The following is a 57,671-nucleotide window of genomic DNA, read 5'->3' as shown; positions in this document are numbered from 1 at the left end:
GAACGGTCGTAAAATTTCAGCAATGCTGCAACGGTTATAGCCATCAGGGGTATACGCTTCTGCCGCACCACCGGTTGTGACCACTGAACGCCAATATTTCCCTTTGGTAGATACCCCTTCGCCATGAGCAAAACCTTTGCTTAGCACAACATCAATCCATTCTTTCAATAAAGAAGGGCAAGAATACATATAAAGAGGATGTTGGAAGACAATGATGTCGTGTTGCTCAAGCAGCTGGTGCTCGAAAACCACATCAATAAAGAAATCAGGATAAGCGGCATACAAATCATGGACAGTAACATGCTGCAAGTTGGCAATACTTGCCAGCATCTCTTGATTCGCCACCGACTCTTGTGGATCTGGATGCGCATAAATCACCAGAATTTTTGGCTGTCCTTGTGTGGTCATAACGTCCCTTGCTACATCCTTGAATAAAAGTGTTCTTCTATATAGCCAAAATATTCTTAACTAATATGCACATAATACATAATTATGACTTGTACGGGATATTGATCGTGAGATTGCCCAAGACTTCTGACTTGATTTGACCGCATAATTATTACGGTGTTAGCAGTCAATCGCGGTTTGGTATAGACTGCCGCTAATTTCGAGCACTTTTTTTTGCGGAGCGGGCTACCCCGACACTATCGATGATTACCTTTTCGGACATGCAACTTTTACGAGGCGGTAAAGTCCTTCTCGATAACGCCACGGCGACGATTCATCCCGGTGACAAAGTCGGACTAGTCGGGAAAAACGGCTGTGGTAAATCCACCTTATTTGCTTTATTAAAAAATGAATTGAGTTTAGATGCCGGTAATTGCCAATTTCCATCTAACTGGGAATTAGCCTGGGTAGCACAGGAAACACCAGCACTTGAGCGCAATGCGATTGACTACGTGATTGATGGTGATCGTGAATATCGTCAACTTGAACGTGAACTAGCCGCCGCTGAAGAAAGTAATAACGGCATTAAAGTGGCCGAACTCCATGCCAAATTAGATACCATTGGCGGCTATACGATCAATGCGCGCGCGTCTGAATTACTCGACGGCCTAGGGTTTTCCCAAGAACAAATGCAATGGCACCTAACCCAGTTTTCGGGTGGTTGGCGTATGCGTTTGAACCTAGCGCAAGCGCTGTTATGTCGCTCCGATCTTCTCCTGCTCGATGAACCGACTAACCACTTAGATCTTGATGCCGTTATGTGGCTAGAAAAATGGTTACAAAGCTACCGTGGCACCTTACTACTGATTTCTCATGACCGTGATTTTCTTGACCCTGTGATTAATCGTATTGTTCATGTAGAGAACCAAACGCTAAACAGTTACACCGGTAACTATTCATCGTTTGAAGTACAACGCGCAGAAAAGTTGGTGCTGCAACAAGCCATGTATCAGAAACAGCAGAAGCAAGTTTCTCACATGCAATCGTATATTGACCGCTTCCGTTACAAAGCGAGCAAAGCGCGCCAAGCACAAAGTCGAATTAAAGCGCTCGACCGAATGGAAAAAGTGTTACCAGCTCAGCTTGATAATCCATTTTTGTTTGAATTCCGAGAGCCACAAGCGTTACCGAATCCGATTTTAATGATGGACCAAGTCGCTGCGGGTTATAGCAACAACCTTATCTTAGAAAAAATCCGCCTGAACCTCGTACCAGGTAGTCGTATTGGCTTATTAGGGCGTAACGGTGCCGGTAAATCGACTCTGATTAAATTGTTATCGGGTGAGCTTCCAGCACAAGCAGGCGATTTAACCTATTCACAAGGTGTGAAGATTGGTTACTTTGCTCAGCACCAACTAGAAACGCTGCGCCTTGACGATACGCCATTGCAGCATTTAGCCCGACTGGCACCGCAATCTACCGAACAACAGCTACGTGATTACCTCGGTAGCTTTGGTTTCAACGGTGAGAAAGCCCTTGATAAAGTCGGACCTTTTTCTGGTGGCGAGAAAGCACGTTTGGTATTAGCTTTACTTGTATGGCAACGCCCTAACCTATTGCTACTCGATGAACCAACCAACCATCTTGATTTGGATATGCGCCAAGCCTTAACATTTGCGCTGCAATCTTATGAAGGCGCGATGGTTATCGTTAGTCACGACCGTTACCTATTACGTGCGACAACGGATGATCTGTATCTGGTACATGATCGCCAAGTAACGCCATTTGATGGTGACCTATCGGATTACCATAAATGGTTAACCGAACAGCAACGTAATGAGCGCCGAGAATTACAAGCTGCGAAACCTGACGTTGGCAAAGAAAACAGTGCCGCATCACGTAAAGAGCAGAAGCGATTAGAAGCCGAGTTACGTAAGCAAACGGCACCACTACGAAAAAAAATCACGCAACTTGATAAGCAGATGGAAAAGCTCAGCGCTGACATTAGCGATGCTGAAGAGAAGCTAGCTGATTCAACTATTTATGAAGCAGATAATAAAGCCCTACTGCACAAGCAACTTAAACGTCAAGGTGATGCTAAATCAACATTAGAAGATGTTGAGATGGAGTGGATGGATCTGCAAGAAGAGCTTGAAGCAATGGAAGCAACGCTGAATGCAGAAAGTTGATTCAGTGATGTTGAATTCGCAGGTTTTTTGGCAGTTCAGCCTGAGTCATTATACTCAGGCTGGGGTGCAGCCTGCATGTTTAACATTGCAAGATTCTTATCAGGGCAACGTCAATCTTGCCCTGCTATTTCATTGGCTTGATACGCAAAAGGTTCATCTAAGCGATGCCGAACTACACTCTCTAGTGGGAAGCGCGGTATCAAGTGATATTCGGTTGCACCAGTACCGAGCTATGCGTAGGCAGCTTAAATCGCAATTAGATCTTGCGGGTTATAAGCAATTACTAACGTTTGAGCTTGAACTGGAACAAGACCAACAGCGCATATTGGTCACCCAATTCAATCAATTTAACGTCTCACCACCAAAAGTAATCTCCCCTTCACTACTTACCAATAATTTAGCGCGTTACTGCCTGCAACTAAAAGCCACGGTATTACTCTCTAAACTCCAAGCCGCATAATCACTTCTCTACATAAACACCTTACCAAATCATCACCACACAGCTGGCCGTTAATATGCCCATAGCAATATTAAAAACACGGCGTGTTTGAGGGCTATTAAGCCATCTACCAATCAAAGTACCAAAGCTTGCCCAGATAGACACACTAGGAAAGCATACCAAGAAAAAAATCACCGCAACCAAACCCGCGGATTGCCAATAATACTCGCCCGCCATGGTAAAGGTACTGATAGCCGTTACCGACATCATCCATGCTTTTGGGTTTACATACTGAAACATCGCCGCAGCCATAAATGTCATGGGTTCACCATCTTGCTGATCCGTTCGAATGCTTGATTTTGCTGATGCAATTTTCCACGCGAGATATAACAAGTACGCGCTACCAGCCCAACGCAAGATTTCATGCAAAATAGGAAAGCGGGTAAACATAACGCCGAGCCCAGCCGCAACCAATACAATCATCGAAACCAAACCTGAGCCGATTCCCATCATATGCGGTAACGTGCGCCAGTAACCAAAATTAGCCCCCGATGCCGTTACCATCAAATTGTTCGGACCAGGTGTACCGGTCATCGTTGCCGCAAAAGCCGCTAAAGACATAATAAATTGCCATTCCAACATCACTGTCACCCTCCTGATTCATGACTCATTACCAACCCATGCAAATTGTACCGATACAATTTGTCTGGGTTTTGTATTTTGATTGTTTTTCATGCACAATCAACCCTAACAGTTGGCTTAGCAGTGATCAAAAGGTTTATTGTCACCATGACAATTATGAATATTGTATTAGTACCCAATACCAGTGAGCACAAAAGTGATCCTATCTACCGCCAAGTTGCCGATGCAATTGCACAGCAAATTGACTCAGGGCAATTACAAGCTGGTAGTAAATTACCCACCCATCGCGCATTAGCGGATCAGCTAGCTGTTACTGTCGGTACGGTTACCCGTGCTTATGCAGAGGCTGAACGACGAGGTCTGATCGAAGCACGTATAGGCGCAGGCACTTATGTGTGTCAGGCGAATCAGCCAAGCTGGGTTTACAACTATTCAGAACAAGAAGAAGAGGAATGTAATTTCGGCTACAACATTCCCCCACGCCTTGATCGTTCAGATATGCTCAAACAAGCGATGGCAAATATCGCCGCGCATCCTGAGCAGCTGAATCAAATGATGTTGTATCAAGATCCTCAGGGGTTAACCGAGCACCGTGACATTGTGTGTAATTGGTTACAGCAGAAAGGATTTGAACTTGACCCACAACGTGTACATTTTACATCAGGCGGGCAACATGCAGCCCAATTAGTACTCGCAGCCTTTTGTCGTAGTGGTGATACGGTATTGGTTGAGCACGTTTCATATCCTGGGTTTTTAAGCTTGGCACGCCAGCAACAAATATCAATAAAACCTGTCGAAATGGACGAAGAAGGGCTCATACCTGCAAGCTTAGAAGCCGCTTGCCGTTTGTATCAACCTCGTATTATCTACAGCACCCCAACCTTACAAAACCCAACAACAGTAACGATGGGCGAGCAACGCCGCCAAGACATCCTCGCGATCTGCCAACAGCACCAAGTATTATTTGTTGAAGACGACGTGAATGGGCTATTGCCGACTGAGCGCCCCACACCAATGGTGAACATCGATTCAGAGCAAGTGATCCATATTGGTGGGCTATCTAAATGTTTAGCACCAGGATTACGCCTTGGTTATATTCAAGTACCCACTCGATTACAAAAACGCTTAAACGCAGCCTTACATAATCACAGCTTAATGATCAGCCCTTTGCTGACGGGCATCGCCTGTGAGTTGATTATTAGCGGGGATGCTGATCGTATCTTGCATCAAATACGTACTGATATTACTCAGCGTCAGCAACTCGTGGCTCAACACCTTGGACGCTTCGATATTCAACATAGCCCTCACAGCTTTCATGTGTGGCTGACATTGCCCGACTATTGGCTCTTAAGTGACTTTGTTCAAGCAGCTAATCAGCAAGGTGTCGTGGTGAAATCAGGAGAATTATTCTCACCACCAGGCAGTACCATTCCGCCAGCGATTAGACTTGCCATTAGTGCACCGTATACGCATAGGAAGTTGGAGCAAGGGTTGCTTATACTTTCTGAGTTACTTGAAAAAGATCCCATACACGATTTCACGCTCTGATAAGCGGAGAACCCTATGCCTTTTAAGCCAGCGAGCGGTCTCAAGAACGCGCACCTTCAAACCCTATTGCCGCGTTTTATTCGCCGCAAGCCATTGTTTACGCCCGTTACTCAGCGGCTCGAAACACCCGATGGGGACTTTTTGGATTTAGCATGGACAGAGCAACCCAATAACGATCACCAGCAGCCCTTAATGATCCTTTTTCATGGTTTGGAGGGTAGTTTCTGTAGTCCGTATGCCAATGGTTTATTGCACGCTGCAAAACAACAAAATTGGCTAGGGGTAATGATGCACTTTCGGGGTTGCAGTGGTGAGATTAATCGTCAGCCTCGTAGTTATCATTCAGGTGAGATCAATGACGCCACATTTTTTATCCAATGGCTAAAACAACAATTTCCTAACCGACCCTTTTTTGCCGTTGGGATCTCGCTAGGTGGCAATATGCTGGTGAACTATTTAGCCGCCAAAGGTGACCAATCTGGACTCACAGCTGCACAAGTTATTTCACCGCCATTAAATTTAGCGTCATGTTCAGAACGAATCCAACAAGGGTTTTCTAAGGTTTATCAGCAATATTTATTAAATTCGATGAAAAAAAATCTAATCAAAAAGATTACGAACCTACCCGATGAAATGCCGATTGGTCCACAACAAGTCGAAAAAATTCAGTCGTTATGGCAATTTGATGAACTGGTCACCGCCCCTTTGCATGGTTTTAAAGATGCGGCTGATTACTATCAACAATGCAGTGGTATTGATAAATTACAACACGTCAAAATTCCGCTGCGTGTTATTCACGCCAAAGACGACCCTTTCATGACCGAAGCGGTTATTCCGGCACAACCACTGCCTTCTCACGTGGATTACCACTTAACGCCTAATGGTGGGCATGTTGGCTTTGTGTCTGGTTCGTGGCGAAATCCTGATTTTTGGTTAGAAAAAACAGTGCCTGAATGGTTTCATCGACATATAAGCTAAAACCTAGCGCTGAAGCCTAACAGCTGACTGAAACAACTGATAAAATAGTCAGCTTAAATCACCTTCTCTTTTGTGCGCATTATGATTATACCTTGGCAAGACCTTACCCCAGAGACACTTACTAGCTTGATTGAACATTTTGTTCTACGTGAAGGCACTGATTACGGTGATAATGAACTCACCATGGAGCAAAAAGTACAGCATGTTCGCCAGCAATTAGATGCGGGGGATATCGTGATAGTATTCTCTGAATTGCATGAATCTGTCGATATTAAATTACGTAGCGAACTGGGGTAATCATTAACAACTCAAGATATGCGACTGATAGCAGTTTCAATATTTGAGAACGACTTTATCTTGACCTAGACTTAACACCCTGTTAATAACTTGTAGCGTAATCTTAACGACAGGATATTTCATGTCTGCAAAACACCCCATTATTGCAGTGACAGGGTCGTCTGGTGCGGGAACCACCACCACCTCTGAAGCTTTTCGTAAAATGTTCAATATGATGAACATCAATGCCTCGTGGCTTGAAGGCGACAGCTTCCATCGTTATACCCGTCCAGAAATGGATGTTGAAATTCGCAAAGCGAAAGAGCAAGGTCGTCATATCAGTTACTTTGGTCCTGAGGCCAACGACTTTCCGCAACTCGAAAAATTCTTTCGCCAATATGGCGATGATGGTAGCGGTCAGTTCCGACGTTACTTGCACACATTCGATGAAGCCGTACCATACAATCAAATGCCGGGCTCCTTTACCCCATGGCAAAAGCTACCTGAAAATACCGATGTCTTATTCTATGAAGGTTTACACGGTGGTGTGGTTGATGGTGAGGTAAATGCGGCTGAACACGTTGATTTGCTAATCGGCATGGTACCGATTGTAAACTTAGAGTGGATTCAAAAAATCGTTCGCGATACCCGTGATCGCGGTCATTCACGTGAAGCCGTAATGGAATCAATCGTCAGATCAATGGACGACTATCTTAATTACATCACGCCGCAATTCTCTCGTACTCACATTAACTTTCAGCGCGTCCCTACTGTAGACACATCAAACCCATTTAGCGCCAAGGGAATACCTAGCTTAGATGAAAGTTTTGTGGTGATCCGATTCCGTGGTATCGAAAATGTCGATTTCCCTTATTTACTGTCGATGATTCAAGGCTCATTCATGTCACGCCACAATACTTTGGTTGTGCCTGGCGGAAAGATGAGCTTTGCGATGGAGCTTATTGTTCGTCCACTCATCCAGCAACTGATTGATACCGGCAAAGTCGGTTAAACAAAGTCAGTAAAACCTGACAAGCAGTAAAAGCTAAAAATGAGTAACGGTACTATCAGTCCGTTACTCGATTTTTTTAGGCGTTAACGACCTCATAGGAATGGGTTAATTCAACCCCTTTCCCTAACATTAAGCACACTGAGCAATACTTTTCTAATGAATCACTAACCGCTTTAGCCACCAGCGATTCATCCAAATCATAGCCTGTTACGACAAAATGCAAATTTGCACCGGTAAATAATTTAGGTGATTGCTCTCGGCGTTCGGCGTCAATTTGTGCTTCACAGGCTGTGATTTTTTGTCCCGCAGATTTTAATCCGTCGACGACATCTACCGAGCTACATCCACCAGCAGCCATCAAAACGAGTTCCATTGGGCTTGGTGCTTTTTCGCCACCATTACCGTCCATCACAACACTATGACCCGAATTTGATTGAGCAAGAAAAGTCATTCCTTCTACCCATTTCACGCGTGATTTCATCGCATTCTCCAATTAACTAATGACTGTGTGATCATGTGCACACTTATGAGTACCAAATGACGGCTCCAGATAGATCAATATCAAGAAATGCCCGTCGAAAAAAGATAAACTCAAGGGTAATTATTCAGGTTAGCTTGCAGCACAGCGGCTGAATGAATATCCTAATCAGCGAACAATACTATTGTTAGGCCCACCGTCAAACTATAGGGATGTCGTTGTTGGGCAACAAACGCAGAGGAAGTTAGTAATATGGTACCAGGTAAACCTCAAACAGATCCTACTCTAGAGTGGTTTCTTTCCCATTGCCACATCCACAAGTACCCTTCAAAAAGTACTTTGATTCATGCTGGCGAAAAAGCAGAAACGCTTTATTACATCGTGAAAGGCTCTGTTGCCGTATTGATTAAAGATGAAGAAGGTAAAGAAATGATCCTTTCTTACCTTAATCAAGGTGACTTCATTGGTGAGCTTGGTCTATTTGAAGAAGACCAAGAACGTACTGCATGGGTACGTGCAAAATCACCTTGTGAAGTGGCTGAAATTTCTTTCAAGAAATTCCGTCAACTTATTCAGGTTAACCCTGACATTTTAATGCGTCTATCTTCTCAGATGGCAACTCGCTTACAAGTGACTAGCCAGAAAGTAGGTGACCTTGCATTCTTAGATGTTACAGGCCGTATCGCACAGACATTGCTAAACCTTGCTAAGCAGCCTGACGCGATGACTCACCCAGACGGTATGCAGATTAAGATCACTCGTCAAGAAATCGGCCAGATCGTTGGTTGTTCTCGTGAAACAGTCGGTCGTATTCTTAAGATGCTAGAAGAGCAGAACCTTATCTCTGCTCATGGTAAAACTATTGTTGTTTACGGCACTCGCTAAACATCCATAAATTACCTTTCTAATAAAGCCGCTTTGAGCGGCTTTTTTTATATCTCTGTTTGTTATATAGACTCACAGCACGGTAACTATTTCCCTTCCGACCCTAGTCCAATAACACCCTGCGATTAACACAATGCATGATTAATCCCTCAAAGGCATATTTTGTCGTTCTCATCACAATCAATTCACTTGCCATGCTCTGAAAGAGTGCTACATTATGCACATGCTTTTATATTGAGACGTCTGATATGGATATCGAACGCTTTGCGCCAAATACACACCTACCAACGCCCACTATCATTACTTCGTTTCCCACAACAGTTGAAATGACAGGGTTCAGTGATCAACGTCATTACCTCGAGCAACAAACCAATTTCAGCCGACGTCATCACAGCACCGATAACGGTGAGCTATGGGCAAATACCTTAGATAGCTAACATTAAAAAAGCAGCGACCAACGTCGCTGCTTAATCAATATTAATAATAACCACCGCTAACCAATTAGCGGTTAGTTGGTGCTCTCAAAAATCTTATCGGCAGAGGCTTCTACAAACCCACCGTATAGCTCGCCATCAACTTGCGGATAGCGCTTGGCAAACTCGTAAAAACCACCCGGAATGTGTTTTACACCATCAAGAAAACCCACTGCAACTTTATCTGCCATGGTCGATGACTGCTCTAACATCACTTCAGGATCGCCTTTCACTTCCCCACCAGATTCATTAATCGCAAAACCGTTATGACGCAGTAAATGATTAACATCACGTACTTCCGTAAATTGCTCAAGCTGATTAATGCTAACCGTAAAGTGATTGGCACCAAAACCATGCGCTGCCACCCACCCTGCATATTCACTTTCAGCCGCGAGCATCTCATACGTCTCAGAGTCGATATCCCATAACCGTCCACCATAGAGGAATGACGGATCACGCAATGCCGCTTCAGGCGCTTGGTCAACTAACTCGCGTAGTGCTTGCTGTAATTGCGCTGAACACTGCCCTACCATCAACTCACTAATAAACACCTTAGGGGCCGCTGGGTTGGGATGTTCAAAATGCTCGGCATACAGCTTCTTGGCTTCAAAGCGGTATTGACCACAAGGTTTGTAGCCAATAGCAATAAAAGGGGCCGCCAGTTTATCTAGCCCCACCTTAGGTAAGTTAAAGGTACGCAACGCAATATGATCATTGAGTAAAGGTTCATCTTCGGTCAATAGTGCATGTACTTGCTCTGCAGATGGACAAAGACGCTGGGTATAGTCTTGCCATAAGGCGTTAAACAATTGTTCCACTCTTTCCATGATGAATCCGTCCCGTTTGCTGAATTAGTATTGTGTTGATTAACGTGCAAGTTGATTACGGTGCCAATTTATTAAAGTGCAACTCGATTAAAGTGCAATACCTGGCGACAGTTGTGCCGGTAATTCTGTTTGCTCGCCTTCCATCGACGCCATAGGGTAAGCACAATAGTCTGCGGCATAATAAGCACTTGGGCGTAAATTACCTGACGCCCCAGGACCACCAAACGGTGCATCACCACTAGCGCCTGTAAGCTGACGATTTCGGTTCACAATGCCGGCGCGAATATTATCGATGAAATATTGCCACTCGCTATCATCCGTAGACACTAAACCGGCCGATAAACCATAACGCGTGTCGTTCGCTAGCTCTACGGCTTCAGGTAAGTCCTGATAACGCACAACTTGCAGTAATGGACCAAAATACTCTTCATCCGGTAGCTCAGCCACGTTACTGACTTCAATAATGGCAGGAGAGACGACCGCACCTTGCCCTCTTATCGCTTCTAGCAACACTTCAGCGCCAAGGCTTACAAGGTTGGCTTGTGCTGCGATAATACCGTCAGCTGCGCGTTCAGAGATTTGTGGCCCCATAAATGGCTGAGGTTCTGCGAATGGCCCGCCAATTCGAATTTTAGCAGTTGCTTCCACCAAGCGGTTTAAAATCGCATCGCCTTCAATGCCCTGCGGCAAGTACAAACGACGTGCACACGTACAACGTTGACCTGCACTAATAAACGCAGACTGAATAATCGTATAGACCGTGGCATCTAACTCACCATAAGACTTAGAAATAACCATCGGATTATTTCCACCCATTTCAAGGGCTAACATTTTGCCCGGTTGTCCTGCATATTGGCGGTGTAAAATATGTCCAGTATTGGCACTACCTGTAAACAATAGACCATCAATGCCTTTTGAGCCTGCAAGTGCTTCACCCGTAGGGCGTGCGCCTTGCACCATATTCAATACGCCTTTAGGTAACCCAGCCTGTTCCCACAGTTTCATGGTTTCTTGAGCCACTTTCGGGGTTAGCTCTGATGGTTTAAATACTACAGTATTGCCCGATAGCAACGCAGGAACGATATGACCATTCGGTAAATGACCAGGGAAGTTATAGGGTCCAAATACCGCCATAACCCCTAATGGACGATGACGTAGTACCGCAGCTGTACCTGCGATGTCTTTTTGTTTTTCACCCGTACGTTCATGGTAAGCACGTAACGAAATGGCAATTTTACCCACCATTGCACCGGCTTCAGTGCGGGTTTCCCATAATGGCTTACCCGTTTCTTCTGCAATGGTATAGGCGATGTGTTCACCATGTTCTTTAACCAATTCTGCAAATTTTTCGACGACAGCTTGGCGCTCTGATAAATCGGTTTTGCGCCATGTTGTTAATGCTTCACGGGCAGCACTGACCGCTTGTTCAACTTGCTCTGCAGTTGCAGCATCACCTTGCCAAATTTCTTCGCTGCTAAATGGGTTTAACGAATTCATCGCTTCGCCCTTGCCTGCTAACCAGTTTCCTGCAATCCATTGAGTCATGATGTTCTCCTGTATCTGCCCGTTATACTCATCTGAACAAGTATTCTTTCTTTAAATAACTGAATACTGTAGTCGCTGTTACCGCTCGGCTTACTGTTCGATTAAACGAACATGATCGCCATTTTTCACTTGCAGAGCCGCTGCCATTTCAGTGGTAATCTGCGCGATATTGTTCTCTTCATCAACATTCACTTTGCCCACCACAGCTCGGAAGCCATCAAATGAGCCATTGCTGATGATGAAATTTTTTCCACTGTGATGTTCACCTACCTCAACGGTACACGTGATCGAGTGGCGTACCGATTCAATATTACGTACGTCACATTCAACCGTTGGACCGGCATCAAAAATGTCGACATAACCGCGGCAACAGAAGCCTTCTTTTTCTAATAAACGTAATGCTGGGCGGGTTTTTTCATGTACCTGTCCAATCACTGCTTGTGCTTCAGGACTCAGTAAGCTGACGTAAATCGGTAGCTTTGGCATTAAATCAGCAATGAAGCCTTTTGCACCAATTCCCGTTAAGTAATCAGCATGCGTAAAATCAATAGAGAAAAAATGCTCTTTTAGCCAATGCCAGAACGGGGAATTCCCCTCGTCATCGGATACGCCACGCATTTCTGCTAAGACGGTTTCAGAGAAGCGATGGCGATGCTCTGCCATCATCAAGAAGCGACATTTAGACAGCAAACGACCATTCAAACCTTGACGCCACTCAGGGCGAAGAAACAAGGTGCACAACTCACTGTTACCCGTATAGTTATTACCAAACGTCAGCACTTTTACAACGTTATGCACGCCTAAACGACGCGAGGCATGAACAACCGTGCTGAGGTGATAGGTATAGAAAGGATTATCAAGACCAATTGCAGCCTCTATTGCCGTTGTTCCTGCAACCTCACCCGTTTCCGTATCTTCCGCAACCATCAAGTAGCCTTCCGTTCCCGGTTCGGTTACTTCTTTGCCGAAGCTTTCAACTGAGTGTGCAATCCTGTTACGCAGCATTTCTTCGTTAACAGGTAATGACGTGAAACCATGGCCAGATTCTTCCGCACAGCGCATAAGCGCCGGGTAATCGGCTTCGGTAATAGGACGAATAACCAGCATCGAACTCCCTCCTGATGCAGGTAGCGACAGGGTCGCTATCTATAAATTGAATGGGTAAACCTACTCACTTCCCTTCTCTCGCTTGTAAGATAAACAAGAAAAAAACAGGGGCACACAGCATGTCGCTATCTGCAGTATTGAGTAAGCAACAGTGGCCAAGCTCCTGCTAGCCACTGTATGAAGCAGTTAAATGAATACGCTAACTGCTGATATATATTTTGATACGACTTATTTATTATAAAGCTTAGCAATAGCCCGTTCTAAACGCGCCATGCCTTCATCAACGTCAGCTTTATCAATCACCAGTGATGGCGTGAAGCGAACAACGTTAGTGCCTGCAACCAATACCATTAGCCCTTCTTCAACAGCAGCAAGCAATACATCACGCGCACGCCCCTGCCATTCTTCATTTAGCGCAGCACCGAGTAATAAGCCTTTACCACGCACTTCGGCAAAGATTGGGTACTTAGCATTGATTTGCTCAAGCGCATCACGGAACCACTGCTCACGCTCTTTAACGCCTGCGAGTACTTCTGGTTTAGAGACTTCATCAACAACCGCTTCAGCAACAGCACACGCCAATGGGTTACCGCCATACGTTGAACCGTGGGTGCCGACTTTCATATGTTCAGCCAATGCTGTCGTTGTCAGCATTGCACCAATTGGGAAACCGCCACCTAATGATTTTGCAGTGCTTAAGATATCAGGTGTTACACCCAGACCTTGGTAAGCATAGAAATTACCAGTACGCCCATTACCCGTTTGTACTTCATCAAAGATTAATAGCGCGTTGTGCTTATCACACAGTTCACGAACACCTTGCACAAACTCAGAGGTTGGCGAGATAATTCCACCTTCCCCTTGAAGCGGTTCCATCATAATTGCACACGTGCGATCTGACATGATCTCAGCCAGAGCCGAAAGGTCGTTATATGGAATATGGGAAATAGCTTGCGGTTTAGGACCAAAACCATCGGAGTAAGCTGCTTGACCGCCAACGGTTACCGTAAAGAATGTACGACCATGGAAACCTTGATTGAACGCGATAATTTCTGATTTTTCAGGACCAAATTTATCAACCGCATAACGACGCGCTAACTTCAATGCCGCTTCGTTAGCTTCTGCACCTGAGTTTGCAAAAAATACTTTTTCAGCAAAGCTGTGCTCGGTTAACTTCTTAGCAAGACGTAATGCTGGTTCGTTAGTCATCACATTACTTAAGTGCCATAACTTTTCAGCTTGCGACTTAAGTGCATTAACCATCACTGGATGACAATGCCCTAAACAACTCACGGCAATACCACCGGCAAAGTCGATATATTCGCGATCGTCTTGATCCCAAATTCGAGCACCTTGTCCCTTCACTGGAATAATCTGCATAGGGGAATAACAAGGTACCATTACCTCATCGAATAATTTACGTTCTACTTTATGTTCCATTGTCATCACATTATCCTTCTGTGCATGTCGCCATAAGCATAGTATTTACATTTTATTAACCAATTCCAATAGCAGAATATTTTTTTTATCTGAAGCTGAAAATGATTAAATGGGAATAATGTACATATTTATGCGGGTTATAGGAAAACTTATTAACCCGAGATCAGATAAAGCTGTTTTTCCATATAGGAAATAACATCAGCAGTGAAATATGTTAGTGAATAAAATTGCTCGAGATACCCAGCAGAAAAAGATAATGAAATGTTAAATAAAGTGATGAAGATCGCGATTATGAGGAAGATGAAAAGCGTTAAAAATCCAGAATGACACTTTTTATTTTATTTTGTAGGACAAAAACACCTTTAGCGACGGGCTAAAAAGTTGGCTAATAGCTGGTGACCTTGCTCTGTCAGAATGCTTTCAGGATGAAATTGCACCCCTTCAATCGGTAATGTTTTATGGCTAATCCCCATAATTTCATCAAACTCACCGTCGCGCTCTGTCCATGCCGTCACTTCAAAACACTCTGGTAAAGTATCAGCTTTTACTACCAAGGAATGGTAACGCGTCACCGTTAAGGGGTTATTAAGGGTACGGAAAACACTGGCATCAGTATGCATGATAGGCGATGTTTTGCCATGCATTACCTGACGAGCGCGCACCACTTGTGCACCGAATACCTGTGCTATCGATTGATGGCCTAAACAGACACCAAGAATGGGTAATTTACCAGCAAAGTATTCTATCGCTTGTAACGAAATACCCGCGTCATCTGGCGTGCAAGGGCCCGGAGAGATAACCAGATGAGAGGGGTTTAATGCCGCAATGCCAGCAATATCAATTTCATCATTACGTATAACTGTAACCTCTGCACCTAGCTCACAGAAGTATTGGTACAGGTTATAAGTAAAAGAGTCATAGTTGTCGATGATTAGCAGCATAGCAAGTACCCAGTATGGTTCGGCGCTCTATTTTGCTATAGGAAATAAGAAAGGCAAGCCCAAGATAGCTTGAGTTTGCCTTTTTAGGTTAAATCATGAAAAGTGCTTTACTGAATACGACACGAATCGCCGTTATAAACCGCTAGAAATAAAGGTATAAAAAAAGCCATGAATCACTTCATGGCTTATTTAGGCATACATGCGGGTCAATTATGGACGAGCAACAAAACCCACGGCTTCGTAAGCTTTCTTTAATGTTACTGCAGCACGAGCAGAGGCTTTTTCAGCACCCGCTTTCATAACGGCATCCATGTAGGCACGGTCTGCTCGAATACGCTTGTATTCTGCTTGTACGGGCTCAAGCATTGCAACGATGGCTTCACCAACGTCTTTCTTGAAAGGACCATACATTTCAACACCGGCATATTGTGCTTCGATGTCAGCAAATGTTTTACCTGTTGCGCCTGAGTACAGACCCATAAGGTTAGCAATACCGGCTTTATTTTCTACATCATGAATAATACTTGGCGGATTTTGTGCGTCTGTCTGTGCTTTATTGATCTTTTTCAGAATCGATTTAGGCTCTTCAAGAAGAGTAATAACGTTTTTACGGTTATCGTCTGATTTAGACATCTTCTTTGTTGCATCTTGTAGGCTCATTACACGTGCATTCATCGCTGGAATATACGGTTCAGGCACTTCAAAAATCGGCTGGTCTTCGCTACCGTATAAATTGTTAAAACGGTTGGCTATGTCACGTGCTAGCTCAAGATGCTGCTTCTGATCACTGCCTACTGGTACTTTATGCGCACCGTAAAGCAGAATATCGGCCGCCATTAATACTGGGTAACCATATAAGCCAACATTCACATCATTCGCGTGGCGTGCTGATTTATCTTTAAACTGCGTCATACGGTTTAGCTCACCCATTTGGGTGTAGCAGTTTAGAATCCAACCTAGCTGAGCATGCTCTGGTACATGAGACTGAATAAATAACGAACTCTTCTTTGGATCAACACCAACGGCCAAACAGATAGCCAAAGCATCTAACGTTGCTTCATGCAGTGCTTTTGGATCTTGGCGAACGGTAATTGCATGAAGATCGACCACACAGTACTGGCAATCGAAATCATCTTGCATTTGTTCCCACTGACGCAGCGCACCCATGTAGTTACCAATACTCAATTCACCGGAAGGCTGCACGCCACTTAAAACAATGGGTTTACTCATTATGGGGGATCCTTTGTTACCTAAAATATTCAGCGACATTCAAGCCGCTGACAGAATTCAATATGTTTACTTGATGCCTAGTTTAACCGGAACAAACCAGTAGTACTAGCAAGCTAGTTTAACCACATCGATTAATTGACTGAACTGATCTAACACAACGTCTGGGTTACTAGCACTGATAGGTTGACCGTAATTGTAACCGTAAGTCAGACCAACAACACGACATGTTGCTGCCTGTGCTGCCAGAATATCATTACGTGAATCACCAATCATCAGCATTTCGCAAGCGGCTAACTGATGTTTTTCCATTAACCAATGCAGTGCAAATGGATCCGGCTTTTTTAATGGGAAGGTATCGCCACCAATCACATCAACAAAATACTCACTAATACCATGCTGATCAAGTAAATGTGGCACAAACTGAGCGGGTTTATTGGTCACAATTGCCATTGGAATATTAGCTTGGTGAAAAACTGCCAGTGTCTCTTTTACACCAGTATACAAATGGCTTTGCTTATGGCCACCTTCATCATAAAAGCGATCAAATAATGCTCGAGCTTCTTGATGAAGTACAGGATCAAGCTCTGGGTCAAGCTCGAGGCTTTGGCTAAGCGCACGACCAATCAGAATATCAGCCCCATTACCGATCCACGTTGTTACTTGCTCAACGGTTACTCTATCACGACCTAATGCCTGCATCGCTTTATCAGCAGCTTCAGCCAAATCAGGAACGCTATCAAGCAGCGTTCCATCAAGGTCAAAAGCAATAAATTTAATGCCTTCAAATTGCTTCATGCTTAACGCTCAACCTTGGCTAGCTCTGCACGCATTTCATCGATCGCCACTTTATAATCAGGCTGGTTGAAGATTGCAGAACCAGCAACAAACATATCTGCGCCCGCTTCAGCGATTTCACGAATATTATCAGCCTTCACACCACCATCAATTTCTAAACGGATGTCGTAACCTGATGCATCGATACGTTGACGTACTTCACGTAGCTTATCCAATGTATTTGGAATAAATGATTGACCACCGAAACCAGGGTTAACTGACATCAGTAAGATCATATCGATCTTGTCCATTACATAATCAAGGTGATGAAGTGGAGTTGCAGGGTTAAATACGACACCCGCCTGACAGCCACACTCCTTAATTAACTGCAAAGTACGATCCAAATGCTCTGTTGCTTCAGCATGGAAAGTAATCATTGTTGCACCCGCTTTAGCAAAGTCAGGAATGATACGATCAACTGGCTTTACCATTAGGTGAACATCAATCGGCGCGGTAATGCCGTAGTCACGTAATGCTTTACATATTGGCGCACCAAACGTCAGATTGGGTACATAGTGATTATCCATCACATCAAAGTGCACCACATCGGCACCGGCAGCTAATACTCTCTCAACGTCTTCACCAAGACGAGCGAAATCTGCAGATAAGATAGATGGAGCGATCAAAAAGTCCTTCATGTTCAGCCTCTATACGTTACATACGATACGGTCGTAAAATCGGCGCAATTCTACCCGATCCTGTTAACGATGTCTTAACCGATCTAGTTAGGTTTTGTGACTATGCTTAAAAGAATAAAATGAGAGCGAGTGCATTAAGAGGAAAAGTTGAATGGATTCAGAGAAAAAAACACCACCAAAGAAACAGAAAACCCACGTAGCAATCAGTGTTATCGCTGCTTTATTTGGGGTGCAATCAGAAAGGAACCGCCAACAAGACTTTAATCAACAAAGTCCTCGACCATTTATTATTGGCGGTATTATTGCTATTGGGCTTTTTGTCGCATTGCTGATTACGATAACGATATTGGTTACCGCAAAACACTAGCCAATAAATCAGCAGTTAGGTGATTTTTCTTGTGACTTAAATAAGGCCAATAACTCATCGACTTTATTGCGTCCACTGCCATTACGGCTGATGGTTCGTCTTACTTTCACGACTGACAAATCTGCACCATGATATAAACGACGCGTTAACTTGGTATCGTGATTAGAAATAAGCACTGGAATTTCACGTTCCGTGGCGGCTTTTTCTGCCACATCGGCTAAGTCGGCCTGATCATCAAGACTGAAGCCATTACCGGTATAAGAGGTAAAATTAGCTGTAGAGGATAAAGGGGCATAAGGTGGATCGCAGTAGACAACACAACCTTTACGGGCGCGAGAAAACGTCTGCTGATACCCTTCACAAACAAATGTCGCTCGCTTTGCTTTCTCGGCAAAAAAGTACATTTCTTTTTCTGGGAAATAAGGCTTCTTATAAGAGCCGAACGGAACGTTAAAGCCCCCTTTTTTGTTATAACGGCATAGGCCATTAAAACCATGACGATTCATGTATAAGAAATACAACGAACGCACATAAGGGTCTTGGGTTTTATTAAATTCTTCGCGAATTTTTAAATATTCTTCTTTTTGATTAAATTCCGGCGTAAAAAGCTTTCGTACATCTTCAACGTACTTTTCTGGGTCATCTTTAAGAATGTTATAAAGGTTGATCAGATCTGGATTGATATCTGCCAATAAATACTGTTCAAAATCAGTATTCAAAAATACCGACCCCGCCCCAACAAAAGGCTCAACTAATTTACGCGCAGGTGGCAGGTGGCGTTGAATTTCCTCGACTAGAGAGTACTTACCCCCAGCCCATTTCAGAAATGCACGATGCTTCTTCATTCAGCTAACCTACTACCTATACCACCACGAAAGGTTGCGGATTGTACCTCATTTATTACCTTGTCTGTACCTATTACCGGAAATAACTACGCTCAAACAGCAAGGATATTACGATTATTTAGCTTGATCTATTTCACGATGAATTTGTGCGTACGATTTAACCCAAGGCTGTACCGCTTGAACACTATCTGGCAATAACAATTCTGCACGCCTTGCCGCTACTATGTCTTTATAATTACCCGTAATAACGATAAACCATGCTTCGCCCTTTCGACGGGTTTCATACAAGGTCGCTATATTTTGAATCTTATGTTCCGCAATGAATTTCTGTGCGGTGCTAAGAGATTGTAATGCTGCAAGTTGTAAAGCGTAATGACGAGAATTCACACCTTTGAGCTCTTCGCCCAATACATTAACCACAGGTGCTGATGTTTCTTGCTGAGTGGACAATTTAGGTGCTGCCGTTTGATGTTGAGGACTAACAGAATCATTCGATGCCGTTGCTACATCATTAGTATTCACATCAGTAGTATTTACATCAGTATTGCTTTGTGTTGTTTCTAACGCTTGCTCACTTAACATCGCATCAACCACTTGCGAAGGCACGACAACACGCTGACTATCGTCATTGCGCCCAACCGTTAGCCCTTCACTCGATATCTCTTGCGGTAACACACGGGCGTCATCTATCGCCCTATCTGACGAACTCAACGCGACTTTTTTAGCCTGCTGTGCAGCTGTTGTTGCTGATTGAGCGGTATCACCGTCATCATAATGCCCCGTCTTCAGGTTTTCTGTTGCAGTATCGGTAACGATCGGGTTATTTGCACTTGGTGCTGGTTCATCATTCGCAGGGAAAAACCAAAAGACTACACCGGCAGTTAATATAGCTAACACGACTACAAGTAATGCCAGCGGAGAGAGAGTCCGTGATGAAGAATTAGCCATGTTGTTATCCGTATTATTTAGTTGCATCAACGCGCGAGGTTTGGGTTCAGCCAAGGCGGCTTTTTCCTTTAACTCACGTCTTCCATTTGCATCTAACGCATCGCTAGACAGCACTACTTCGATGAAGGTTTGCACTTCTTGTTCCGTTAAATCAGAGATTTCGAGTTCAAGTGGCATTTGCCCCTGCCCATGAGAGACCTGATCTAAGTATTTATTTAGCCGTCCTGTTTGGCTAAAGAGTAATACATTAATTTGCCATAATGGCTCACTTTGGGCACGAGTGATCACAGCCCAAAGTTCAGCAATCAATACTGGGCTTAATAGGTGCGCATCATCAATGATCAATAAGACATTACATCGATGGCCTTCAAGCATCCGCTCAAGGCTTTGGATTAATGGATCTTGATCATTGAATAGCGGCTGATTAACTAACTGTTTAAGCACGATCGAGCGATGTTGGCTATCCGTTTGAGCAGGATGGCACAATAACAAGGCTTGATTACAGTTTTGAGAATAGTGTTCAATATAGTGCTGAGCAAGCCACGTTTTACCCGCACCTTCTGTGCCAGTAATTTGAATAAGATTGGAATTAAAGCGGGTTAAAAATTGAATGCGCGAAAGCAATTGGATCTGACTATCCAGATCCAACTCTCGAGCATTACTGCCGTTGGTCATGACCGCCGACAACTTTATGCATTAATCACACGGCGTAAAACGTCGTGTGGTACATCTGATACAACTTCAGCAGTACCAATAGATGTGGGTAAAACGAGGCGCAATTGACCTGATAAAACTTTTTTATCACGCATCATATGCTTGATAAAGCTATCATAATCCATCGACGTCGGTTTACTTATTGGCAACTGTGCTCGTTCATGCAAACGGGTAATACGGTTCACATCCTCTTCTGATAACAAACCCTGCTCATGAGCAGTTTTTGCCGCAAACACAGTACCCACTGCAACAGCTTCACCGTGTAGCCAGTTTCCGTAGCCCATTTCAGCTTCAATTGCATGACCGAATGTATGACCTAAATTGAGCAAGGCACGAACACCAGACTCTTTTTCATCAGAAGCAACAACATCAGCTTTAATCTGACAACAACGACCAATTGCATAACACAAGGCTTCATTGTCTAAAGCTTGTAGCTTTTCAATATTCTGTTCTAACCAAACGAAAAACTCATAGTCAGCGATAATGCCATATTTGATCACTTCAGCCATACCCGAAGCAAACTCACGGGCTGGTAATGTTTTCAAACACTGATTATCAATAACTACCGCTTTCGGTTGATAAAACGCACCAATCATATTCTTGCCCAAAGGATGATTCACAGCAGTTTTACCACCTACTGATGAATCGACCTGAGACAACAATGTCGTTGGTACTTGAACAAAATCAACACCACGTTGGTAACTTGCAGCAGCAAAACCGACAACATCACCAATGACGCCACCCCCTAGTGCCACCATCACCACATCGCGACCATAATTACCTTGCAGTAAGAATGTCATGATCTGATTAAATGTTTCTAAGGTTTTATATTGCTCGCCATCCGGTAATTCTAATAATGATACTTCGCACTCTAAAGCACGAATAGTAGCCATCACTTGCGCTGCGTAAAGTGGTGCAACAGTTTCATTGCTGACCACAACAACACGTCGTCCTGCACTTATTGCAGACGCAAACAACGCCGGGGTGTTAAACAACTCGGCGCCGATAGAGATAGGGTAGCTTCTGTCACCTAGGTTGACGTTGATCCGTTCCATGGTCAGCTTCTCTTGTTTAGTAATTAACGCTCTTCAAGCATATTGATGATTTGGTTGGCAACTACTTTGGCGCTCTGATCATCAGTGCGAACAACATAGTCGGACACTTCTTCATACATTGGATTGCGTTCTGCAGCAAGAGCTTCAAGTACTTCACGTGGAGCATCCGTTTGAAGCAACGGGCGCTTTTTATCTCGTTGAGTACGTGCTAACTGTTTCTCGATTGTCGTTTCAAGATAAACAACAACACCACGAGCAGATAAGCGGTTACGGTTCTCTTTACTGATAACAGAACCACCACCTGTCGCGAGAACAATTCCTTGCTCTTGAGTCAGATCGTCAATAACACCTTCTTCGCGAACACGGAAGCCTTCTTCACCTTCTACATCGAATACCCAGCTTATATCAGCTCCGGTACGATCTTCGATAACGGTATCAGAATCAAAAAACTCCATGTGCAACTGTTGTGCAAGGTGTCTACCAATAGTACTTTTGCCGGCACCCATAGGTCCGACCAGGAAAATATTTCGTTTTTCAGCCATTGTTAGCAATTTTACGCGCGGTTAATAAAACGACACCGCCCGCAGGCCATCAATAAATAAGCCCGAGGCGCCAAGTTCCTCACATATAATTCGTGATAAGACCGAAAATTATCTCAGGACTGACTGCCACTTGGCAATAGCTAGAGTGAATCATTCGTAAAGATTACTGTAAAACTATCTTAGGAGTGATAAAAATCAATAGCTCACGCTTACCCATTTCTTCCAAAGAATGCCGGAAAAGTGCCCCTAAATACGGTAAATCCCCCAATAATGGTACTTTCGTGACACTTTTATTCACCTGATGTTGATAGATCCCACCCAATACGATTGTTTCACCATTTTCGACCAAAACTTGGGTTCCGATGCGCTGAGTGTTGATTGAAACCGCTTCACCAATGCCCGTAACCACTGTTTTACCGGGTTCATCTTGAGTTACTACCAAGTCGAGCACTAATTTATTGTCAGGGGTAATCTGTGGCGTCACCATCAAACTCAGTACCGCTTTTTTGAAAGCAACCGATACTGCACCACTCGAAGATGCCTCCAAATATGGAATTTCTGTCCCTTGTTCGATATAAGCCGTCTGCTTGTTTGTGGTCACTAATCGTGGGCTTGAAATAATTTCAGCTTTAGATTCAGATTGCAGTGCCGACAGCTCCAAATCGAGCAAAATATCACCAACCTTGGCAACTTGGAAAGCAATTGATGATGCTCCCGCTTTTTGTGCCGCTAAATTTACATTCAAAAAGTCATCCACACTGACATCATCTTTTAGTAAACCAACCGACCCTAAATTGCTTTCAATTGACCCACCCAACGTAAAGTTACCATTGTGCTTAGAGACTCCCCAGCGCACCCCTAACTCATCCACATCACCTTCATTAATCGTCACGATGCGTGCTTCAATCTGCACTTGTTTAACCGGAATATCTAAAGCACTAATAATATTTTTGATGCTCTCAATACTGCTTGGTAAATCTTTAATGATGATTGAATTCGTTCGGTCATCGACGTGTAATGAACCACGTTCAGATAGCATGCTAATACCATCTTCAGTGCCTTCTAGTAAATCAGCGAGGTCAACCGCCTTCGCGTAGTTGACTTGAATCAGCTCGGAACGCAATGACGCTAATTCATTTTCTTTACGCTTCGCTTCTAACGCTTTTTGTTCATTTTGAGCCAGCTCAGCTTTAGGAGCCACCAAGACCACTGAATTATTAACACGCTTATCCAGCCCTTTCGCTTGCAGGATAATATCCAACACTTGCGGCCATGGCACATCATCAAGACGCAATGTCACGTTACCTTGCACCGTATCAGAGACGACTAAATTAAAATCGTTATATTCGGCGATTAGCTGTAAAACATTGCGCACTGGCACATCTTGGAAGTTAATCGAGATCGGTTTACCTTTATAAGCTATTCCTTCTTTTTTGGTCTCAGTCTTCTTTTCAGTCGTAATCATCACATTAAACTGCGCACCTTTCAGAGTGTAGTCGTAACGAAAAGCACTGTTCATTTTAAGAATTAACCGTGTTCCTTTCTCTATTTTGAAGGTTTCGATTGAATTTACCGCAGTCGCAAAATCGGCAACATCTAAGGTATAAATCATTTCATCACTGATCGATGTATCTAAGATGTCAACAAATAGCTGTTTACCTGATTGGCGTATATCAACTAAAGATTGCGATTTTGCAAATTGGACATTTAGCACACCCTGCCCTTTTTTATCCCTTTTAAAGTCAATCGTTTTCACTTGATTATCAATAAGCACCGTGGCTGTTGCAGGAACAGCCAATGGCAATATACAAACGATAAGCAAACATAAATGCTTTAAAACATTGGGGATGAATAAAATCCGATTCATTAGCTTTGTGCCTCTACCTTGATCACTGCTGACTAAGAGCAAGATGGGTTGTTCGTTTTAACCAACACCCCGCTCCATCAGGTAAAATTTCGTCAATATCAATACTTCGAGAGCCAACACGCTGGACCTGGCCGTGGTTTAATCCGAGGTAATGCCCTTCCTTAATTTTCATCAGTTGACCTTCCGGCGTGTAAATCAATGCCCATAGCTGCTTACGGTCACCCAGCACCCCTTTCATCGTGAGCGTATCGAGCGAGTAGCTCTCTAATGCCATAAATTCTCGTTGTAAATTCGGTTGCCAGCACGACTTGTTACTCGTTTCAGCAGTATCCATTTGTTTAGGATAAGGGCGCACAAAAGGAACACGTGAATCCGTCATCACAAATTCATCCGCAATAAATTCAAACTGGGCAGGTAACGGCTCAATTCTAGCTTTTGCCGCCGAATGCGTATTAGAGATAAATATTGAAATAGAATCATCATTCGCTCGACACCCCACAAGCAATAAGCAAAGCATTATCATCAAGTAACGAGGAAACATCATAACTTCGCCTTTTCTGGCGTCGCTTTGAAACGGTAAGTGCTGGCTGATACTGTCAACGATAAAGTGTTTTTATTTTGAACATGTTCGGTCACTTTCAAGTCAACATCTTTTAGCGTCACAATACGGGGGAGTTGTGCAATAGATGCTGCAAATTTACCAATTTGCTCATAATTACCAGTCAATTGCATATTTAAGGGTAGCTCATAATATTGCGTTTTCTCGATACGACCCGCCCATTGAATACCTTGAAACTCCAATCCATTATTAACACCAATATCATTAATACCTGATAGTAAACTGGCTAGCTCCTTCTCAACGGGTAACTGTACAATCACAGTTTGGTACCGCTTATTTAATTCATCAATCTGTTGCTTTACAGTCGGCAAAGCGGCGACTTGCGAAGCGCGATTGATAACACGTGAACGCAATTCCACTTCGTGCTGTTTTAACTGGGTTAACTCACCTTGCAACGGAGTAAGCCAATACCAATACCCCACAGCAACAACAACCAATGATAATAAAAGCGCCACCACAGATTGAGGCCCTAGTGGCCACTCGGTTATTTCATCAAAGTCTAAATCTTGCAAATCATTCACTGTGTACCTCCTTGCACACAGTGAGCGTGTTATCGTTGCTGCATGAATTCCCGTCAGCTTTATTGACTAGCTCATACCCAACATCATACGTAGACGCCACCATGGCTGGTGTTTTCATCGTGAAAGAGGCTTTAAAGCTGGTGAGGTCTTCTGAATTGATCCCTTTTGTGGCTTCAATAGAGTGCATGGCAACATCTTTTAACCATTCCGAACGTTCTGCATTAGACAACAATGAAGCAAGTCGCCCGTTAGAGTCTCCGACACCATTGAGCAAAACGTTTCCCTCTTTCAACGAGATATTGTCGAGATATACCCCTTGAGGTACTAATGCGGGCAGCATGCTAAAGAGATGGGTGACACGATTACGTTCAGACTGAATGTCTTCAATAATGCGTAACCGGCTATTTAATACTTCCCGCTGCTGTTCCAATTCTGGTAGAAAGGACAGCTGACGATCTAACGTATCAACTTCTAATTGCAGCTGATCATTACGCACTTGCTGCAGCTCTTTTTGATACCCAATAAATTCAGCCGTCAACCAATGACCAGCAGCAGCAACAAAAACAGCCACCCCTAATAAACTCATAAAACGTCGCTTGTGTTGTATTCGCTTTTCTTCCCGCCATGGGAGTAAATTCAGTTTAGCGATCATTGATTCACCCCTCGAATAGCCAAGCCGGCAGCCACGGCAAACTGGCTATTCAATGCAGTATCAGAGACAGCCTCTAACTTTTTATGTCGAATAAAATGGGCAAAAGGGTTCATTAACTCGACCTCAACACTCAGTAAACGCTGTAAAAGCTCACTCGAAATAACATGTTGCCCGCCCCCACACAGCCAAATCCCCTTTAGAGATGATCGCGGGTGGGTGGAATTATAAAGCTGAAACTGTCGCTTCAGTTGATCCGCTAATTGCTGAGTAAAACGCTCTATCTCATCACTCGAAAGCGGCTCTTTCATAACGGGTTCATCGTCATAAAGATCATTAACTAAGGTGTTACGGTGCGGGGATGAAGAATACTTACGTAATCCAAACGCGATTTCTCGATGATACGCTGCCGCATTTTGAGGCTTGATGCAAAATTCAGTCAGACAATCCCCAACATCAACGACGCCCCACTGTTCATGGATGCCAGACATCTCAGCACTATGCTCAACAAGCCATAACAAAGCGTGGGTTTGTAACTCCATCACCTTGGGTGATAATCCCGCTTTTTTAATGGCGACAATGCGGGTATCTACCGTCTCTTTTCGAGTAGCAAAAATCTGATAAGGCATGGTCGTGCTGGCGTCAGGAAATGTATTGGATTCCAAAGGGAAGAAATCTACCCACAACTCTTCAACAGGAAAAGGAGAAGAACTCCCTAAGGCTTGAGAGACTGCGAATACCGCTTCATCCTCTTTAAGGTTGGTATCTAGCTGGATAACTTTGCTAATTACCGCACTGTCTGGTAGCGCCAATGTCACTATTTTGGATCCAAAAGGTAAACTCTTTTTTAATTTACGTATTGCTGACAACAGCACAGTGGAATCTACGCTATGCTGCTCGTTTATGACGGGTGACGTCAACACAACCTCAGCATAAGCGGCTAATTCCAACCGTTCTTTTTTTTGAGACAAAGCAACCGCTTTTACGCTGTGATTGCCAATATCTATCCCAATACTTAATGGGTTCCGAAACATACCGTGCTATGCTCCCTGATAATGGAAAAGCAATTTCTTTCAAAAAAAACACCATCCGGTGATGCTCACTTTATTTAATTATTTTTTTAACTACTTGTTGAAAGATAATGAATAATGGCCGGTTGAACGATGGCGTAACGGGAAATCTCAAGTGAAGTTCATAAAGCGACTACTTATACTTGCAATAATTTGCATAACTCTTGGAGTCAGTACAATTTTTGGCTTTTACCTCTATGTAAAGCCAGAACTCCCAGATGTGACAACACTCAGAAATGTGGAACTGCAAACCCCTATGCAGGTCTTTAGTGCCGATGGTGAATTGATTTCACAATTTGGTGAAAAACGCCGTATACCATTAGCGTTAAAAGACATCCCACCTCAAATGATCAATGCATTCATTGCGACAGAAGACAGTCGGTTTTATCAACATCCTGGCATCGACCCTATTGGTATTACCCGTGCTGCTTTTGTGGTGCTGACGTCAGGCTCAGCCAAGCAAGGGGCGAGTACCATTACTCAGCAGCTCGCGCGAAACTTCTTCTTAACGAATGAAAAGAAGATCATGCGTAAAGTGAAAGAGATCTTTATTGCGATTCACATCGAGCAACTGCTAACGAAAGATGAAATTTTAGAGCTGTACCTCAATAAAATTTATTTGGGTTACCGCTCTTATGGTGTTGGTGCAGCAGCGCAAGTGTATTTTGGCAAAGAGATTAGCCAATTAACCTTAAGTGAAATAGCGGTTATTTCAGGCTTACCAAAAGCACCTTCAACCATGAACCCTATCTATTCATTGGATCGTTCAACCACACGTCGGAATGTGGTGCTGGGTCGTATGTTTGCAGAAGGGTACATAACGCAAACCGAACTCAATCAAGCCCGTTCAGAGCCAATTATTGCTCGCTACCACGGGGCTGAAATTGAGCTGAGTGCGCCTTATTTTGCTGAACGCGCTCGTTCATGGCTTGTTGAACGCTACGGAGAAAATGCATATACCTCCGGCATGCGCGTGTATACAACGGTCGATAGCAAGCTACAAAAATCCGCGCAACATGCGGCGATATCAAACTTGCTAAACTACGATCAACGCCACGGCTACCGTGGTGCAATCACGACACTATGGCAACCTGGTCAAATGGCAATGGCGGAAAACGACATCGTCGAGCACCTAAAGAAACAACCAAGCTACGGGGATCTAACCCCAGCCGTTGTAACCAATGTCGACAAGAAAACAGCTAACGTCGTCATTAAAGGCGGTGAAAATATCACTCTTGAATGGGATGGTATGAAGTGGGCGCGTAAATTTGTCACAGATACTCGCCAAGGAGCAGCACCTAAGAAAGCATCCGATATTTTAGCCTCTGGTCAACAAGTTTGGGTTCAACCTAAAACCAAGCAAGCTGAAGACGGTACAGAAAGCACATATTGGGTACTGAGCCAAGTTCCCGATGCCAATACAGCATTCGTGGCGGCCTCTCCGCAAAACGGTGCAGTATTAGCAATGGTGGGCGGCTTTAACTTTGCACACAGTAAATTTAACCGTGCAACTCAGTCTGTACGCCAAGTTGGTTCAAGTATTAAACCCTTTATCTACTCTGCGGCAATTGATAACGGTATGACGCTGGCAACACTGGTTAATGATGCACCAATCAATCGCTGGGATCAGAGCCAAGGAACTGCGTGGCGTCCTAAAAATTCACCACCCACATACAATGGCCCTACCCGCTTGCGTCTTGGTTTAGCGCAATCGAAAAACGTTATGGCGGTGCGCGTATTGCGCAGTGTCGGTTTAGATCAAACCATCGGTTTCCTAACACGTTTTGGCTTTAAACGTGATGAGATCCCTCGCGCTGAAGCTATTGCTTTAGGAGCAGGTAGCCTTACGCCAGTTGAAATGGCGCAAGGTTTTTCCGTTTTTGCTAACGGTGGTTACTTTGTTAAACCGTATTTCATTGAACGTGTAGAAGATGCTTACGGTAATTTAATTTATCAAGCAAACCCTAATATTGTCTGTAACGACGAATGTCAGGATGAAAAGCAATCTACTGGTGAATCCATAGCGACAAACCGTGCCGTTATTAACGACATCGTAATTAGCGAACAAGAATTAGGGACTGCAGGCAGTGCCCAAGAATCTGATCAACAGCCCGTTAAATATGCCCCGCAAGTTATTTCAGAATCGAATGCTTTCTTAGTTCGTGAAATGATGGCGAGTAATATTTGGGGCGGAGGCAACTGGCGGACAGGTACTGGCTGGAATGGTACGGGGTGGCGAGCTCAGGTACTTAAACGCCGAGATATTGGCGGAAAAACCGGTACAACCAATGGTTCGAAAGATGCTTGGTACTCAGGTTTCGGTCCTAATATTGTTGCAACCGCATGGGTTGGTTTTGATAAACATAGCCGTGAGCTAGGTAAAGCATCATGGAACAATAACCTAGGTAAAGAGCAAATATCTGGCGGTGAAGCTGGTGCTAAAACAGCACAACCTGCATGGATTGAGTTCATGAAGGCTGCATTACAAGATGTGCCAGTGCAGACTAAACAATTACCCGAAGATATTGTGACAGTACGTATAGACCGTGAAAGCGGCAAGCTATCGAATCGCAATGATGCTAGCTCGATGTTTGAATATTTTAAAAAAGGCACCGAACCAACAGAAACGGTCAGTGAAAGTGGTTCTGAAAGTATTTTTGAAGCAGACAGTTCTGACGAATTGTTCTAACCCGTTATTGATAACAATAACGAAAATACAATGAGGGTTAAGGCTGTTTGCCGATAACCTCTGTATTAAAGAGAGCGCCAATACAATACCAGTATTGACGCTCTTTTTTTATGCCTCAACAACGCGTTAATCACTATTGTTCAAAATACGTCACCATGCGATCTTTAATTTCTGCCGCTATTTTTTCATAACGAGTACGTAATGGTGAGCCAGGACGATAGCATAATGTAATTAAACGGGTCGGGATCGGATCGTGAACCTTGATATAACAGACACCATCACGGCTACGTTCTTTCGGGGTCGCAAGTTGCGGCAATAGCGTTATTCCACTTCCTGCTGCAACCATATTACGCAATGTTTCTAGGCTCGTTGCTTTAAAGCGCCCATCCTCTTTCGCCCCTGCCGCAAAGCAAAAACCCATTGCCTGATCACGTAAGCAATGTCCATCCCCTAGCATCAAGAGCGTTTCACCATGAAGGCTAGCCATCTCCATCTCGTCTTTTTCAGCCCAAGGATGTGTATCAGGCACGGCCACGACCATAGGTTCATCATAGAGTGGTAATTCAATGAAGCTTTCTGTTTCTTTTACTGCCGCCAGCAGAATGCAGTCTAATTTACCTTCTTCTAATAAATGCGTTAATTGACTGGTTTGTGCTTCATGAAGAAACAGTTCGAGATCAGGAAACGATTCCCTAAACATTGGAATGATTAATGGCAATAAATAGGGACCAACAGTAGGAATAAACCCGATATGAAGTGGTCCACTCATACTCTCCCCTTGCTGACTCGCCAGTTCCGTTAATACCTTCACTTCCAGCAGCACTTTTTGTGCTTGAGCAACTAGGCTCAATCCAGCATCAGTAAAAAGTACCCGTCGACTGGTGCGTTCTAATAAAGACACCCCTAACTCGTCTTCCAATTTCTTGATCTGCCCACTTAATGTAGGTTGGCTAACAAAACACGACTCTGCGGCTTTTCTGAAATGTTTGTGCTCTGATAAAGCGATAAGGTATTCAAGATCACGAATGTTCATATTGCTTTGACCCCCAACGATAGGTATAAACTATCAAAACCATAGCAGCAAACGATTGGAGCTATCAAGCCAAAAATCACATAATCATCACATCAAAAGGGAGCACAGATTGCTACGCTCCGATTGAATCGAATAAATATTTTAAATTTAAGGAATTACATTATGTTCGCATCTAAAGAAGGTCAGGCTGTACCACAAGTAACATTCCATACTCGCCAAGGCGATGCATGGGTAGATGTTACAACAGAAGAGCTATTCGCAAACAAGACTGTGGTTTTATTTAGCCTACCAGGTGCATTTACGCCGACTTGTTCTTCAAGCCACCTACCTCGCTATAACGAGCTAGCATCAGTATTTGCAGAGCATGGCGTTGATGAGATTGTGTGTGTGTCAGTTAACGATACGTTTGTAATGAACGCATGGAAAGCAGACCAAGAAGCAGAAAACATCACATTCATTCCAGATGGTAACGGTGAATTCTCGAAAGGCATGGACATGCTGGTTGATAAAGAAGACTTAGGTTTTGGACCTCGTTCATGGCGTTACAGCATGCTGGTTAAAAACGGCGTTGTTGAAAAAATGTTTGTTGAGCAAGAAGAACCAGGCGACCCGTTCAAAGTCTCTGATGCTGATACTATGCTTAACTACGTTGCACCAAACCACAAGCTACAAGAATCAATCACCGTATTCTCTAAGCCTGGTTGTCCATTCTGTGCAAAAGCAAAGCAGAACCTAATCGACAAAGGCCTTCAGTACGAAGAAGTGGTACTAGGTAAAGATGCAACAACTGTCAGCCTACGTGCTATCACAGGTCGCAGCACAGTTCCTCAGGTATTCATCGGTGGTAAGCACATCGGTGGCAGTGAAGAACTAGAAACATACTTAGCTTAATTCGAGCGATAGCGCTCAAGTAACATCCGTTACTTAAACCAGAAAAGCCAACAAATAATTGGCGAGACAATCTGTATTTTTCGTCTCGCCTTTTTTGATTTTGCTCGGAGATGCCAAAATGAAAACCTTGAATGTTGATGTAGCTGTTATTGGTGGTGGTACTGCTGGTCTTGGTGCTTATCGTGCAGCAAAAGCACACACTGACAGTGTTGTGATGATTGAAGGTGGCAAATACGGCACCACATGTGCTCGCGTAGGTTGCATGCCATCGAAGCTACTTATCGCAGCCGCTGAAAGCGTTCATCAAATCGAAAAAGCACCAGGCTTCGGCATTCACCCTCAAGGTGAAATCGTGATTAACGGTCAAGAAGTCATGGCTCGCGTGAAAAGCGAACGCGACCGCTTTGTCGGATTCGTTTTGGAAGGGGTTGACGAAATTCCAGCCGAAGACAGGATTATTGGCTACGCAAAATTCGCCGATGACCATACCTTAATGATTGATGATCATACTAAGGTCATTGCTAAGCGTATTGTTGTCGCAACCGGTTCTCGCCCTGCTTACCCAGGAGTATGGAATGAGCTCGGTGATCGCCTAATCATTAATGATGATGTTTTTGAATGGAATGACTTACCTAATTCAGTCGCAGTATTTGGCCCAGGTGTTATTGGCTTGGAACTAGGTCAAGCGCTTAAGCGTCTAGGAGTTGAAGTCATTATGTTTGGTCTAGGCGGCCAAGTAGGTCCACTGACCGATCCTGACGTCATGGCTTACGCTTATAAATCTTTCAATGAAGAATTCTACCTTGATGCTGATGTGCAAGTAGAAAGCATGAAACGTGAAGGTGATGTGGTTGAGATTCAATATATTGGTAAAGAGGGTGAGCTAAAAAAAATCACCGTTGATTATGTATTAGCAACAACAGGTCGTCGTCCTAATGTTGATCAGTTAGATATCGACAATACCAGCTTAGAACTTGATGCGCGTGGCGTACCAGTGGCTGATTACTACACCATGCAAACATCAGTAAGCTCGATATTTATTGCGGGCGATGCAAGCAACCAACTTCCATTACTGCATGAAGCAGCAGACCAAGCACGTATCGCAGGTGATAATGCGGGTCGCTATCCTGAGATCCGAGCCGGTCTTCGCCGCTCAAAGATTTCTGCGGTATTCTCTGATCCACAAATCGCGATGGTGGGAGAAACCTACAAAGAACTTACGACACGTTTAGGTACTTGCGGGTGCTTTGAAACAGGTTTCGTTTCTTTCGAAGGGCAAGGTCGCTCTCGCGTTATGCTACGAAACAAAGGCATGCTGCATGTGTATGGTGAACACGGTACAGGTCGCTTCCTTGGGGCCGAGATGATTGGTCCAAACGCTGAGCATTTAGCACACCTATTAGCATGGGCACACCAGAATAAAATGACCGTTGCTGAAATGCTGGATATGCCATTTTACCATCCCGTCATTGAAGAAGGTGTACGTACTGCACTGCGTGATCTGAACGCTAAATTGCACCTTGGTCCAGATATGATTAAACACTGCCTAGACTGTGGCCCTGGTTGTTAATAAGTACGACGCACAAGCACTCTTAATAACCAGTAAAATAATCCTGTAAAATTCTTTGCCCTCCCCCCTACGGAGGGCTTTTTTCGTTACACCGAGATCGTCGAGCGGTACAATACTAGCGACATTCGTTAATTAGAGTGAGCCTGATGGGATGTAACCTCTGTAAAAATTACGCATTCGACCAACAAGAATTTAAAAACAAGCTCGGTCGCTGCCGTCAATGCATGTGGCAACTTGCCTTATTAAGTAGCTTGAGTTGGGGAGCTTGGTGGTATTTTTATCAAGATACCCCCACGGTAGTTGAATCCATAACATTAATATTCGCAGCCAGTGCTTTCTCATTATTACTTGGCGCTCACCTCATCACTGCATTGATTCGATACGTACGCCAATAAAAAATCCGGTACTACATTTTACATAGTTACCGGATTGATTCGTGCTATCTCACTCTCGCATTTTAATTAGCCGTACAACACGGTTACGCGACGCTCACCGTTGGGATTGCTTGTTCGCAACCTAAACGCACTTCTAGTGCCACTTCATCACACGCATGCTGACGTGGACAACGGTCACAATCTTTCATCACTTTTTCTGGCAGTAATGATTTCGAGGTTGGAATAAAACCCTGCTTCATGAAAAACTCTGGCAGTCGTGTCAGTACAAAAACCTTTTTAATTGCCATTTGATCGGCTTTCTCAATCAAATGTTCAACAATCGCTTTCCCCTGACCTTGTTCTTGCCAACCCGCTTCGATTCCTAGCGAACGGATTTCAGCTAACCCTGAATCATAAACATACAACGACGCACAGCCCGTTACGACACCATGGTGTTCTGCCACGGCAAATGAGCCAATATCTCGGACTAATTCATTACGTTTTCTCGGCAAGTTTTCACCCAGCCCAGCCCAGTACACCACCATGCTTTCAATGGCATCAAGATCAGTTAAACGCGCACCACGTACTTTCACGCCCGGTGAATAACGTTTCTCTAAACGCTTCTCGACCTGCTCAATCGCATAATCAACCTGATTGGGTGCGACACCGCCTAAGGCACAACGCTTATCAAGACATGACTGGATAGTAAGGATTGAATAAACATCCTCTTCAATAACCGCCGAGAACTGTTTCATTTCATCGAGAGACAATTCTTCTAACGCGCAGCCTTTCGCAATGGCAGCAACAACGGCAACCCCCACAATATGGTGAGCTTCACGGAATGGAATGCCTTTCGATACCAAGTAATCAGCGAGCTCGGTTGCATTCGAATAGCCTTGCATAGCCGCTTCTAGGGTACGATCTTTATTCACCTGAATACCGTCGAAACATAACGCTGCCATTTCCATACAGTCATGCCAGCTATCAAGCGCATCGAAAAGACCTTCTTTGTCTTCTTGCATGTCTTTGTTGTATGCCAGAGGTAGGGCTTTAACGGTCATCATCATACCCGTCATTGCACCGTAAACACGGCCACATTTACCACGGATAAGTTCAAGAGCATCAGGGTTTTTCTTCTGTGGCATCAGAGACGATCCTGATGTCACGGTATCTGCTAACTCGATGAAGTTTGATTCACCTGAGTTGTAAAAAATTAAATCTTCAGCCATACGCGAGAGGTGAAGCATAGAAATAGAAGCAACCGAAAGTAGCTCCATCACATGATCACGATCAGACACGGAATCTAAACTGTTACGTGTTGCACGGTGGAAGCCTAAACTGTGCGCAAGTACTTCACGATCAATTGGGTATGCCGTTCCCGCTAGCGCACCAGATCCTAACGGACAAGTATCCAGACGATCTAAAGCATCAGTTAAACGAGAATGGTCACGCTCAAACATCTCAACATACGCTAAACACCAATGTGCAAAAGTAACAGGCTGAGCACGCTGCAAGTGCGTATAACCGGGTAATACCGTACCTTGATGAGCACGAGCCACAGAAACAAATTGATTCTGTAATTTGTCGAGCATAAGCAGAAGCTGCTGACCTTGTTGACGACACCACAGTTTTAAATCGGTTGCCACTTGGTCATTACGAGAACGCCCTGTGTGTAATTTTTTACCCAAATCACCCACTTTGCTGATCAGTTGCTGTTCAACCCAACTATGGATATCTTCAGCATCCGAGCGCAAAATTTGCTCTGGATCTTCCATTACCGCCAGTTTTAGCTCATTCAATGCTAATTCTAAACGCTGCTGCTCTTCTTCTGTTAAAACATCAACCTGTCGTAATGCTTTTGACCATGCAATAGAACCAACGATGTCTTGCTCCGCCAAACGGTAATCAAAACGTAATGAATCGTTAAACTGCTTAAACCGTGTGTCAGCTGCCTGACTAAAACGTCCGCCCCATAATGCCATGGTACTACTCCTATGCTTTACTGCTCGACTTGCTCATTGCTTCATTATTGTTGTGACTGCTCACCTCACCTTCTGCAATATTCAGTCAAAAGGCAAGATGAAAGTCACTTTGTTATTTTTGTTTTTTCTGTTTATTCAATGCACGGATACGACTTGCTAGCGAATAAAGGCGAATGAAACCACCAGCATGGCTGTGATCGTAAACGTCATCTTCACCGAAGGTTGCAAACTCTTCAGAGTACAAGCTATTCATTGAACGCTTCTGAATCACTGTAGCTTGACCTTTATACAGTTTCACTACAACTTCACCACTCACATCTTGAGCCAATTCATCAGCTGCAGCTAGCATCGATTTACAAAGCGGGGTAAACCAACGACCATCATAAATAAGGTGTGACGCTTTAAGTCCTACCGTCTCACGGAATTCATACGACTCTTTATCAAGCACTAATTGCTCTACCGCACGTAACGCTTCGTTCATGATTGTGCCGCCTGGCGTTTCATAACAACCACGAGACTTAATACCAACCAAACGGTTTTCAACGATATCGATACGGCCCACACCGTGTTCTGCCCCTTTTTCATTTAGGTAAGTAAGGGCATTAAACGGCGACATTGCTTCACCATCGACAGCAACAACTTCACCTTTTTCTACCAAGATAGACACAGTTTCAGCTTTTTCTGGTGCATTCTCAGGATCTTTTGTCCATACCCAGCACAGTTCGTTCGACTGATTCCAGGTATTTTCTAACACGCCACCTTCTGTTGAAATGTGCCATGCGTTTGCATCACGAGAGTAGATTTTTTCAAGTGATGCCGTGCAAGGAATATCACGCTCGGCAAGGTAATCTAGCAATGCTTCACGGCTACGTAGATCCCACTCACGCCACGGTGCAATCACCGTTAGTTGAGGAGCAAGTGCTGCATACGCACCTTCAAAACGAACCTGATCGTTACCTTTACCGGTACAACCATGACATACCGCATCAGCGCCGACGGCTAATGCACATTCAACTTGTGCTTTCGCGATAATAGGACGTGCCATTGACGTACCCAACAAGTACTTACCTTCGTAAATAGCACCTGTCTTGAGGCTTGGGTAGATGTAATCTGCTACCATTTCTTCTTTTAGATCCGCGATGTAACAAGATGATGCGCCAGATGCGATCGCTTTCTCTTCAATGCCTTCAAGCTCTGCTGCACCTTGACCAACATCTGCCACAAAAGCGACAACTTCACAGTCATAGTTTTCTTTTAACCATGGGATGATTGCTGATGTATCTAGACCGCCGGAATAGGCTAATACGACTTTAGTTACCTTACTCATGATGCTCTCCTTGTGCCTGTTCGACGGTCATACCGCTCAGGCGTTTCTTATTAAAATTACTTATTAAATACAGATTTAAATCGGTGTTACATATTTAGTTTAGCTGAGTGTCTCGCTTAAAGACCTAGCTCGAGAACCTAACTTGAGAACTTGGTCCCGATGTTTTGCCCATCAAACAAAGCTGCTAATTTATCGGGGTAACGCCACGTCGCTACTTCGATAGGGCGACCTAATGCTTTTGCCGCTTCAATAGCCGCACGAACTTTCACTATCATGCCGTCAGTAATAACCGCTTGCGTAATTAAGTCTTCAGCTTGTTGTTCAGTTAGCGCTGAAATTAAATGACCTTTGCCATCTAATACGCCACTCACATCAGAAAGCAGGACTAACTCAGCATCTAATGCCGCAGCCACTGCCACTGCCGCTTGATCGGCATTGACATTCATCAACTCACCATTGGCATCTAAACCAATAGAGCTCACTATTGGTAAATACCCAGATGCCATAATCTGACTAACCAGAGCACCATTGCCAGGTACAGCTTTGCCAACTGATCCTAATTCTGGGTCTAGTTCAGTAATTTGACACAAGCCACCATCGGCTAAGCTTAAACCCACCGCCGCGACACCAGATTTAATCGCTTGCCCTTGCAACATTTTATTAGCAGTTCCCGCTAACGCACCGGCAATGAAAGGGATTTGCGCTTTAGGTGTCACTCGCAAGCCTTCTTTCTTAACCGTTTCCAGTTGCAGCTTCTTCATCAAATCATCAACAAGATAACCACCACCATGTACCAGCAGTAATGGACGCTGTGCCGACACTTGATATGCGCTAATCGCTGTAAATAACTTTTCAAGGGTGTCGTTACATGACAGAACAGCACCACCTAACTTAATAACTAAAGGGATCTTGCTCATAGTGATGCTCCTATACCAACGCCGTTAATTGCGGAAATGCATTTCGAATATTTATGCACTGCATCGCTTGTGATGAAGCACCTTTCAATAAGTTATCAATCGCAGATGTTAAAATAATGTGCTGACCTTGTACCTTCCAGCCAATATCACAGAAACAAGTATTAACAACATTTTGGATACTTGCTGTTTGTTCCCCCAGTAAACGAACCGCATGGGCATCGTCCGATAATTGATATGCACCAGCCATACATTCAGATACCTGTTGCATATTAGCACCATCTGCTAATTTCGCTGTAATCGTTGCAAGAATACCGCGCTTAAAATTACCAAGATGCGGTGTAAAAATAACGTCACAGTCAAGGTGGCTAGCGATTTCAGGCTGATGCCGGTGAGTAAATACACCGTAAGCTTGTAGGCTCACTTCGCAATAACTATTCACCATTGATGCTTTACGACCTGCGCCTGAAACACCACTGACAGCATTAATAACAGGCCATTGATTTTTATCGATAAGCCCAGCGTCAAGCAATGGCTTCAATGCCAATTGTGAAGCGGTAGGGTAACAACCCGGAACCGCAATTAACTGGGCCTGTTTTACGGCTTCGCTGTTCCACTCTGCAAGTCCGTACACCGCTTGCTCTAACCATTGAGCATGCTGATGTTCAAAACCATAATATTCATTATAAAAATCATCAGCTTTAACCCTGAACGCACCAGATAAATCAAACACCTGACATCCTGCGGAAAGAAAAATAGGGGCTAGGTTATGGCTAACTTCATGCGCGGTTGCAAGCAGAACAATGTCAGCTTGTTTGGCAATAGCTTCTGGGTTGGTTAATGGCTGTAAAGGTAGATCAACAATGCCTTTTAACTGACCATGTAAATCACTAATAGGTTTATTGGCATCTAAACTATTGGCTGAAACATATAAGCCAGCGAGTTCAAGATGTGGATGTACGTGCACCATTTTTGCTAGTTCGGCACCGGTGTAGCCGCTAGCGCCTACAATAAGGGTGTTCAACATAATGATTTCCGTTTATTTGGCTTTGATTGTTAAAGCTTTTGGTTTGAAACAGCGCTGCTGATGCAGCTAATGATGAGGTGCGCGCGAGGCACCAAGCGATTAAGACTTAGCGTCGTCGGAGGGAATCTTGATTGTTAATCATCGCTTGGTTCATGTTAATTTTTCCTACGTCTTGTTCAAAAAACTGTTTGCTATCCATGCAAATCGATACGAACGCGAAGAATAGATTTTTATTCACGCCTTCTGAATTAATATGTTTACCGATTAATCTATTCGCTGTCAACAGCGGAAGCAGAAAAAATGCCATTTCTCCTCAATATCCGCTTATATGAAGTCTCATTTATCCTTATTCCACCAGATTCATTGGTAAAACCGTCGAAAGCACAAATCTACACACCATCATGACCCTTCAATCTACCCCTCATTAAGTTTGACCAATTTCGCTGAGTTTTCCTTTCTTTAATAATAAGGTTGCTAAGGCGTAATTCCTGACGGCGTAATGATGACAAAGCAAACCACTATGGCTTCATTTTTAGACCAAATAAGTAAAAGCACACAAAAAACGTGCTTTATGACCCATTTTTACGAAATAAAGTTTCAGGCTTGAAGCAAGTGTATGACTAAAATCAAATCTAGCTCGATTTATTACTGATAAATGCAATCGATGTTGACCTGAAAGTGGGATCGCGGCTAGATTGTTATGTATATGGATGAATTTGATGTAACAAAATTACGAGATGGATGCGATATGAATGAAAAGTACAGTGCGTTAAGAAGTAACGTAAGTATGCTCGGCCACATGCTGGGGAATACTATTAAAGATGCGCATGGTGAGCCTCTATTTGATAAGGTAGAAACCATACGTAAGCTGTCTAAATCTGCTCGCGCAGGTAATGATAGCGATCGTGCTAAGTTAATCGACGAGTTGCAAAACCTTCCCGACGATCAACTCCTTCCTGTCGCTCGCGCCTTTAGTCAATTTTTGAATTTGACCAACATCGCCGAACAGTATCATACAATTTCTCGCCACTGCGAAGAGCAAATTTGTAGCCCTGATTCTATCGATTCTTTATTTGGTAAACTAAATGCTAACAGCATCAGCCAACTTGATTCCATTCAAGCGGTACGCGATTTAAATATCGAACTCGTGCTAACAGCACACCCAACAGAAATTGCTCGACGTACCATGATCCACAAATTGGTACAAATTAATAAGTGCTTATCAAACCTTGAGTTGAGCGAGTTATCTCACAGTGAACGTCAACGCGTTGAACAGCGCCTAGAGCAGCTGATCGCGCAAGCATGGCATTCCGATGTTATCCGTAAGCAACGCCCGACTCCGCTTGATGAAGCAAAATGGGGATTTGCCGTTGTTGAAAATTCCCTTTGGCACGCTGTACCTGAATTTTTACGTCAATTTGATGAAAAACTCATGCACCATCTTGGTGAAAAACTGCCACTCGATGCATCTCCCGTAAAATTCACCTCTTGGATGGGCGGTGACCGAGACGGCAACCCGTTTGTCACCTCTGAGGTAACACGTGAAGTGATGCTACTTTCTCGCTGGAAAGCAGCTGATTTATTCTTGGGAGATATTCAAGAGTTAGTTAGTGAGCTCTCAATGGTTAAATGTAATGACCAAGTTCGCGAACTCGCCGGTGAAGAACACGAACCTTACCGCGCTATTTTAAAAGACTTACGCACCAAACTAACCAATACCCGTGATGTATTGGCAGCCAAGATTAATAAGCAAGATGCGCCAAACCTCGCCACTATTGATGATGTTGATCAACTCTGGACGCCACTGCACGCTTGTTACCAATCACTGCGTGAATGTGGCATGGGCATTATTGCAGATGGCCTATTGCTTGATGTTCTTCGCCGAATTAAATGTTTCGGTATCCATCTTGTTCGCCTTGATATCCGCCAAGAAAGTACTCGTCATTCAGATGTTATTTCTGAACTTACCCGCTACCTAGGGTTAGGTGATTACGAACAGTGGAATGAACAAGATAAAGTCGCGTTCTTAGTTCGTGAGTTAGCATCTAAGCGTCCTCTGTTGCCACTAGCTTGGCAACCCTCGGCAGAAGTACAAGAAGTACTCGACACTTGTAAAGCCGTTGCAGAGCAATCTCGTGAAGCATTAGGGGCTTATGTTATTTCTATGGCACGCACGGCATCTGATGTGCTTGCTGTTCACCTACTACTGAAAGAAGCGGGCTGCCCATTCCGTCTGGATGTGTGCCCACTGTTTGAAACACTTGATGATTTAAATAACGGTGCATCCGTTATTAAAGAATTAATGAGTATTGATTGGTATCGCGGTTTCATTCAAAACCATCAAATGGTAATGATTGGCTACTCTGATTCAGCCAAAGATGCTGGCGTAATGGCGGCAGGCTGGGCACAATACCGTGCAATGGAAGAATTAGTTGAAGTCTGTGAAGATGCCAGTGTCGAACTAACGCTATTCCACGGCCGTGGTGGCTCTATTGGTCGTGGTGGTGCACCAGCGCATGCTGCACTACTCTCGCAACCACCTCGTAGCTTAAAAGGCGGTCTACGCGTTACAGAGCAAGGTGAAATGATTCGCTTCAAGCTTGGTCTACCTGATGTGGCCGTAAATAGCTTAAGCCTATATGCGAGCGCGACGCTAGAAGCGAACCTATTACCGCCACCAGCACCGAAAAAAGAATGGTGCGATTTGATGGATGTCCTGTCAGAGGTCTCTTGTGAATCATACCGTAACGTGGTTCGTGGTAGCGAAGAGTTCGTTCCTTACTTTCGCGCTGCGACGCCAGAACTCGAGCTGGGTAAATTACCGCTGGGGTCGCGTCCTGCAAAGCGTAATCCTAACGGTGGTGTTGAAAGCTTACGTGCAATTCCATGGATTTTCGCATGGTCACAAAACCGCCTGCTACTGCCTGCATGGCTAGGTGCTGGTGAAGCCATTCAATATTCTATCGACAAAGGGCACGCGCAGCTATTAGAAGACATGTGTCGTGAGTGGCCATTCTTCTCTACACGCTTAGGCATGTTAGAAATGGTCTACACCAAGACGAATGTGGGTATCGCTGAATACTATGACCAACGCTTAACAGACAAGTCGTTATGGCCGTTGGGGCAGAAATTACGTGATCAGCTACAGCAAGATATTAAAGCCGTTTTAAACGTAGAAAATAACGCACACCTCATGGAGCAAAATCCTTGGGGCGCTGAAGCAATCCGCTTACGTAATATTTATGTTGAGCCACTCAATATGCTACAAGCTGAATTGTTGTACCGAACCCGTCAACAAGACGAACCATCGCCGATTTTAGAAGAAGCGCTCATGGTCAGTATTGCCGGTATCGCAACAGGTATGCGTAACACGGGTTAAGCTAACAAAACAATTAACCTCTCATAAAGGTCGCTTTTGCGGCCTTTATTTTATGCTACTCACAGCCTTGCTTACCTTTGAATATCAGCATTATTCTGCTCGACACATTCAATCCTCTTTCAATCTCAACAATGAGACATCCAATTCACTAGCCACTGCGCTAGAGTCAAAAAATCGATATGAACTTAATTGTTTAAAGCTTAAATGCAGTGCCGTAATAAATGACAGATTCAAACATAGGTCACAAGATATGTAATTTATTGCATTGATGAATAATAAATTTAGTCAGCTAGGTATCGATATTGAGTATATTAATGATACTCTGTGTGATCTCAGTCAAGCAGTGCAACAAGACGATTATAAAACGCCAAAGAGCGAAGGGTAACGTCCGTTTGATTGTTTTTTTTATTTTGTCGTATTTTATCGGATAGAAGAGATGTCACTACCTCACGTAATATTAACAGTGCTATGTAGCAGAGATGCTACTGGTTACGATATAACAAAAGAATTCTCACACAGTATTGGTTACTTTTGGAAAGCGAGCCACCAGCAGGTGTACCGTGAACTAAATAAAATGGCCGGCAACGACCAAGTAACTTGTCAACTAGAGCCCCAAGACGGTAAACCAGATCGCAAGGTCTATTCAATTACTGACCTAGGACGCCAGGCATTATTTGAGTGGTTCCAAGAACCAGCTCGTAATCCAACTATTCGTGATGAGTTCTCAGCGAAACTGCTTGTTTGTTGTGTTCATAATTCTGAACCCATGCAACAGCAACTTGAAGCGTTAATCGAAGAGTCTCATACCTTAATGGGTCACTACGCTGAGCTTGAAAAAATCCACTTTGCTAATCACAAAGAAATGGATCGTCAAGCGCGCTTAGATCGCCTAACACTTCGTCGCGGTGTACACAACCGCCAAGCTTGGATTTACTGGGCTGAAGAAGTATTAGTAGAATTGAAAGACATGGATAGCGCTGACAGCAACATTCAAATCAATAAATAACATTTACCTGATATTTATCGATAATAAAAAAGCCGCTATTAGCGGCTTTTTTTAATTACAAACAATGCATTTTGGGAGGCATGATTTATTTAGCTTCAACTTCGGCACGTACACCTAGTGTATGGCAAATCGCATACGTCAACTCTGCACGGTTCAGTGTATAGAAGTGAAAGTCTTTCACCCCTTCTCGGCTCAGTACTCGAACCATATCAATTGCATTACTCGCACCTAACATCTGACGACTAAGAAGATCATCATCTAAGCCTTGGTACTGCTTCTCTAACCAACCTGGGATCTTCACGTTATTTGCCACTGCAAAGCGCTTGGCTTGCGTCATGTTAGAAACAGGCAAGATACCAGGTACAATCTCAACATCGATAGCAGCAGCCACACAGCGGTCACGAAAACGTAAGTAGCTTTCTACATCGAAGAAAAACTGGGTAATGGCTCGGCTAGCGCCCGCATCCACTTTACGCTTTAGATTAATCAAATCTGCCTGAGCACTTTTCGCTTCTGGGTGCACTTCAGGGTAAGCCGCAACTGAAATATCAAAATCAGCTTCTTTACGTAGTAACTCAACCAAATCGGCTGCATACATGTCAGGCTTAGCACCTTGAGCGGGTAAATCACCACGTAGCGCGACGATATCACGAATACCATTGCGCCAATAATCTCGAGCAATAGTACGCAGCTCGTCACGGCTCGCATCAATACAGGTTAAATGAGGTGCCGCAATCAGCCCTGTTTGATCTTTAATGTCTTTAATAATTGAGTGGGTACGATCACGCTCACCGGAATTTGCTCCGTAAGTAACAGAAACAAATTTTGGCTTCAGTGTTTTTAAGCGGTGAATTGAATGCCATAAGGTTTCTTCCATCTTTTCACTGCTTGGTGGAAAGAATTCAAAAGAAACATTGATATCACCGTTAATGTCAGCAATGTTCTGGTTTAACGAGTCTAGATGACTTGCGTGAGAATATCCCATAGTGAATCCCTTCCTTTTTGGCCGTGTGGCCAGCTCCCAAAATGGTGACGTCTTAAATAACCGTTTAGACGTCTATATGTCTATATGTCTATATGTCTATATGTCTATATGTCTATATGTCTATATGTCTACAGAATGTCGTGTAACCAATTTAATGTCAACAAAGTGATCATGAATTTTTTTCAAGTTCACATTGCATAAACTTCAACATAGTAAATATACGCCAAATAAGCAAAAACCCGCATATAGCGGGTTTTTAATATCAATCAGTGATTACAACCGATTCGATACCCTACGGTAAACATTCATACCGTGAAGGTAAGTATTCATCCTATTTTATAGAAGAGCAGCAAGACGATTAATATCAGACAACAAGGCACCAGCGGTGACATCACGCCCCGCACCTGGGCCACGGATAACCAACGGATTATCACGATACCAACGGCTTTCAATCGCAAAAATATTATCACAAGGTAATAAATTGGCTAATGCATGCTCTTGAGGCAACGCTTCTACGCCCACATTGGCTTTGCCATTTTTATCTAAGCGAGCAACATAGCGCAATACTTTATCTTCTTGCTGTGCTTTGGTTAAACGTTCAAGTAACAACTCATCCAGTTTTTCGGCCTGTTCAAAAAAGCCATCGAGGCTCAATACAGCTAAATCATCAGGCACCAAGGATTCGACTTTCACCTGCTCAGGTTCAATCTCTAAACCTGACTCACGCGCCAGTATGACTAGCTTTCGCATCACATCGCTACCATCCAAATCATGGCGAGGATCTGGCTCTGTTAAGCCTTGCTGCCAAGCCTGCTCAATTAACTGAGAAAAAGGTAATGCGCCATCATATTGCTGGAATAACCACGATAACGTACCCGAAAAGATACCTGAAACCGCGATAATGTCATCGCCACTCTCACGTAAATCACGCACGGTATGGTTAACGGGTAAACCAGCCCCTACCGTTGCGTTATATAACCAATGACGGCTGGTTTTAGCAAAAGCATCTTGAACCGCATGATAATCTTTACTCGAGGCTGATCCTGCGACTTTATTTGCAGAAATCAGATGCAGACCACTTTCTGCAATGCAGGGGTACCTTGCTGCAAGTTGAGCACTGGCTGTCACATCTAAGACAACGACATCGTCATAATCACTCGACGCTAATGCGGAAAATAACTCCCCATCAGCATAATTAATGGCTTCATCATCAAAGCTATTGAGTGCACGTTTAGGGTTGATACCGCTAAAGTCAATCCAATGACGGCTGCTATCAACAACCCCAACCAAGGTGAAGCTCATACCATGGCGTTTTTCTAGCTGTTCTTTTTCTCGCTCAAATAATTCGAGCCAGCGGCTACCGATATTGCCTTTACCACATAAAACAATGCCGACACGTTTCTGGGCTTGGAATAAACTTTGGTGAATACGGGCTATCAAACCTTCGGTATCGACTTTACGCAATACGGCGATCAAACTTAATCCTGACTCCGCTTCAGTCATGAACTCAACAGGCAGTCCTTTTAGCTGCTGATAAAAGCCATGGCAATGCACTGGATTATTGACGACGCCGGCACCGACTGCCGCAACCATAGAGAAACCTTCGCGCAGACGTAGCTCTGCCGCGACACCACGATTCTGTAATAGCTCTAATACGCAGTTCACCATTTCACTGGTATAAGCCAATAAAATACGTCCTAACTCGACTTCAGCACTCTGCGCTAATGGCAATAACTGAGCTCGCTGCAAAGTACGTTCTATATCGGTTTTTATTGCATCAAAATCATGAGAGCGCGGTACATCTAATTCAATTAAACAGACTTCATCTAATGAGGTTACGATTTTGGCGCCACGTCCAGATGCCAACACTCGCTCGACACGTGTCGAACCTGATTCTGGTTGATGGCTGCATCGCAAAGTGAGATCAATCGTGCTTTGCGCAACAGGTTGAAGTGTTCGACTGTGTAAGACTGGCGCGGCAAGGCGGGCAAGTTCATCAGCTTCGTCTAAGCGTAATAATGGCAACAAACATGCGTCAGCAACTTTGCGAGGATCCGCGCTGTACACACCCGCTACATCACTCCAGATCGTAACGCGAGAAACGTCCGCTAATGCCCCAATAACCGTTGCCGAATAGTCCGATCCATTTCGCCCTAGTAGTACCGTTTCTGACGCTTGGTTACGCGCCATAAAACCAGTGATCACAATACGGCACTTATTATGCTGAACCAGTTGTTGTTGTAATAACGGCCTTGAAAGTGTGCGATCTACTTCTGGCTGTACTGCACGTTCAGCACGCAGGAAGTCACGAGAATCTAAACTGACCGCAGACATATCATTGCTATTAAGCAATGCCGCTAGCAGTCGCGCCGACCATAGCTCCCCATGGCCGAGTATCGAAGAACGTACTGCCTCTGTGATTTCTAATCCACTTAGCTTTGACAGTTCGCTTAATTCAGTGTGTAACTGGCTCAGTAATCGATCAGCTTGCTCGCCATTCACTGACGCTTCAATTAAGTGTTGCTGAAACTGACGTAGCTCTTGTAATGTTTCATGCGCTTGACGCCCATCTTTACCAAGGCGCTCTACCCATTCAATTAGGCAATTGGTGGTTTTGCCTGCCGCAGAGACCACAATAAGATCATTCGGGTGGGAATATTCTCGCAGAATATCCGCAACACGGCGGTAGCATTCTGGATCTGCCAGACTACTGCCACCAAATTTATGCAATTGACGTTTCACTGTTTGAACCATTACACCGCCTCCGCAGCCAGAGTAAATGCTTGTTCAAGATCGTTAATTAAATCTTGAGGATCTTCCAAACCAACAGAAAGGCGTAATAGTGACGTTTTAATACCGGCTTCTGCTTGTGCTTCATCAGACATAGCACGGTGTGTCATGCTTGATGGATGCGCAATTAAGCTTTCGGTTCCACCTAATGATTCTGCCAATGAGAATAATGTTAACGCTTCAACGAAAACTTCAAGTTGGCGGTAAGTACCTGCCAGCTCAAAGCTAAGCATAGAACCAAACCCTTTTTGCTGACGCGCTGCAATGTCATGACCTGGGTGCTCAGGCAAACTAGGGTGATAAACTTGGCCAACCAGAGCATTTGTTTGTAGATACTTAAGGATCTCGGCACCATTCTCTTCATGCATCCGCATTCTTGCACCTAACGTACGCAAACCACGTAATGTTAAGTAAGCATCAAACGGTGCACCCGTTGCACCAATGCAGTTAGCCCACCAAGCAATGTTTTCTGCTTGATCAGCATCTTTTGAAATTAAAACGCCACCCACAACATCCGAATGACCATTGATGTATTTCGTCGTCGAATGCACCACAAAATCAGCGCCTAATTTAATAGGTTGCTGTAAAAGCGGAGAAAGAAAGGTGTTATCAACGGCAACCTGTGCGCCAGCCACTTTAGCTTGCTTGCACAATGCTTCCACATCAATCACACGTAATAATGGGTTCGACGGGGTTTCAACCCAAATAATTTTAGGTTTTTTTGCCAGCGCTTGAGTAAGCGCTACGGGATCTGACTGGTCGATAAATAAAACGTTAAAATCGCCTTTATTAGCACGCGTATTAAACAGGCGGTAAGTACCACCATAACAATCATGCGGGGCAATAATTAAATCATCAGGGCTAAGCAATGCCGATACGAGCAAGTTAATTGCAGCAGTTCCGCAACTCGTCACAACGCCACCTGCACCGCCTTCGAGATCAGATAAGGCATCAGCTAACATGTTCCGTGTGGGATTGCCTGATCGAGAATAGTCGTACTGCGGTAACTCACCGAGTTTGGGGAAACTATAAGTCGATGTCAGATAGATAGGTGGAACAACAGCGTTGTGCTGACTGTCTGATTCAATACCTGTGCGCACAGCGATGGTGGCAAGTTGCTTGTCACTCATTATTACCTTCCTTGTTTCAGGCTTAGCCCGTTCCTGAATAAAATAGCAACAACAACATTACCGACATTAAACTAAGACGTCAACACTTCTAGACGTCTATATGTCTTTGCATGTGGCAGTAAATCCGGCTAAAATTCGGGTTATAATTATTTAGCCCTAATATCGCTGAGAAGGTAGAACATGGCAGAGTGGAATGGCGAGTACATCAGCCCATACGCGGAACATGGTAAGAAAAACGAACAAGTTAAGAAAATTACTGTTTCGATTCCATTAAAGGTTTTAAAAATCTTGACTGATGAACGCACTCGTCGCCAGGTAAATAACCTGCGTCATGCAACAAACAGTGAATTACTGTGTGAAGCATTCCTACATGCTTATACAGGTCAGCCGTTACCAACTGATGACGATATTCGTAAAGATTGTCCAGATGCACTTCCAGCAGAAGCGAAAGCGATCATGGATGAAATGGGTATCACCTACGAAGACATCAACGAATAACAGCTCTTGGCCGTTAGTCCGATACAAAAAAACCAGCCTATTGGCTGGTTTTTTTATGCATGACGAAAGACAAACCTAATTATTTGTCTTCCATGTAGCCAACAGGCATATCAATTTGAGCAACGCCCGAATCGATAGCAGCTTGCGCTACAGCTTTAGCAACACGTGGCAGTAAACGTGGATCCATTGGCTTTGGAATAATATAGTTAATACCGAACTCAAGCTCATCTACGCCCGCCGCTTTCATGACTTCTGCTGGTACTGGCTCTTTCGTTAATTCACGAATCGCCTTTACCGCTGCTAGCTTCATTTCATCATTAATTTCGCTCGCTCGTACATCTAATGCACCACGGAAAATAAACGGGAAACAAATAACGTTGTTTACCTGATTAGGGTAATCAGAACGACCAGTACCCATAATCAGATCATCACGAACAGCATGTGCTAGCTCTGGTTTAATTTCAGGATCAGGATTTGAACATGCAAACACAACGGGCTTATCAGCCATTAGCTTAAGCGCTTCTGGTGCCAGTAAGTTAGGACCCGATACACCGACAAAAATATCCGCACCGTCAATAACATCTTCAAGCGTACGCTTATCAGTGTTGTTAGCAAATAGCTGCTTATATTCGTTGATGTCATCACGACGAGTGTGAATAACACCTTTACGGTCAAGCATATAGATTTTCTCGCGCTGAGCGCCAGATTTAATCAACAGTTCCATACACGCGACAGCAGCCGCACCAGCACCTAAACATACAATGACAGATTCGCTAATTTCTTTGCCTTGAATTTCAAGTGCATTCAACATACCTGCAGCCGTTACGATCGCTGTACCGTGCTGATCATCGTGGAATACAGGAATAGAACAACGCTCAATCAGACGTTTTTCAATTTCAAAACAGTCTGGTGCTTTAATGTCTTCAAGGTTAATACCACCAAAGGTATCTGCAATGTTTGCCACTGTATCAACAAACTCATCAATGGTGCGGTGCTTCACTTCGATGTCGATAGAATCCAAGCCAGCAAAGCGCTTAAACAATAAAGATTTACCTTCCATTACAGGCTTCGATGCCAATGGACCAAGATTACCTAAACCTAAGATAGCTGTACCGTTGGTAATAACCGCAACCATGTTACCTTTGCCAGTATATTTATAAACATTTTCAGCATTTTGCGCGATTTCTCGAACGGGTTCAGCAACACCAGGGCTATATGCCAAAGCAAGATCTTGAACAGTATCTGCTGGCTTTGTTAGCGCAATGGCCGTTTTTCCTGGTACAGGGTAAGCATGGTAATTAAGAGCTTGTTGGCGAAAATCTTCCGACATAATGTTCTGGTCCTAGGTAACAGGCGGTCTCGATCCTGAATGATAATGATGTTCAGTTCGGTATTGGGAGATGGATCATATTATATAGCGCTACAAAATCCTAGCGCAGCGCAACGGGTCAAGCCAATTGAATCCTTATATATGATAACTCAACCAGATAACTGGGTGTAAAACGTGCCACAAAAATAAAATCGGCTAATAAAGAGGTGTGAGCCATCACGCACAGTAATACCTGCATCGTTTTAGCTTAATAAAGAAATATGAGGAATACCACTTACTATTTGAATCCAAGCCAAATAACAGGCAAAAAAAAGGGATGCATAAGCATCCCCTTTCATCGGAATTCAATGGGCAATTACTTGCTACCAAGAGCACCGAAACGTTTGTTGAACTTATCAACACGACCACCAGAGCTAGCTTGACGCTGCTTACCAGTGTAAAATGGGTGACATTTGTCACACACATCAAGGTTTACATCTTTAGTCATAGTAGACTGAAAAATGAATGTGTTGCCGCAAGAACAACGAGCGTTCACTGCACTGTAATCTGGGTGGATACCTTGTTTCATGGGAAAACCTCAAGTATAAGGCCGCGTCGCTCTCCCGATCCAAAGCCGGGCACCACACGTCGTTAAAATAGTATGCCGCATAAACGACAAATTAGGGCGCGTATGATAATCAATCATTCCACGGAGATCAACAGACACGCTACTATTTTCATCGTTTATCGACTAAGTATAACTAAGTGCTCTATCAATGGCGGATAGATTACTAATCAATTTGGGATAAACTGTCGTGCGTTGTACACTTCAAACTCAATCAGTAAACCATCTGTGACGCTTTAACAGCATAATGCTTTAAAATAGTCACAGCTTCATCTTCGGTTAGTTATGACACCCAATATTGCCAGAGTGGCACTTCCTGTTCCATTGGACAAAACATTTGATTACCTTATAAAAGCAGGCTCTTTTCCTGTGGTAGGAGGTCGAGTAAAGGTGCCATTTGGACGCCAACAACTGGTCGGTATTGTTATTGAAATCACCGATAAATCTGATTTCCCAATCGCACAGCTTAAACCCATTTATACCGTCATTGATCAAGCGCCATTATGGACTTCACCATTATTTAGCTTGTTATCTTGGGCAAGTAATTATTACCAATACCCATTAGGCGATACGTTAGCCAACTCAATGCCGGGGTTACTACGTAAAGGGCGAGCAGCATCAACGGGCACACTCAAATACTGGGCAATAACAGAAGCTGGTCGCGAGCAGCCAATCACCGCACTTAAACGCGCGCCTCGCCAAGTACAAGTGTTGAATATATTAAGAAATGGCAATCGTCGCCATGAAGCTCTGCTCGCTGAAGAAGTCAGCTCTGCCACGTTAAAAACACTGGTAGATAAAGGCTGGATAACCGAATTACAAGAAAAACCCCGCCTTGTCGATTGGCACAAGCATTTTGCGGTCACTGAAGAAAAACCCCGCTTGAATGAAGAACAAGCCTTAACCATTGCGACAATTAATGCCAACCCTGAATTTGGCTGTTACTTATTAGAAGGGGTAACGGGTTCAGGTAAAACCGAAGTGTACCTGAATGCTTTAGAGCCAATATTAGCGGCAGGTAAACAAGCATTAATACTCGTGCCTGAAATCGGTTTAACCCCACAAACCATTAACCGTTTTCGTCGTCGCTTCAATGTGCCACTTGAAACCGTACATTCTGGTCTAAATGATACAGAACGCCTATCGTCATGGTTAGCTGGTCGAGATAATCAAGCAGGGATCATTATCGGTACGCGCTCTGCTTTGTTTACGCCTTTCCATAATCTGGGCATCATCATTGTCGATGAAGAGCATGATGCGTCGTATAAGCAACAAGATAGCTTACGTTACCATGCCCGTGATCTCGCCGTTATGCGAGCGAACAAAGAAAACATTCCGATTGTTTTAGGATCAGCAACCCCTGCGCTAGAAAGTTTACACAATGCTAAAACAGGTAAATATCATCACCTTCATCTTACTCGCCGAGCTGGTAACGCCCAGTCTGCTCGTCATGGGGTACTCGATGTAAAAGGTTTATACCTTGATGCAGGATTATCTGCCCCATTAATTGCCCAAATGCGTAAACATTTAACGGCTGGCAACCAAGTCATTCTGTTCTTAAATCGTCGAGGGTTTTCCCCTGCCATGATTTGCCATGAATGTGGCTGGTTAGCAGAATGTGACCGTTGTGATGCGTATTACACACTGCACCAGCAATCTGGAGAACTGCGTTGTCACCATTGCGGTACTCAACGACCTATCATGCACCAATGTAATAGTTGTGGCTCGACTCAACTCAATGCGGTCGGGGTGGGAACAGAGCAATTAGAGCAGCAATTAGCGACGTTATTTCCTGAATACAAAACAGTACGTATTGATCGCGATAGCACTCGTCGAAAAGGGTCGCTAGAAGATTACCTAGAAGCCATAAAGAACAATGAGTATCAAATTTTAATTGGTACTCAAATGTTGGCAAAAGGTCACCATTTTCCAAATGTTACCTTGGTATCACTCATTGATGTCGACAGTGCGTTATTCAGTAATGATTTTAGAGCATCAGAACGTCTTGCTCAGTTGTTTATTCAAGTGGCTGGTCGCGCAGGCCGTGCCAGTAAACCAGGGGAAGTACTGCTGCAAACTCATCACCCAGAACATGCTTTATTACAAGCATTGTTACACAAAGGTTATGATAACTTCGCCGATAACGCACTAATAGAACGAAAAGAAGCCTTATTACCACCTTACACACATTTGGCATTATTTCGTTCAGAAGCCAACAATAGCGACCATGTTTGCCAACTTTTACAACAAATACGGGGCATATTTGAATCTAGCCCACTGTTTAACCAAGACATCTTTATTATGGGCCCCAACCCTGCCCCTCTTGCACGCCGTGCAGGGCGCTATCGCTGGCAACTGCTTCTTCAGGCTCCGGATCGTAAAACCTTACAACGCATGCTAGCGATAGCTAAACCCGCGATTCAACTACTGCCCTTAGCGAAAAAAGTACGGTGGTCGATCGATGTTGAACCGCAAGATTTAACTTAAAATGAACAATGCGATGTAAGTCACGTATTGAATGTAATTTATGCTTATAAAGCCATGTTTAATCAACAACAGAGCGCATACAATAAGATGCTTGCTGGTCACGGTATCTGCTCATTTTGGCTAAGATCCTCCAGCATATTAAGAGAGAAATAATAGAGAGGAACTGCAAATATGGCGACAATGAAGGACGTTGCCCAGCTAGCTGGTGTGTCTACGGCCACGGTTTCCCGTGCGTTAATGAATCCAGAAAAGGTCTCGGCATCGACCCGTAAAAAAGTCGAACAAGCCGTTATGGAAGCTGGTTATTCCCCCAATTCACTGGCGAGAAACCTGCGCCGCAATGAATCAAAAACCATCGTTACTATCGTACCCGACATCTGTGATCCCTACTTCACAGAGATTATCCGTGGTATCGAAGAAGCGGCAATGGAACACGGTTACTTAGTCTTGCTCGGTGATAGCGGACAACAGAAAACCCGTGAAAATTCATTTGTTAATTTAGTCTTCACCAAGCAAGCTGACGGTATGCTGCTGCTGGGCACTGATTTACCGTTTGATGTCAGCAAACCCGAACAAAAAAACCTACCTCCACTAGTAATGGCATGTGAATATGCGCCAGAACTTGAGCTGCCAACTGTTCATATCGATAACTTAACTGCCGCCTATGAAGCCGTAAACTATTTAACTCAGATGGGCCATAAGCGTATTGCGCAAATTTCTGGTCCTGATCAAGCAGCACTGTGTCAATTCCGCTCACAAGGTTATCAGCAAGCACTTCGTCGTGGTGGTATAGAGTTGAACCCTGCTTACACCGTTAAAGGTGATTTCTCGTTTGCGGCAGGTGCACGGGCTGTTACAGCCCTACTTTCATTGCCTGAGCCACCAACAGCACTATTCTGTCACAGTGATGTGATGGCCATTGGTGCAATGCAACAAGCCAAACGTCTTGGTTTACGCGTACCGCAAGATCTGTCCATTGTGGGCTTTGATGATATTCAATTTGCAGAATATTGCGATCCACCGTTAACCACCGTTTCTCAGCCGCGTTATGAAATTGGTCGCCAAGCAATGTTGATGCTACTTGAACTATTGAAGGGCAAAGATGTTCGTGCTGGCTCGCGTTTACTTGATGCAAAATTAGTCATTCGCGAAAGTGCCGCGCCACCATCAATGTAATCACACGCAGAAATAAGTGAGCTTATTAGTTTTTTGGACATAAGCTCACACTTTCCCATCGTAAAAAAGCGATTATTCCTCAAGTGATTGATTCAAACACTAGTCAGGTACCGCGCAAGTTTGTACCATAGTCTAATTGTGATTCTTGTAATGTTTTATCATTGTGGCCACTAAAGATTATGTGAAACGCGGACGCTCGCCAAAAAAGCCAGCCCGCCAAAACCGAAAAGCCCCAGCTTCCGCTGGATTCCCTGTAAAATGGGGACTTATTGCACTAACATTAGTCGGTGCGCTCGGCTATGGGTTGTATTTCTTATCCAGCTCTCCTGCACCTGCTACTCAGCCAGTACCAAAAGCTGAAGCAGTGAAACCTCAGCCAATATCGAAACCAGAAAAAACCACGACGAAAAAAACAACTCAACCCGTGGTTAAAACCCCAAGTAAAGCCAAAGAAACCAGCACATTGCCGCCAAAGCCTGAAGAAAAGTGGCGTTACATTGAAGAATTAAAAAACAAAGAAATTCAAATTGAAGCAAAAAAAGCCGATAACAAGCCGACCAAGCCTTACTTGATGCAATGTGGGGCATACCGTAGCCAAGATCAGGCTGAACAGCGTAAAGCGATGATTGCTTTTCAGGGGTTAGATAGCCAAGTTAAAGCATCGGCCGGTGAAAAAGGCACATGGTACCGAGTCATCATTGGGCCTTATCCCAAAAAGCGCCCAGCTGAAAACGACCGAAATATGCTAAAACGGGCAGGTATCGCACCTTGCGCGATTTGGTTCTGGGAATAACAATTCCAGTTACTACCTCTAAATAGATTTGAAAAAGGATGCCGAGGCATCCTTTTTTGTTACCTCGGCATACCTTGAAAAACAAATACACCACCCCCAGATATACTAATAACATCGTTCTCGGCATTAAGCCGATGAGAATCAAAGGGGTTCAACCGTGACAACAATCGTATCTGTACGTCGAAACGGTAAAGTCGTAATTGCTGGTGACGGTCAAGTCTCTCTTGGCAACACAGTAATGAAAGGCAACGCTCGTAAAGTACGTCGTTTATACAACAACAAAGTACTTGCAGGCTTTGCAGGCGGCACCGCTGATGCCTTCACTCTATTCGAACGTTTTGAGCGTAAGCTTGAAATGCATCAAGGTCACTTGCTGAAATCAGCAGTCGAACTTGCTAAAGACTGGCGCACCGATCGTGCGCTACGTAAATTGGAAGCTATTTTAGCTGTTGCAGATGAAACAGGTTCACTAATCATTACCGGTAATGGTGATGTAGTTCAGCCTGAAAATGATTTAATTGCGATTGGTTCTGGCGGTAATTTTGCTCAAGCAGCAGCAACCGCATTATTAGAAAATACCGATTTGGGTGCGCGTGAAATTGCTGAAAAATCACTGAATATCGCTGGCGATATCTGTGTATTCACCAATCACAACCATACCATTGAAGAGCTAGAAACTAAGTAAGGAAGTTGCAATGTCTGAGATGACTCCACGCGAAATCGTCCATGAGCTTGATCGTCATATTATCGGTCAAGATAAAGCTAAACGTGCTGTAGCGATTGCGTTACGTAACCGCTGGCGTCGCATGCAACTTCCAGAAGAGCTGCGTGTTGAAGTTACACCTAAAAACATTCTGATGATTGGTCCAACGGGTGTCGGTAAAACCGAAATTGCTCGTCGTTTAGCAAAATTAGCGAATGCACCCTTTATCAAGGTTGAAGCCACGAAATTCACCGAAGTAGGCTACGTCGGTAAAGAAGTTGAAACGATCATTCGCGACTTAACTGATGTTGCAGTAAAGATGACGCATCAACAAGCGATGAGCAAAGTACAATTTCGCGCAGAAGAATTAGCTGAAGACCGCATTCTTGATGTGCTTCTACCACCCGCTCGTGATCAGTGGGGGCAGAATGAAGAAAACGATACTGACTCTTCAACACGTCAATCATTCCGTAAGAAATTACGTGAAGGCAAGCTTGATGATAAAGACATCGAGATGGATATTGCTGCACCGCAAATGGGTGTAGAAATCATGGCTCCTCCAGGAATGGAAGACATGACAAACCAGCTTCAAGGTATGTTCCAAAACTTGGCTGGTAACACAAGCAAAAAACGTAAAATGAAAATCAAAGATGCCATCAAAGCAGCGACAGAAGAAGAAGCCGCTAAATTGGTTAATCAAGACGAATTAAAAGAACAGGCAATTTTCTCGGTAGAGAACAATGGCATTGTTTTTCTTGATGAAATAGACAAGATTTGTAAACGTGGCGACTCTTCAGGTCCTGATGTTTCACGCGAAGGTGTTCAGCGCGATCTACTGCCATTAGTCGAAGGTAGCACCGTATCAACTAAGCACGGTATGGTAAAAACGGATCATATCTTGTTTGTGGCTTCTGGCGCATTCCAAATGTCGAAGCCATCAGATTTAATCCCTGAACTGCAAGGTCGTCTACCCATTCGAGTTGAACTTGAAGCACTAACGAGCCATGACTTTAAACGTATTCTGACCGAGCCTAACGCTTCTCTAACCGAACAGTACAAGGCATTGATGGCGACAGAGTCTGTCAATATCGACTTCTCTGAAGACGGTATCAATAAAATTGCTGATGCGGCATGGCAAGTTAACGAGCGTACTGAGAATATCGGTGCACGTCGCTTACATACTGTTATGGAGCGTTTAATGGAAGAGCTGTCTTTCGACGCCACTGATAGATCAGATGAATTAGTGATGATTGATGAAGCTTATGTTAATGAGCGTCTCGGTGAACTGGTCGAAGATGAAGATCTAAGTCGCTTCATTCTGTAATAGAAAAATAGCAGCAGGTGAAAGATAACCTACTGTAAAAGCATTAAACGGTGCCATATGGCGCCGTTTTTTTGTTTTTAAACAAACATTGATCGGATAAATTTGCCCCTCGCTATAATTGCGCCATAATACCCTTTCTACGGTTTTTTAAAGCACACTGATTATGAAATCATCTTCACTCGCAATTTGGCTCGATGCAGCAAGACCTAAAACCTTGCCATTGGCCATCGCATCAATTGTATGCGGCAGTGCAGTGGCAGGATGGCAAGGAAGTTTCTCTGCTTCAATTGCAGGGCTCGCTCTGCTAACCGCACTTTTACTCCAAATTTTATCTAACCTCGCCAATGATTATGGCGATGCGGTAAAAGGTACCGATAATGATGACCGTATTGGCCCACAACGTGCAATCCAATCAGGATTAGTCACCAAAGGGGCAATGCAAAAAGCCATGGCATTGAATATTGTACTTACAGTTACCAGTGGTTTAACGCTCATTATTCTCGCCTGTAATAACCTAAAAGACATGTTTGGCTTCATGCTATTAGGTGTAATGGCTATTGCTGCTTCCATCGCTTACACCGTGGGTAATAAGC

General features: G+C 44.0%; 52 protein-coding genes (2 of these 52 running past the window's edge). 22 read left to right on the top strand and 30 right to left on the bottom strand.

Annotated features, from left to right (window positions below):
- A protein-coding gene (kefG, locus tag C9J12_RS07310) for a glutathione-regulated potassium-efflux system ancillary protein KefG (RefSeq protein WP_107242115.1) crosses the window boundary here: on the bottom strand, positions 1 to 408 show its 5' portion. 192 nt of this gene lie to the left of the window's left edge; only the first 408 of its 600 coding nucleotides appear in the window; its start codon is at positions 406 to 408; its stop codon lies off the left edge, out of view.
- A gap of 242 nt (positions 409 to 650) precedes the next feature.
- Here kefG and C9J12_RS07305 point away from each other — a divergent pair, with 242 nt between their 5' ends.
- Both C9J12_RS07305 and C9J12_RS07300 read left to right on the top strand, forming a co-directional pair.
- Positions 651 to 2,576: an ABC transporter ATP-binding protein gene (locus C9J12_RS07305; protein WP_107242114.1), complete on the top strand. Its 1,926-nt coding sequence runs from the start codon at positions 651 to 653 to the stop codon at positions 2,574 to 2,576.
- Positions 2,563 to 3,036, top strand: coding sequence for a TIGR02444 family protein (locus tag C9J12_RS07300; RefSeq protein WP_107242113.1), 474 nt, complete (start codon positions 2,563 to 2,565; stop codon positions 3,034 to 3,036). The genes C9J12_RS07305 and C9J12_RS07300 overlap by 14 nt, the downstream gene beginning before the upstream one ends.
- A gap of 21 nt (positions 3,037 to 3,057) precedes the next feature.
- Here the strand turns inward: C9J12_RS07300 and C9J12_RS07295 are convergent, their stop codons facing one another.
- Positions 3,058 to 3,657: a LysE family translocator gene (locus C9J12_RS07295; RefSeq protein WP_107242112.1), complete on the bottom strand. Its 600-nt coding sequence runs from the start codon at positions 3,655 to 3,657 to the stop codon at positions 3,058 to 3,060.
- A gap of 147 nt (positions 3,658 to 3,804) precedes the next feature.
- Between C9J12_RS07295 and C9J12_RS07290 the strand changes: the two genes are divergently transcribed.
- The 4 genes from C9J12_RS07290 to C9J12_RS07275 all read left to right on the top strand — a co-directional run bounded on the left by C9J12_RS07290 (position 3,805) and on the right by C9J12_RS07275 (position 7,471).
- Positions 3,805 to 5,205, top strand: a complete 1,401-nt coding sequence (locus C9J12_RS07290) for an aminotransferase-like domain-containing protein (protein ID WP_107242111.1) — start codon at positions 3,805 to 3,807, stop codon at positions 5,203 to 5,205.
- Between the two features lie 15 nt (positions 5,206 to 5,220).
- Positions 5,221 to 6,183 (top strand): hydrolase, encoded by a 963-nt coding sequence (locus tag C9J12_RS07285; protein WP_107242110.1) that lies wholly within the window; start codon positions 5,221 to 5,223, stop codon positions 6,181 to 6,183.
- Positions 6,184 to 6,264: 81 nt separating this feature from the next.
- On the top strand, positions 6,265 to 6,480 hold the full coding sequence (locus tag C9J12_RS07280) for a YheU family protein (RefSeq protein ID WP_107242109.1): 216 nt from the start codon (positions 6,265 to 6,267) through the stop codon (positions 6,478 to 6,480).
- A gap of 121 nt (positions 6,481 to 6,601) precedes the next feature.
- The gene (locus C9J12_RS07275) at positions 6,602 to 7,471 is read left to right on the top strand and encodes a phosphoribulokinase (RefSeq protein WP_011217107.1); all 870 of its coding nucleotides are present in this window, start codon (positions 6,602 to 6,604) and stop codon (positions 7,469 to 7,471) included.
- 76 nt (positions 7,472 to 7,547) lie between these two features.
- Here C9J12_RS07275 and C9J12_RS07270 read toward each other — a convergent pair whose 3' ends face one another.
- Positions 7,548 to 7,952: an OsmC family protein gene (locus C9J12_RS07270; protein ID WP_107242108.1), complete on the bottom strand. Its 405-nt coding sequence runs from the start codon at positions 7,950 to 7,952 to the stop codon at positions 7,548 to 7,550.
- A gap of 249 nt (positions 7,953 to 8,201) precedes the next feature.
- Between C9J12_RS07270 and crp the strand changes: the two genes are divergently transcribed.
- Together crp and C9J12_RS07260 are read left to right on the top strand one after the other, a co-directional pair.
- On the top strand, positions 8,202 to 8,834 hold the full coding sequence (gene crp / locus C9J12_RS07265) for a cAMP-activated global transcriptional regulator CRP (protein ID WP_006233834.1): 633 nt from the start codon (positions 8,202 to 8,204) through the stop codon (positions 8,832 to 8,834).
- A 248-nt stretch (positions 8,835 to 9,082) separates the two neighbouring features.
- On the top strand, positions 9,083 to 9,271 hold the full coding sequence (locus C9J12_RS07260) for a hypothetical protein (RefSeq protein WP_107242107.1): 189 nt from the start codon (positions 9,083 to 9,085) through the stop codon (positions 9,269 to 9,271).
- Positions 9,272 to 9,342: 71 nt separating this feature from the next.
- On the opposite strand, the gene C9J12_RS07255 is transcribed toward C9J12_RS07260, so the two are convergent.
- The 8 genes from C9J12_RS07255 to rpe all read right to left on the bottom strand — a co-directional run bounded on the left by C9J12_RS07255 (position 9,343) and on the right by rpe (position 17,869).
- On the bottom strand, positions 9,343 to 10,134 hold the full coding sequence (locus C9J12_RS07255) for a DUF1338 domain-containing protein (RefSeq protein ID WP_107242106.1): 792 nt from the start codon (positions 10,132 to 10,134) through the stop codon (positions 9,343 to 9,345).
- Positions 10,135 to 10,221: 87 nt separating this feature from the next.
- Positions 10,222 to 11,679, bottom strand: a complete 1,458-nt coding sequence (astD, locus tag C9J12_RS07250) for a succinylglutamate-semialdehyde dehydrogenase (RefSeq protein ID WP_107242105.1) — start codon at positions 11,677 to 11,679, stop codon at positions 10,222 to 10,224.
- Between the two features lie 90 nt (positions 11,680 to 11,769).
- Complete coding sequence (gene astA, locus C9J12_RS07245) at positions 11,770 to 12,786, bottom strand: arginine N-succinyltransferase (RefSeq protein ID WP_107242104.1); 1,017 nt, start codon at positions 12,784 to 12,786, stop codon at positions 11,770 to 11,772.
- Between the two features lie 228 nt (positions 12,787 to 13,014).
- A complete protein-coding gene (locus C9J12_RS07240; protein WP_107242103.1) occupies positions 13,015 to 14,232 on the bottom strand; it encodes an aspartate aminotransferase family protein in 1,218 nt (405 codons plus the stop codon).
- Positions 14,233 to 14,588: 356 nt separating this feature from the next.
- The gene (locus C9J12_RS07235; protein WP_107242102.1) at positions 14,589 to 15,167 is read right to left on the bottom strand and encodes an aminodeoxychorismate/anthranilate synthase component II; all 579 of its coding nucleotides are present in this window, start codon (positions 15,165 to 15,167) and stop codon (positions 14,589 to 14,591) included.
- A 210-nt stretch (positions 15,168 to 15,377) separates the two neighbouring features.
- On the bottom strand, positions 15,378 to 16,397 hold the full coding sequence (gene trpS, locus C9J12_RS07230; protein ID WP_107242101.1) for a tryptophan--tRNA ligase: 1,020 nt from the start codon (positions 16,395 to 16,397) through the stop codon (positions 15,378 to 15,380).
- A gap of 105 nt (positions 16,398 to 16,502) precedes the next feature.
- Positions 16,503 to 17,192 carry a phosphoglycolate phosphatase gene (locus C9J12_RS07225; protein ID WP_107242100.1) on the bottom strand — a complete coding sequence of 230 codons (690 nt, stop codon included), beginning with the start codon at positions 17,190 to 17,192 and terminating at the stop codon, positions 16,503 to 16,505.
- Between the two features lie 2 nt (positions 17,193 to 17,194).
- A complete protein-coding gene (gene rpe / locus C9J12_RS07220; protein WP_107242099.1) occupies positions 17,195 to 17,869 on the bottom strand; it encodes a ribulose-phosphate 3-epimerase in 675 nt (224 codons plus the stop codon).
- Between the two features lie 151 nt (positions 17,870 to 18,020).
- Between rpe and C9J12_RS07215 the strand changes: the two genes are divergently transcribed.
- On the top strand, positions 18,021 to 18,236 hold the full coding sequence (locus C9J12_RS07215; protein WP_107242098.1) for a DUF2970 domain-containing protein: 216 nt from the start codon (positions 18,021 to 18,023) through the stop codon (positions 18,234 to 18,236).
- 8 nt (positions 18,237 to 18,244) lie between these two features.
- On the opposite strand, the gene dam is transcribed toward C9J12_RS07215, so the two are convergent.
- From dam to pilM, 9 genes are all read right to left on the bottom strand, one after another.
- Complete coding sequence (gene dam, locus C9J12_RS07210; protein WP_107242097.1) at positions 18,245 to 19,081, bottom strand: adenine-specific DNA-methyltransferase; 837 nt, start codon at positions 19,079 to 19,081, stop codon at positions 18,245 to 18,247.
- Between the two features lie 114 nt (positions 19,082 to 19,195).
- Positions 19,196 to 20,704, bottom strand: coding sequence for an SPOR domain-containing protein (locus C9J12_RS07205; protein ID WP_107242096.1), 1,509 nt, complete (start codon positions 20,702 to 20,704; stop codon positions 19,196 to 19,198).
- 14 nt (positions 20,705 to 20,718) lie between these two features.
- Positions 20,719 to 21,798: a 3-dehydroquinate synthase gene (gene aroB, locus C9J12_RS07200; RefSeq protein ID WP_107242095.1), complete on the bottom strand. Its 1,080-nt coding sequence runs from the start codon at positions 21,796 to 21,798 to the stop codon at positions 20,719 to 20,721.
- Between the two features lie 23 nt (positions 21,799 to 21,821).
- Entirely contained in the window at positions 21,822 to 22,340 is a 519-nt protein-coding gene (gene aroK, locus C9J12_RS07195; protein WP_006233850.1) for a shikimate kinase AroK, read from the bottom strand.
- 163 nt (positions 22,341 to 22,503) lie between these two features.
- Positions 22,504 to 24,207, bottom strand: a complete 1,704-nt coding sequence (locus C9J12_RS07190; protein WP_107242094.1) for a type IV pilus secretin PilQ — start codon at positions 24,205 to 24,207, stop codon at positions 22,504 to 22,506.
- A gap of 22 nt (positions 24,208 to 24,229) precedes the next feature.
- Positions 24,230 to 24,751 (bottom strand): pilus assembly protein PilP, encoded by a 522-nt coding sequence (locus C9J12_RS07185; protein WP_107242093.1) that lies wholly within the window; start codon positions 24,749 to 24,751, stop codon positions 24,230 to 24,232.
- Positions 24,748 to 25,347 carry a type IV pilus inner membrane component PilO gene (locus C9J12_RS07180; protein ID WP_107242092.1) on the bottom strand — a complete coding sequence of 200 codons (600 nt, stop codon included), beginning with the start codon at positions 25,345 to 25,347 and terminating at the stop codon, positions 24,748 to 24,750. Before C9J12_RS07180 ends, C9J12_RS07185 begins: the two co-directional genes overlap by 4 nt.
- Positions 25,340 to 25,999 carry a PilN domain-containing protein gene (locus C9J12_RS07175; RefSeq protein WP_107242091.1) on the bottom strand — a complete coding sequence of 220 codons (660 nt, stop codon included), beginning with the start codon at positions 25,997 to 25,999 and terminating at the stop codon, positions 25,340 to 25,342. The genes C9J12_RS07180 and C9J12_RS07175 overlap by 8 nt, the downstream gene beginning before the upstream one ends.
- Entirely contained in the window at positions 25,996 to 27,030 is a 1,035-nt protein-coding gene (gene pilM / locus C9J12_RS07170) for a type IV pilus biogenesis protein PilM (protein ID WP_107242090.1), read from the bottom strand. Before pilM ends, C9J12_RS07175 begins: the two co-directional genes overlap by 4 nt.
- 151 nt (positions 27,031 to 27,181) lie before the next feature.
- Here pilM and C9J12_RS07165 point away from each other — a divergent pair, with 151 nt between their 5' ends.
- Entirely contained in the window at positions 27,182 to 29,755 is a 2,574-nt protein-coding gene (locus C9J12_RS07165; protein WP_107242089.1) for a penicillin-binding protein 1A, read from the top strand.
- Positions 29,756 to 29,888: 133 nt separating this feature from the next.
- Here C9J12_RS07165 and oxyR read toward each other — a convergent pair whose 3' ends face one another.
- Positions 29,889 to 30,788, bottom strand: coding sequence for a DNA-binding transcriptional regulator OxyR (gene oxyR / locus C9J12_RS07160; protein WP_107242088.1), 900 nt, complete (start codon positions 30,786 to 30,788; stop codon positions 29,889 to 29,891).
- Positions 30,789 to 30,950: 162 nt separating this feature from the next.
- Between oxyR and C9J12_RS07155 the strand changes: the two genes are divergently transcribed.
- The 3 genes from C9J12_RS07155 (at position 30,951) to C9J12_RS07145 (ending at position 33,644) form a co-directional block, all read left to right on the top strand.
- On the top strand, positions 30,951 to 31,679 hold the full coding sequence (locus tag C9J12_RS07155) for a glutathione peroxidase (RefSeq protein WP_107242087.1): 729 nt from the start codon (positions 30,951 to 30,953) through the stop codon (positions 31,677 to 31,679).
- A gap of 118 nt (positions 31,680 to 31,797) precedes the next feature.
- Positions 31,798 to 33,249, top strand: coding sequence for a dihydrolipoyl dehydrogenase (locus tag C9J12_RS07150; RefSeq protein ID WP_107242086.1), 1,452 nt, complete (start codon positions 31,798 to 31,800; stop codon positions 33,247 to 33,249).
- A 146-nt stretch (positions 33,250 to 33,395) separates the two neighbouring features.
- A complete protein-coding gene (locus C9J12_RS07145; protein ID WP_107242085.1) occupies positions 33,396 to 33,644 on the top strand; it encodes a DUF3624 domain-containing protein in 249 nt (82 codons plus the stop codon).
- A gap of 83 nt (positions 33,645 to 33,727) precedes the next feature.
- On the opposite strand, the gene argH is transcribed toward C9J12_RS07145, so the two are convergent.
- The 4 genes from argH to argC form a co-directional block, all read right to left on the bottom strand.
- Entirely contained in the window at positions 33,728 to 35,605 is a 1,878-nt protein-coding gene (gene argH, locus C9J12_RS07140) for an argininosuccinate lyase (RefSeq protein WP_107242084.1), read from the bottom strand.
- 112 nt (positions 35,606 to 35,717) lie between these two features.
- Entirely contained in the window at positions 35,718 to 36,932 is a 1,215-nt protein-coding gene (locus C9J12_RS07135) for an argininosuccinate synthase (protein ID WP_107242083.1), read from the bottom strand.
- 137 nt (positions 36,933 to 37,069) lie between these two features.
- Positions 37,070 to 37,849, bottom strand: coding sequence for an acetylglutamate kinase (argB, locus tag C9J12_RS07130; RefSeq protein WP_407675672.1), 780 nt, complete (start codon positions 37,847 to 37,849; stop codon positions 37,070 to 37,072).
- 10 nt (positions 37,850 to 37,859) lie between these two features.
- Positions 37,860 to 38,873 carry an N-acetyl-gamma-glutamyl-phosphate reductase gene (gene argC / locus C9J12_RS07125; protein WP_107242081.1) on the bottom strand — a complete coding sequence of 338 codons (1,014 nt, stop codon included), beginning with the start codon at positions 38,871 to 38,873 and terminating at the stop codon, positions 37,860 to 37,862.
- Positions 38,874 to 39,621: 748 nt separating this feature from the next.
- On the opposite strand from argC, the gene ppc reads away from it, so the two are divergent.
- Both ppc and C9J12_RS07110 read left to right on the top strand, forming a co-directional pair.
- Positions 39,622 to 42,252, top strand: a complete 2,631-nt coding sequence (gene ppc, locus C9J12_RS07115; protein ID WP_107242152.1) for a phosphoenolpyruvate carboxylase — start codon at positions 39,622 to 39,624, stop codon at positions 42,250 to 42,252.
- Between the two features lie 436 nt (positions 42,253 to 42,688).
- Positions 42,689 to 43,258: a PadR family transcriptional regulator gene (locus C9J12_RS07110; protein ID WP_107242079.1), complete on the top strand. Its 570-nt coding sequence runs from the start codon at positions 42,689 to 42,691 to the stop codon at positions 43,256 to 43,258.
- 85 nt (positions 43,259 to 43,343) lie between these two features.
- Here C9J12_RS07110 and metF read toward each other — a convergent pair whose 3' ends face one another.
- The 3 genes from metF to C9J12_RS07095 all read right to left on the bottom strand — a co-directional run bounded on the left by metF (position 43,344) and on the right by C9J12_RS07095 (position 48,163).
- Positions 43,344 to 44,243, bottom strand: coding sequence for a methylenetetrahydrofolate reductase (metF, locus tag C9J12_RS07105; RefSeq protein ID WP_107242078.1), 900 nt, complete (start codon positions 44,241 to 44,243; stop codon positions 43,344 to 43,346).
- 336 nt (positions 44,244 to 44,579) lie between these two features.
- Positions 44,580 to 46,997, bottom strand: a complete 2,418-nt coding sequence (locus tag C9J12_RS07100; protein ID WP_107242077.1) for a bifunctional aspartate kinase/homoserine dehydrogenase II — start codon at positions 46,995 to 46,997, stop codon at positions 44,580 to 44,582.
- Complete coding sequence (locus C9J12_RS07095) at positions 46,997 to 48,163, bottom strand: O-succinylhomoserine (thiol)-lyase (protein WP_107242076.1); 1,167 nt, start codon at positions 48,161 to 48,163, stop codon at positions 46,997 to 46,999. Before C9J12_RS07095 ends, C9J12_RS07100 begins: the two co-directional genes overlap by 1 nt.
- A 180-nt stretch (positions 48,164 to 48,343) precedes the next feature.
- On the opposite strand from C9J12_RS07095, the gene metJ reads away from it, so the two are divergent.
- On the top strand, positions 48,344 to 48,661 hold the full coding sequence (metJ, locus tag C9J12_RS07090) for a met regulon transcriptional regulator MetJ (protein ID WP_006233871.1): 318 nt from the start codon (positions 48,344 to 48,346) through the stop codon (positions 48,659 to 48,661).
- Positions 48,662 to 48,740: 79 nt separating this feature from the next.
- Here metJ and C9J12_RS07085 read toward each other — a convergent pair whose 3' ends face one another.
- On the bottom strand, positions 48,741 to 49,991 hold the full coding sequence (locus C9J12_RS07085) for a malic enzyme-like NAD(P)-binding protein (RefSeq protein WP_011217073.1): 1,251 nt from the start codon (positions 49,989 to 49,991) through the stop codon (positions 48,741 to 48,743).
- A 355-nt stretch (positions 49,992 to 50,346) separates the two neighbouring features.
- Positions 50,347 to 50,559 (bottom strand): 50S ribosomal protein L31, encoded by a 213-nt coding sequence (rpmE, locus tag C9J12_RS07080; protein WP_107242075.1) that lies wholly within the window; start codon positions 50,557 to 50,559, stop codon positions 50,347 to 50,349.
- A gap of 321 nt (positions 50,560 to 50,880) precedes the next feature.
- On the opposite strand from rpmE, the gene priA reads away from it, so the two are divergent.
- From priA to C9J12_RS07050, 6 genes are all read left to right on the top strand, one after another.
- Positions 50,881 to 53,082: a primosomal protein N' gene (priA, locus tag C9J12_RS07075; protein WP_107242074.1), complete on the top strand. Its 2,202-nt coding sequence runs from the start codon at positions 50,881 to 50,883 to the stop codon at positions 53,080 to 53,082.
- Between the two features lie 171 nt (positions 53,083 to 53,253).
- Positions 53,254 to 54,258 (top strand): DNA-binding transcriptional regulator CytR, encoded by a 1,005-nt coding sequence (cytR, locus tag C9J12_RS07070; protein WP_011217070.1) that lies wholly within the window; start codon positions 53,254 to 53,256, stop codon positions 54,256 to 54,258.
- Positions 54,259 to 54,421: 163 nt separating this feature from the next.
- Positions 54,422 to 55,051 (top strand): SPOR domain-containing protein, encoded by a 630-nt coding sequence (locus C9J12_RS07065; RefSeq protein WP_107242073.1) that lies wholly within the window; start codon positions 54,422 to 54,424, stop codon positions 55,049 to 55,051.
- A gap of 157 nt (positions 55,052 to 55,208) precedes the next feature.
- Positions 55,209 to 55,736, top strand: a complete 528-nt coding sequence (gene hslV, locus C9J12_RS07060) for an ATP-dependent protease subunit HslV (protein ID WP_006233883.1) — start codon at positions 55,209 to 55,211, stop codon at positions 55,734 to 55,736.
- 10 nt (positions 55,737 to 55,746) lie between these two features.
- Positions 55,747 to 57,078, top strand: coding sequence for an HslU--HslV peptidase ATPase subunit (gene hslU, locus C9J12_RS07055; protein WP_107242072.1), 1,332 nt, complete (start codon positions 55,747 to 55,749; stop codon positions 57,076 to 57,078).
- Positions 57,079 to 57,241: 163 nt separating this feature from the next.
- A protein-coding gene (locus tag C9J12_RS07050; RefSeq protein WP_041393835.1) for a 1,4-dihydroxy-2-naphthoate polyprenyltransferase crosses the window boundary here: on the top strand, positions 57,242 to 57,671 show its beginning. Its footprint extends 476 nt past the window's final position; 430 of the gene's 906 nt are visible here — the first part of the coding sequence; the start codon lies at positions 57,242 to 57,244; its stop codon lies off the right edge, out of view.

This window comes from Photobacterium frigidiphilum (assembly GCF_003025615.1).
Taxonomy (GTDB): Bacteria; Pseudomonadota; Gammaproteobacteria; order Enterobacterales; family Vibrionaceae; genus Photobacterium; species Photobacterium frigidiphilum.
This window is presented reverse-complemented; position numbering and strand designations above follow the sequence as displayed.

Coding starts and splice junctions, on each gene's coding strand:
- crp (WP_006233834.1), top strand. CDS start 8,202: ATGGTACCAGGTAAACCTCAAACAGATCCTACTCTAGAGTGGTTTCTT.
- metF (WP_107242078.1), bottom strand. CDS start 44,243: ATGGGATATTCTCACGCAAGTCATCTAGACTCGTTAAACCAGAACATT.
- C9J12_RS07110 (WP_107242079.1), top strand. CDS start 42,689: ATGTCACTACCTCACGTAATATTAACAGTGCTATGTAGCAGAGATGCT.
- dam (WP_107242097.1), bottom strand. CDS start 19,081: ATGAAGAAGCATCGTGCATTTCTGAAATGGGCTGGGGGTAAGTACTCT.
- C9J12_RS07305 (WP_107242114.1), top strand. CDS start 651: ATGATTACCTTTTCGGACATGCAACTTTTACGAGGCGGTAAAGTCCTT.
- oxyR (WP_107242088.1), bottom strand. CDS start 30,788: ATGAACATTCGTGATCTTGAATACCTTATCGCTTTATCAGAGCACAAA.
- C9J12_RS07235 (WP_107242102.1), bottom strand. CDS start 15,167: ATGCTGCTAATCATCGACAACTATGACTCTTTTACTTATAACCTGTAC.
- C9J12_RS07280 (WP_107242109.1), top strand. CDS start 6,265: ATGATTATACCTTGGCAAGACCTTACCCCAGAGACACTTACTAGCTTG.
- rpe (WP_107242099.1), bottom strand. CDS start 17,869: ATGAAGGACTTTTTGATCGCTCCATCTATCTTATCTGCAGATTTCGCT.
- trpS (WP_107242101.1), bottom strand. CDS start 16,397: ATGAGTAAACCCATTGTTTTAAGTGGCGTGCAGCCTTCCGGTGAATTG.
- ppc (WP_107242152.1), top strand. CDS start 39,622: ATGAATGAAAAGTACAGTGCGTTAAGAAGTAACGTAAGTATGCTCGGC.
- C9J12_RS07270 (WP_107242108.1), bottom strand. CDS start 7,952: ATGAAATCACGCGTGAAATGGGTAGAAGGAATGACTTTTCTTGCTCAA.
- C9J12_RS07285 (WP_107242110.1), top strand. CDS start 5,221: ATGCCTTTTAAGCCAGCGAGCGGTCTCAAGAACGCGCACCTTCAAACC.
- C9J12_RS07215 (WP_107242098.1), top strand. CDS start 18,021: ATGGATTCAGAGAAAAAAACACCACCAAAGAAACAGAAAACCCACGTA.
- C9J12_RS07295 (WP_107242112.1), bottom strand. CDS start 3,657: ATGTTGGAATGGCAATTTATTATGTCTTTAGCGGCTTTTGCGGCAACG.
- C9J12_RS07145 (WP_107242085.1), top strand. CDS start 33,396: ATGGGATGTAACCTCTGTAAAAATTACGCATTCGACCAACAAGAATTT.
- aroB (WP_107242095.1), bottom strand. CDS start 21,798: ATGGAACGGATCAACGTCAACCTAGGTGACAGAAGCTACCCTATCTCT.
- C9J12_RS07300 (WP_107242113.1), top strand. CDS start 2,563: ATGCAGAAAGTTGATTCAGTGATGTTGAATTCGCAGGTTTTTTGGCAG.
- hslU (WP_107242072.1), top strand. CDS start 55,747: ATGTCTGAGATGACTCCACGCGAAATCGTCCATGAGCTTGATCGTCAT.
- C9J12_RS07205 (WP_107242096.1), bottom strand. CDS start 20,704: ATGACCAACGGCAGTAATGCTCGAGAGTTGGATCTGGATAGTCAGATC.
- rpmE (WP_107242075.1), bottom strand. CDS start 50,559: ATGAAACAAGGTATCCACCCAGATTACAGTGCAGTGAACGCTCGTTGT.
- C9J12_RS07175 (WP_107242091.1), bottom strand. CDS start 25,999: ATGATCGCTAAACTGAATTTACTCCCATGGCGGGAAGAAAAGCGAATA.
- priA (WP_107242074.1), top strand. CDS start 50,881: ATGACACCCAATATTGCCAGAGTGGCACTTCCTGTTCCATTGGACAAA.
- C9J12_RS07240 (WP_107242103.1), bottom strand. CDS start 14,232: ATGACAATGGAACATAAAGTAGAACGTAAATTATTCGATGAGGTAATG.
- astA (WP_107242104.1), bottom strand. CDS start 12,786: ATGCTGGTTATTCGTCCTATTACCGAAGCCGATTACCCGGCGCTTATG.
- C9J12_RS07255 (WP_107242106.1), bottom strand. CDS start 10,134: ATGGAAAGAGTGGAACAATTGTTTAACGCCTTATGGCAAGACTATACC.
- C9J12_RS07260 (WP_107242107.1), top strand. CDS start 9,083: ATGGATATCGAACGCTTTGCGCCAAATACACACCTACCAACGCCCACT.
- C9J12_RS07135 (WP_107242083.1), bottom strand. CDS start 36,932: ATGAGTAAGGTAACTAAAGTCGTATTAGCCTATTCCGGCGGTCTAGAT.
- C9J12_RS07190 (WP_107242094.1), bottom strand. CDS start 24,207: ATGAATCGGATTTTATTCATCCCCAATGTTTTAAAGCATTTATGTTTG.
- C9J12_RS07150 (WP_107242086.1), top strand. CDS start 31,798: ATGAAAACCTTGAATGTTGATGTAGCTGTTATTGGTGGTGGTACTGCT.
- C9J12_RS07085 (WP_011217073.1), bottom strand. CDS start 49,991: ATGTCGGAAGATTTTCGCCAACAAGCTCTTAATTACCATGCTTACCCT.
- aroK (WP_006233850.1), bottom strand. CDS start 22,340: ATGGCTGAAAAACGAAATATTTTCCTGGTCGGACCTATGGGTGCCGGC.
- cytR (WP_011217070.1), top strand. CDS start 53,254: ATGGCGACAATGAAGGACGTTGCCCAGCTAGCTGGTGTGTCTACGGCC.
- C9J12_RS07225 (WP_107242100.1), bottom strand. CDS start 17,192: ATGAAGCAATTTGAAGGCATTAAATTTATTGCTTTTGACCTTGATGGA.
- argH (WP_107242084.1), bottom strand. CDS start 35,605: ATGGCATTATGGGGCGGACGTTTTAGTCAGGCAGCTGACACACGGTTT.
- astD (WP_107242105.1), bottom strand. CDS start 11,679: ATGACTCAATGGATTGCAGGAAACTGGTTAGCAGGCAAGGGCGAAGCG.
- C9J12_RS07100 (WP_107242077.1), bottom strand. CDS start 46,997: ATGGTTCAAACAGTGAAACGTCAATTGCATAAATTTGGTGGCAGTAGT.
- argB (WP_407675672.1), bottom strand. CDS start 37,849: ATGAGCAAGATCCCTTTAGTTATTAAGTTAGGTGGTGCTGTTCTGTCA.
- pilM (WP_107242090.1), bottom strand. CDS start 27,030: ATGTTTCGGAACCCATTAAGTATTGGGATAGATATTGGCAATCACAGC.
- C9J12_RS07155 (WP_107242087.1), top strand. CDS start 30,951: ATGTTCGCATCTAAAGAAGGTCAGGCTGTACCACAAGTAACATTCCAT.
- C9J12_RS07185 (WP_107242093.1), bottom strand. CDS start 24,751: ATGATGTTTCCTCGTTACTTGATGATAATGCTTTGCTTATTGCTTGTG.
- argC (WP_107242081.1), bottom strand. CDS start 38,873: ATGTTGAACACCCTTATTGTAGGCGCTAGCGGCTACACCGGTGCCGAA.
- C9J12_RS07275 (WP_011217107.1), top strand. CDS start 6,602: ATGTCTGCAAAACACCCCATTATTGCAGTGACAGGGTCGTCTGGTGCG.
- C9J12_RS07095 (WP_107242076.1), bottom strand. CDS start 48,163: ATGAGTGACAAGCAACTTGCCACCATCGCTGTGCGCACAGGTATTGAA.
- C9J12_RS07290 (WP_107242111.1), top strand. CDS start 3,805: ATGACAATTATGAATATTGTATTAGTACCCAATACCAGTGAGCACAAA.
- metJ (WP_006233871.1), top strand. CDS start 48,344: ATGGCAGAGTGGAATGGCGAGTACATCAGCCCATACGCGGAACATGGT.